The organism is Actinophytocola sp. (assembly GCF_050699935.1).
In the GTDB taxonomy this organism is placed as follows: domain Bacteria; phylum Actinomycetota; class Actinomycetes; order Mycobacteriales; family Pseudonocardiaceae; genus Actinophytocola.
Map to the genome: position 1 here is coordinate 1 of NZ_JBOHGB010000041.1, position 47271 is coordinate 47271.

42 protein-coding genes are annotated in these 47271 nt (G+C 71.6%); 21 read left to right on the forward strand and 21 right to left on the reverse strand.

The window, feature by feature from the left end; all coding sequences use genetic code 11:
• Positions 1 to 239: 239 nt before the first annotated feature.
• The 10 genes from ACRDTB_RS15760 to ACRDTB_RS15805 form a co-directional block, all read right to left on the reverse strand.
• Positions 240 to 1160, reverse strand: coding sequence for a phytanoyl-CoA dioxygenase family protein (locus tag ACRDTB_RS15760; RefSeq protein ID WP_431431036.1), 921 nt, complete (start codon positions 1158 to 1160; stop codon positions 240 to 242).
• Positions 1157 to 2239 (reverse strand): 4-hydroxyphenylpyruvate dioxygenase, encoded by a 1083-nt coding sequence (gene hppD / locus ACRDTB_RS15765; protein ID WP_431431037.1) that lies wholly within the window; start codon positions 2237 to 2239, stop codon positions 1157 to 1159. Before hppD ends, ACRDTB_RS15760 begins: the two co-directional genes overlap by 4 nt.
• A gap of 5 nt (positions 2240 to 2244) precedes the next feature.
• Entirely contained in the window at positions 2245 to 3555 is a 1311-nt protein-coding gene (locus tag ACRDTB_RS15770; RefSeq protein WP_431431038.1) for a beta-ketoacyl-[acyl-carrier-protein] synthase family protein, read from the reverse strand.
• A gap of 115 nt (positions 3556 to 3670) precedes the next feature.
• On the reverse strand, positions 3671 to 5299 hold the full coding sequence (locus ACRDTB_RS15775; RefSeq protein ID WP_431431040.1) for an AMP-binding protein: 1629 nt from the start codon (positions 5297 to 5299) through the stop codon (positions 3671 to 3673).
• Positions 5296 to 5829 carry a beta-ketoacyl synthase chain length factor gene (locus ACRDTB_RS15780; protein ID WP_431431041.1) on the reverse strand — a complete coding sequence of 178 codons (534 nt, stop codon included), beginning with the start codon at positions 5827 to 5829 and terminating at the stop codon, positions 5296 to 5298. The genes ACRDTB_RS15775 and ACRDTB_RS15780 overlap by 4 nt, the downstream gene beginning before the upstream one ends.
• Complete coding sequence (locus ACRDTB_RS15785) at positions 5826 to 6971, reverse strand: beta-ketoacyl synthase N-terminal-like domain-containing protein (RefSeq protein WP_431431042.1); 1146 nt, start codon at positions 6969 to 6971, stop codon at positions 5826 to 5828. Before ACRDTB_RS15785 ends, ACRDTB_RS15780 begins: the two co-directional genes overlap by 4 nt.
• A complete protein-coding gene (locus ACRDTB_RS15790) occupies positions 6964 to 7209 on the reverse strand; it encodes a hypothetical protein (protein ID WP_431431043.1) in 246 nt (81 codons plus the stop codon). The genes ACRDTB_RS15785 and ACRDTB_RS15790 overlap by 8 nt, the downstream gene beginning before the upstream one ends.
• A 34-nt stretch (positions 7210 to 7243) precedes the next feature.
• Positions 7244 to 7519 carry an acyl carrier protein gene (locus ACRDTB_RS15795; protein ID WP_431431044.1) on the reverse strand — a complete coding sequence of 92 codons (276 nt, stop codon included), beginning with the start codon at positions 7517 to 7519 and terminating at the stop codon, positions 7244 to 7246.
• 102 nt (positions 7520 to 7621) lie between these two features.
• Positions 7622 to 9034 carry a class I adenylate-forming enzyme family protein gene (locus ACRDTB_RS15800; protein WP_431431045.1) on the reverse strand — a complete coding sequence of 471 codons (1413 nt, stop codon included), beginning with the start codon at positions 9032 to 9034 and terminating at the stop codon, positions 7622 to 7624.
• Positions 9035 to 9991: 957 nt separating this feature from the next.
• A complete protein-coding gene (locus ACRDTB_RS15805; RefSeq protein WP_431431046.1) occupies positions 9992 to 11446 on the reverse strand; it encodes an FAD-binding protein in 1455 nt (484 codons plus the stop codon).
• A 35-nt stretch (positions 11447 to 11481) separates the two neighbouring features.
• Here ACRDTB_RS15805 and ACRDTB_RS15810 point away from each other — a divergent pair, with 35 nt between their 5' ends.
• Positions 11482 to 12075 carry a cysteine hydrolase family protein gene (locus ACRDTB_RS15810; protein WP_431431047.1) on the forward strand — a complete coding sequence of 198 codons (594 nt, stop codon included), beginning with the start codon at positions 11482 to 11484 and terminating at the stop codon, positions 12073 to 12075.
• Between the two features lie 26 nt (positions 12076 to 12101).
• Here ACRDTB_RS15810 and ACRDTB_RS15815 read toward each other — a convergent pair whose 3' ends face one another.
• From ACRDTB_RS15815 to ACRDTB_RS15835, 5 genes are read right to left on the reverse strand one after another with little or no spacing between them, the layout of a single operon-like run.
• Positions 12102 to 13292, reverse strand: coding sequence for a pyridoxal phosphate-dependent aminotransferase (locus ACRDTB_RS15815; RefSeq protein ID WP_431431048.1), 1191 nt, complete (start codon positions 13290 to 13292; stop codon positions 12102 to 12104).
• Positions 13293 to 15137 carry an FAD/NAD(P)-binding protein gene (locus ACRDTB_RS15820; RefSeq protein ID WP_431431049.1) on the reverse strand — a complete coding sequence of 615 codons (1845 nt, stop codon included), beginning with the start codon at positions 15135 to 15137 and terminating at the stop codon, positions 13293 to 13295.
• A gap of 2 nt (positions 15138 to 15139) precedes the next feature.
• Positions 15140 to 16147 carry a TauD/TfdA family dioxygenase gene (locus ACRDTB_RS15825; protein WP_431431051.1) on the reverse strand — a complete coding sequence of 336 codons (1008 nt, stop codon included), beginning with the start codon at positions 16145 to 16147 and terminating at the stop codon, positions 15140 to 15142.
• A gap of 53 nt (positions 16148 to 16200) precedes the next feature.
• On the reverse strand, positions 16201 to 16629 hold the full coding sequence (locus ACRDTB_RS15830) for a roadblock/LC7 domain-containing protein (RefSeq protein WP_431431052.1): 429 nt from the start codon (positions 16627 to 16629) through the stop codon (positions 16201 to 16203).
• Entirely contained in the window at positions 16626 to 19382 is a 2757-nt protein-coding gene (locus tag ACRDTB_RS15835) for a nitrate- and nitrite sensing domain-containing protein (protein WP_431431053.1), read from the reverse strand. Before ACRDTB_RS15835 ends, ACRDTB_RS15830 begins: the two co-directional genes overlap by 4 nt.
• A 343-nt stretch (positions 19383 to 19725) precedes the next feature.
• Between ACRDTB_RS15835 and ACRDTB_RS15840 the strand changes: the two genes are divergently transcribed.
• The 8 genes from ACRDTB_RS15840 to ACRDTB_RS15875 all read left to right on the forward strand — a co-directional run bounded on the left by ACRDTB_RS15840 (position 19726) and on the right by ACRDTB_RS15875 (position 26980).
• Complete coding sequence (locus ACRDTB_RS15840) at positions 19726 to 20763, forward strand: ABC transporter substrate-binding protein (RefSeq protein ID WP_431431054.1); 1038 nt, start codon at positions 19726 to 19728, stop codon at positions 20761 to 20763.
• A 3-nt stretch (positions 20764 to 20766) separates the two neighbouring features.
• On the forward strand, positions 20767 to 21537 hold the full coding sequence (locus ACRDTB_RS15845) for an ABC transporter permease (protein ID WP_431431055.1): 771 nt from the start codon (positions 20767 to 20769) through the stop codon (positions 21535 to 21537).
• Positions 21534 to 22328 (forward strand): ABC transporter permease, encoded by a 795-nt coding sequence (locus tag ACRDTB_RS15850; RefSeq protein WP_431431056.1) that lies wholly within the window; start codon positions 21534 to 21536, stop codon positions 22326 to 22328. Before ACRDTB_RS15845 ends, ACRDTB_RS15850 begins: the two co-directional genes overlap by 4 nt.
• Positions 22329 to 22352: 24 nt before the next feature.
• Positions 22353 to 23597 (forward strand): LeuA family protein, encoded by a 1245-nt coding sequence (locus tag ACRDTB_RS15855; RefSeq protein ID WP_431431057.1) that lies wholly within the window; start codon positions 22353 to 22355, stop codon positions 23595 to 23597.
• Entirely contained in the window at positions 23594 to 24859 is a 1266-nt protein-coding gene (locus tag ACRDTB_RS15860; RefSeq protein ID WP_431431058.1) for a 3-isopropylmalate dehydratase large subunit, read from the forward strand. Before ACRDTB_RS15855 ends, ACRDTB_RS15860 begins: the two co-directional genes overlap by 4 nt.
• Before the next feature lie 30 nt (positions 24860 to 24889).
• A complete protein-coding gene (locus ACRDTB_RS15865; protein ID WP_431431060.1) occupies positions 24890 to 25495 on the forward strand; it encodes a hypothetical protein in 606 nt (201 codons plus the stop codon).
• A gap of 48 nt (positions 25496 to 25543) precedes the next feature.
• Positions 25544 to 26410 carry an NAD(P)-dependent oxidoreductase gene (locus ACRDTB_RS15870; protein ID WP_431431061.1) on the forward strand — a complete coding sequence of 289 codons (867 nt, stop codon included), beginning with the start codon at positions 25544 to 25546 and terminating at the stop codon, positions 26408 to 26410.
• A gap of 141 nt (positions 26411 to 26551) precedes the next feature.
• Complete coding sequence (locus ACRDTB_RS15875; RefSeq protein WP_431431062.1) at positions 26552 to 26980, forward strand: hypothetical protein; 429 nt, start codon at positions 26552 to 26554, stop codon at positions 26978 to 26980.
• A gap of 3 nt (positions 26981 to 26983) precedes the next feature.
• Here ACRDTB_RS15875 and ACRDTB_RS15880 read toward each other — a convergent pair whose 3' ends face one another.
• A complete protein-coding gene (locus ACRDTB_RS15880; protein ID WP_431431063.1) occupies positions 26984 to 27412 on the reverse strand; it encodes a PGPGW domain-containing protein in 429 nt (142 codons plus the stop codon).
• A gap of 36 nt (positions 27413 to 27448) precedes the next feature.
• Positions 27449 to 28354, reverse strand: coding sequence for a LysR family transcriptional regulator ArgP (locus ACRDTB_RS15885; protein ID WP_431431078.1), 906 nt, complete (start codon positions 28352 to 28354; stop codon positions 27449 to 27451).
• A gap of 68 nt (positions 28355 to 28422) precedes the next feature.
• Here ACRDTB_RS15885 and ACRDTB_RS15890 point away from each other — a divergent pair, with 68 nt between their 5' ends.
• The 8 genes from ACRDTB_RS15890 (at position 28423) to ACRDTB_RS15925 (ending at position 36953) form a co-directional block, all read left to right on the forward strand.
• A complete protein-coding gene (locus ACRDTB_RS15890; RefSeq protein ID WP_431431064.1) occupies positions 28423 to 29037 on the forward strand; it encodes a LysE/ArgO family amino acid transporter in 615 nt (204 codons plus the stop codon).
• Between the two features lie 8 nt (positions 29038 to 29045).
• Complete coding sequence (locus ACRDTB_RS15895; protein ID WP_431431065.1) at positions 29046 to 29546, forward strand: GNAT family N-acetyltransferase; 501 nt, start codon at positions 29046 to 29048, stop codon at positions 29544 to 29546.
• A gap of 79 nt (positions 29547 to 29625) precedes the next feature.
• A complete protein-coding gene (locus ACRDTB_RS15900) occupies positions 29626 to 30642 on the forward strand; it encodes a LacI family DNA-binding transcriptional regulator (protein ID WP_431431066.1) in 1017 nt (338 codons plus the stop codon).
• 29 nt (positions 30643 to 30671) lie between these two features.
• Positions 30672 to 31970 carry an extracellular solute-binding protein gene (locus ACRDTB_RS15905; protein WP_431431067.1) on the forward strand — a complete coding sequence of 433 codons (1299 nt, stop codon included), beginning with the start codon at positions 30672 to 30674 and terminating at the stop codon, positions 31968 to 31970.
• A gap of 137 nt (positions 31971 to 32107) precedes the next feature.
• Positions 32108 to 32986, forward strand: a complete 879-nt coding sequence (locus ACRDTB_RS15910; RefSeq protein ID WP_431431068.1) for a carbohydrate ABC transporter permease — start codon at positions 32108 to 32110, stop codon at positions 32984 to 32986.
• 133 nt (positions 32987 to 33119) lie between these two features.
• Positions 33120 to 33911, forward strand: a complete 792-nt coding sequence (locus ACRDTB_RS15915; RefSeq protein ID WP_431431069.1) for a carbohydrate ABC transporter permease — start codon at positions 33120 to 33122, stop codon at positions 33909 to 33911.
• A 5-nt stretch (positions 33912 to 33916) separates the two neighbouring features.
• Positions 33917 to 34975 (forward strand): glycoside hydrolase family 130 protein, encoded by a 1059-nt coding sequence (locus ACRDTB_RS15920; RefSeq protein WP_431431070.1) that lies wholly within the window; start codon positions 33917 to 33919, stop codon positions 34973 to 34975.
• 10 nt (positions 34976 to 34985) lie between these two features.
• Complete coding sequence (locus ACRDTB_RS15925) at positions 34986 to 36953, forward strand: hypothetical protein (protein ID WP_431431071.1); 1968 nt, start codon at positions 34986 to 34988, stop codon at positions 36951 to 36953.
• Between the two features lie 12 nt (positions 36954 to 36965).
• On the opposite strand, the gene ACRDTB_RS15930 is transcribed toward ACRDTB_RS15925, so the two are convergent.
• On the reverse strand, positions 36966 to 37877 hold the full coding sequence (locus ACRDTB_RS15930) for an endonuclease/exonuclease/phosphatase family protein (RefSeq protein WP_431431072.1): 912 nt from the start codon (positions 37875 to 37877) through the stop codon (positions 36966 to 36968).
• A gap of 124 nt (positions 37878 to 38001) precedes the next feature.
• Between ACRDTB_RS15930 and ACRDTB_RS15935 the strand changes: the two genes are divergently transcribed.
• Together ACRDTB_RS15935 and ACRDTB_RS15940 are read left to right on the forward strand one after the other, a co-directional pair.
• Positions 38002 to 38466 carry a DUF1772 domain-containing protein gene (locus ACRDTB_RS15935; RefSeq protein ID WP_431431073.1) on the forward strand — a complete coding sequence of 155 codons (465 nt, stop codon included), beginning with the start codon at positions 38002 to 38004 and terminating at the stop codon, positions 38464 to 38466.
• A 10-nt stretch (positions 38467 to 38476) separates the two neighbouring features.
• Positions 38477 to 39304 carry an alpha/beta fold hydrolase gene (locus ACRDTB_RS15940; protein ID WP_431431074.1) on the forward strand — a complete coding sequence of 276 codons (828 nt, stop codon included), beginning with the start codon at positions 38477 to 38479 and terminating at the stop codon, positions 39302 to 39304.
• A gap of 23 nt (positions 39305 to 39327) precedes the next feature.
• Here the strand turns inward: ACRDTB_RS15940 and ACRDTB_RS15945 are convergent, their stop codons facing one another.
• Positions 39328 to 40125 carry an SAM-dependent methyltransferase gene (locus tag ACRDTB_RS15945; RefSeq protein ID WP_431431079.1) on the reverse strand — a complete coding sequence of 266 codons (798 nt, stop codon included), beginning with the start codon at positions 40123 to 40125 and terminating at the stop codon, positions 39328 to 39330.
• 200 nt (positions 40126 to 40325) lie between these two features.
• Between ACRDTB_RS15945 and ACRDTB_RS15950 the strand changes: the two genes are divergently transcribed.
• Together ACRDTB_RS15950 and ACRDTB_RS15955 are read left to right on the forward strand one after the other, a co-directional pair.
• Complete coding sequence (locus ACRDTB_RS15950; protein WP_431431080.1) at positions 40326 to 42701, forward strand: CDP-alcohol phosphatidyltransferase family protein; 2376 nt, start codon at positions 40326 to 40328, stop codon at positions 42699 to 42701.
• A gap of 85 nt (positions 42702 to 42786) precedes the next feature.
• Entirely contained in the window at positions 42787 to 43908 is a 1122-nt protein-coding gene (locus ACRDTB_RS15955) for a glycosyltransferase (protein ID WP_431431075.1), read from the forward strand.
• On the opposite strand, the gene ACRDTB_RS15960 is transcribed toward ACRDTB_RS15955, so the two are convergent.
• A complete protein-coding gene (locus tag ACRDTB_RS15960) occupies positions 43884 to 46370 on the reverse strand; it encodes a hypothetical protein (protein WP_431431076.1) in 2487 nt (828 codons plus the stop codon). The two genes, ACRDTB_RS15955 and ACRDTB_RS15960, sit on opposite strands and share 25 nt — an antisense overlap.
• Positions 46371 to 46857: 487 nt before the next feature.
• A partial coding sequence (locus tag ACRDTB_RS15965; RefSeq protein WP_431431077.1) for a LuxR C-terminal-related transcriptional regulator occupies positions 46858 to 47271 on the reverse strand: 414 nt, incomplete at its 5' end.

Below are 47271 nucleotides of genomic sequence, written 5' to 3' on the forward strand. Positions count from 1 at the left end.
CGGACCCGCAGCCAACGCATCCGGAACCCCCAACCTCGCCACCACATAACACGCCTGCGCAACCCAACTACCCGACAAAATACCCAGCAGCTTGCGCCGCGCGAAAACGCTACTCATCGATGCGGACCCCACGTCCGTCGTCACCCGTTGCTCTGGTTCTTGATCGCGATCAGGTGCCTGGACACTGGCCGTTCTCCTCGCTCGTCTTTGGTGTCGGTTGGTCGCAGGTGCGGGGAAGCTCAGTCTCGCCACAGGATCGGGCAGTAGTCCGGGTCGGCGTAGTCGGGCCGGCCGTCGGCGGTACACCGCACGAGCGAGTCGTGGTTGTAGAACGCGAGGCTGCCGTCGGACAGCGGGAACTCCCGGTAGCCGTTCGCGCCGTCCTGCAGGTGCAGTGACACCGCGCGGCGTGGCCGGTCGCTCCGGTTCGGACCGCTGCCGTGGTAGGTCCGGCAGTGGTGGAAGCTCATGTGTCCCTTGGGGATGATCATCGGGATCTTCGTGACCTCGACGCCGTTGTACTCCGCGTTGGCCGAGAGCATCTCCTCCAGCTCGGAACGGTCCCGCTGGGCGAAGTGCCGAGTCTGGCTGTCCTCCGCACCGACCTCCGCCCAGCGGTGGCTGCCGTCGACCATCGTGATCGTGCCCATCTCCTCGTCACAGTCGTGGAAGGGGATGAACGCCGTGAGCATCCGCTCCGACGAGGACGACGACCAGTAGTGCTTGTCGAAGTGCCACGGCACGATGTTCGACGGCTCGCCGGCCACCGGCGGCTTGTAGATCAGCGTCGACTGGAACACCCGGATCTCGTCCGCCTCCGCGAGCCGCGCCGCCACCGCACCGATCAGCGGCTTGATCAGCAGCTTGGCCAGCGGGTCGCTCTCGTAGTGCACGTAGTCGTTGTGCCGCTGGACGTTCCCCTTCGACGGCTCCCAGTAGGCCAGCCGCGGCGGGTGGATGGGCAGCCGGCGGGACCGCTCGCCCGCGTAGTACCGCTCGCTCGCCTCGACCAGCCCGTCGACCTCGTCGTCGGTGAACAGCTTCTTCGTGAGGTACCAGCCGTGCTCGGCGTAGGACCGCACGTCCTCGTCGGACGGCAGCAGCGCACGCTCGTGCTCCGACAGCGAGAATCGTTCGGTCGAGTTCGTCTGGCGTGTCATCGGGCAGCCCCCGTCAACTCGCGGTTCTTGGCTTCGTACAGCGCCTTGATGTTGCCGCTGCCGAAGGTGAGCGCCCCGCGCCGCTCGATGATCTCCAGGAACAGCGTGCGGCGCACGTGCATGGACTCGGTGAAGATCTGCAGCAGCTGGCCCCAGTGGTCGCGGTCGACCAGCACGCCCAGCTCGCGCAGCTTCTCGATGGGCGCGTCCAGCTCGCCGACCCGCTCGGTCAGCGTGTCGTAGTAGCTCCCCGGCGTGCCGAGGAACCGGACGCCGTGCTCGGCGAGCGAGGTCACCGCGGCCACGATGTTCCCCGTGCTGAATGCCACGTGCTGGACGCCCGCGCCGGCGTGCCACTGCAGGAAGTCGTCGATCTGGCCGGGCCTGCGGGCCGTGTCCGGCTCGATCAGCGTGAGCGTGACCTGCTTCGAGTCGCTCTGCACCACCTTGGAGTCCATGCCCTGGCCGCCGACCTCGATGTACTCCTCGAAGATCTCGGTGAACCCGAACACGTCCTCGTAGTACTTCGCGGTCGGCGCCAGCGCCTGGGCCGGCACGCAGATCGCGATGTGGTCGATGGTGCGCAGCAGCTCGTCGTCCTCACCCGCGTCCACGTTCTCGTCCACAGTGGACATATGGATCGCGCCGGGCAGGAACTCCGCGCGCGGGCCCTCGCGCTCCACCAGCCGGTGCGTGACGTCGGAGAAGCCCGAGACCTCGGCGACCGTGACCGTCGCGTCGCCGAGGGCGTAGCGGGCCGGTGACGCGACCGCTCCCGCGCCCCGCTCCACGAGCGTCGCGTACGTCTGCTCCGTGTCGTCGACCTCCATGGCGATCACCGCGACCCCGTCGCCGTGCCGCCGCACGTACTCGGTCGCCGGGTGGTCGGGGACGAGCCCCGAGGTCAGCACCATGCGGACGTCGCCCTGCCCGAGCAGCAGCGATCGTTGTCCTTTGAGGCCGGTCTCGGGTCCGCCCTGTCCGTAGATCCGGAAGCCGAACGCCGTGCAGTAGTAGAACGCGGCCTGGCGTGCGTCGCCGACGTATAACTCGATGTGATCGATCCCTGAAACCTTCATCTGTCCTAACCGTTCTGTGCTGATGGGGTCGCTCCGCTCAGTTGCTCCCGCCTGTTCGCGGTGCTCGCTTCACCGAGCACCAAACTGACGTTCTGGCCGCCGAAGCCGAAGGAGTTGGAGAGCGCGTAGTGCGGGCCGGCGGTGCGTGGCGTGGCCCGGACGTGGTCGGCCGGGCAGTCCGGGTCGACCTCGTCGAGGTTGTAGGTCGGGGGCAGCACGCCGCGGGCGACGGCGAGCGCGCTCGCCGCGGCCTCGACGACACCCGAGGTGCCGAGCATGTGCCCCGTCAGCGCCTTGGTGGAGCTGACCGGCGGCCCGTCGCCGCTGAAGACCGTGCCCAGCGCGGAGATCTCCGCGATGTCACCCAGCTTCGTGGACGTGCCGTGCGCGTTGACGTAGCCGATCGCGGACGGCGCCACCCCGGCGCTCGCCAGCGCCCGGCGCATGCACTCCGCGGCCCCCGCGCCGTCCGGACGCGGGGTCGTCGGGTGGTGGGCATCCGTGGTGGCGCCCCAGCCGACCACGTCGGCATAGCCCGCGGCACCGCGCCCGTCGGCGTGCTCCACCCGTTCGAGCACCATCATCGCGGCGCCCTCGGCGAGCACGAACCCGTTGCGGCGCTTGTCGAACGGGCGGCTCGCGGCGGTCGGATCCGGCCACCGGCGGGCCAGCGCCCGCGCGTTGCCGAACGTGTCGGCGAACGTCGGGAACAGCGGTGCCTCGCTGGCGCCGCACACCACCACGTCCGCGTCACCGGACCGGATGAGCCGCAGCGCGTCCGCGATCGCCTGCGCGCCGGACGCGCACGCGGTGCCGATGCTCGCGCTGTAGCCCCGGATCCCGTGCGTGATCGCGATCCGGGCGGCCGGCATGTTCGGCAGGATCCCGGTCAGCAGGTACGGGCTGACCGCCGTACGGCCACGCTCGCCGCGGGCCAGCACCTGCTTCTCCAGCATGGCCATGCCGCCGACCCCGCCGACGATCACGCCGATCCGGCCCGGGTCGACATCGCGGCCGACCTCGATGCCGGCGTCGGCCAGCGCGTCGGCCGCGGTCAGCAGGGCAAGCACCACGGTCCTGTCCACAACGGACGCGGCCGGTCCGGACACGACGGTGCGCGGGTCCACATCGGGCACGAAACCGCCGACGTCCACCGAGTCCGCCGCGGGGTGGTCGGCGGGCGGCGCGGACAGCCCGGACTTGCCGACGCACAAGGCGTGGAACACCTCCTCCACCCCCCGCCCGACGGGCGTCAGCAGGCCCATTCCGGTGATCGTGGCTGTGTCCACTCCGTCGCTCCCGTTCACGGTGCTCATAGTTCGCTTCGCTTCTGCGCTACTCGCCGCCTTCCCTCCTCACGTGCTCGCCGCCGACACGCCTGCGCGCGATCGTCAGTCCAGACGACGAACACTCCGTCGCTCCCGCTCACGGTCATATCCGGACCTTGTGTACGGGCTCGTGACGCAGCAGGAACTTGCGCACCTTGCCCGTCACCGTGAGCGGGACGTCGTCCTGGCTGATCGTGCCCACCCGCCGCAGCGTGGCGCCGACCCGCTCGCCCAGCGCCGCGCGGACCGCCTCGGTGCGATCGGTGTCAGCCTCGGCGTGCGGGTCCAGCTCGAGCAGCACGTCGGTGTGCACGGCCCCGTCCTCGTCGGTGATCACCACCGTGCAGTCGAGGACGTCGGGAAGCGCGGCGAGGATGCGCTCCTCGGACAGCGCGGTGTAGAACCCGTCGCCGCCACCGGCATCGGGCGAGCGGTCGACGTGGTAGTAGTTGCCCGCCTCGTCGCGGTGGACGAGATCGCCCGTGAGGTACCAGCCACCCACCCGCGCCCGGTGGGTGGTCACCGAGTCGTTCCAGTAGCCGGGCGAGAGCGTGGGCGAGCGGAACCCGAGGCGGCCGACTCGCCCGGCGGGCAGCTCGCCGCCGTCGTCGTCGAGCACGGCGACCTCGGCGAACTTGTACGGCCGGCCGATGCGCCGGCCGTAGTGGTCGGAGTCGATCGTGTGCGTCACGTGGAAACCGTTGTGCCCCATCTCCGACGAGCCCAGGCCGTCGATGAAGTGCGAGCCCGGCACCCGCCTGCGGCCCTCGCGCGTCACGACCTCCCGCGAGCCGACGGCCACCAGCCGCCGGATGTGTGTCTCGTGGGCGCAGTCGCCGGTGTTGAACCACATCCGGACCGAGTCGACCGACCGCTGGGCGAGGTCGAAGCGGGCGAGGCCGGCCCAGGTCACCGCGAAGCCGTAGACCGCCTCCGGCCGCCACCGCTCGATGGCGTCCAGCACGGTTTCACCGTCCTGTTCGGACAGACAGAGCATCTGCGCGCGGTTCCCGAGCACCTGGTTGACCATCAGGATCGTCGCCGTGTGCGGGATCGGCAGCACGTTGAGGATCCGGTTGGTGCCCTGCGCCTGCGGCATCGTCAGCAGGTGCCGGGTGGCCTCGAAGATCGTGCGGTGGCTGTGCAGCACGGCCTTGGGCACCCCGGTGGTGCCGGACGTGTGGGTGATCGACACCGGGTCGTCCTGGTGGTGGCGGTAGTGCGGCGGCGCGGCCGCGGGGTCGCCCTGCCCCAGCTCGGCGGGCTCGCCGAGCAGCTCGGCGGTCATGCCGTAGCCCGGGGAGCTCAGGTCGTGCCCGGCGAGCAGCTCGGCGTGCGCGGCGTCCGCGAGCACGCCGCGGGCACGCAGCCGGCGCAGGTACTCGGCCGCGATCTCCGGCGCCATCTTTCCGTTCATCAGCGCGGGAATCGCGCCGATCCTGGTCAGCGCGAGAAAGCTCAGCACGATGTCGGCGGCGGCGGTGGCCCACACCGCGACGGGGTCACGCCTGCGGATGCCGCGCTCGTGCAGCCACGCCGCGCGGGCGTCGACCATCGTGTTCAGCTCGCCGAGCGTGAACGGGTGCTCCGCCGGGCGGCCGTCGACCGGTGTGTCGAAGATCAGCCCCGGCCCATCCGGATCGGCGCCGTGCGCGAGGACCGTGGCCAACACGTTGCCGGCGCCGACGTCCGGGTCGGCGGCGAGGACGGCCCGCAGGCCCCGTGCGTTCATCGTGACTCTCCTTTGCTCGCCAGGAAGGCGAACCCCTCGATGCCGTCCCCGGCCTGTTCGGCTGCCCGCGCGACCGTCTGTTCGACGCAGACCACCAGGACTTCGTCCGCGTCCCCGTCGTCGATCAGCAGTCGCGCCTGCGCCATGCCCTCCGCCCGCGGGTCCCCGGTGGGACACAGGCAGAGCACCGGGCCGCCGAGCCCCCACCGGGTGGCCACGTGCCCCGCGATGCTGTTGGGCACGGACTGGAAGAACAGCAGCGGTCCGACGCGCGCCCCGGTGTCGACCGCGCCCGCCACGTGCGCGGCGCTGCGCGCGTCTCCGCTTTCGCTCACCAGGACCACCGCGGTGCGCCGGCCGACCTCCGCGGGTGCCGGCGCGGTCCCGTGCCGCGTGGTCAGGCAGCGGTCCGCGAGCCGAGCGACCAGCGGGCTGAACATGGACACGACGAACCCGGGAACCGGCGCCGGCTCCTCCCCGCGAGACCAGCCGGCCTCGGCGAGCACGGGTAACTCGGAGGTGTCGGTCACGGTGCTCCCCCAGTTCCCCCGGTTCCTTCCGCCGCCCGCACCAGCAACGCCGTGTTGGCGCCGCCGAACGCGGCGTTGAGGCTCAGCGCGTACGGGCTCTCCGCCTGCCGTGGCGCGCCCACGATGAGGTCCAGCGCGCAGTCCGGGTCGGCGCCGAGGTAGCCCGCGTTGACGGGCAGCTTGCCCGCGTGGACGGCGAGTGCCGTGATGATCAGCTCGAGCAGCCCGGAACCCTCGAGCGCGTGTCCGTGCACGGACTTCGTGGAGCTGACCGGAACCCGCGCCACGGCCGGGCCGAGTGCCAGGTGCAGCGCGGCGGCCTCGGCGGAGTCGCCCTCCGCGCCGCTCGCGTTCGCGTTGACGTAGCCGATCTCGTCCGGCCCGACCCCGGCTCGGCGCAGCGCGGCGGCGATCGCCCGCGCCAGGCCGCCGCCCTCGGGATCGGGGCGCACGGTGTGGTAGGCATCGCCCGCGCGGCCCCAGCCGACGACCTCGGCGACGGCGTCGCGGACCCCGGCCTCGAGCACGACGGCCGACACGGCGTCGCCCAGCAGCAGGCCGCCGCGCCCGGCGCTGAACGGACGGGCGGCGCCGTCGGTGGCGAGTGCCCGGCCCGCGTCGAAGAGCGCGAACTGGTCCGGCTCGACGAGGTACCCGGCGGCGACGACCACCCGCTCGGCCCGACCGAGCCGCATCAGCGCCGCGGCGTCGGCGACCGCCGTGCTCGCCGACACGCAGGCGCAGGTGTAGACCTTGGCGGCGCCGCCGAGCCCGGTGCGCTGGGCCAGCTCCGCGGCGAACCGGGTCGCGGTCGGCGCCTGTCCGTCCTCTTCGGACACGCGGCCGGCGGCCGGGTGCCCGTGGACCGCGAGCAGCAGCGGGGTCGCGGCGCGCTGCGCCGGGGTGAGCCCGGCCGCCTCGCACGCCTCGCGGACGACATCGGCCAGCTCGTCGGCGAGTGAGCCCGCGTCGGACAGGGTCGCCGCGTCCTTCACCCGACGACGGTCCACATCGAACCGCCGGACGGGCGCGAACGCGGCCGCACCGGTGAGCCCGCCGGCCAGCTGTGCCTGCGCTCCCCTGCCGAGCACGCTGACCGCGGCCAGCCCGGTGATCCCCGCTCCTGTCGCAGGGTCACGCATCCTCAACCACCATCACTGCCTCACGCAACACCTCGACGGCCCCCGAGATGGTGCTCATTCGGCCGAACTGTGCGTCGTCGAGCTCGAGCTCCACGCCGTACCGCTGCTCCACCTGATGGACGAGCCAGGCAAGCTGGATCGAGTCGATCCGCTCGCTCACCTCGGCCACCGGCCGGTCGCCGAAGCTGGCGACCATCGCGACGACGTCCTCCCGCGCCAAGGTCGGCCGCTCGGTCATGCACACGCCTCCACGAGAAGAATCAGGCCGGCCCTCATCCCGCCTGGCCCGCGCCGGCCACGTTCGTGACCCGCTCCGCGACGGTCTTCGTGAACTCGCCGACCGTCATCAGCGCCAGCTCCTCGGACTCCTCCTCCGCGAAGCGCACGCCGAACTTGTCCTCGACCCGTACCGCGAGCTCGGCCAGCGCGAGGGACTCCAGATCAACCCCGGCCGGGCCGAGCGTGCTGTCGTCGTCGATGCCCTCGGTGTCGTAGTTCATCTCCCGCAAGGTCTCCATGACGAACGCACGGATCTCCGCAGCCTGCATTACCTACCTTCTCTCTCTGTGTGTGTCACACACGCTCGGTTGGTTCGGCCCGAGCCGGATGATCGTGACGGGTGGCCTCAAAGTCATTTCCAGGCAGGGGAATCACGGCACGGCCTCCCGCAGCACGTTCCGGTCGCGGACGAGCTTGCCGGTCGTGGTCCTGGGCAGCGCCTCGACGACGTGCAGCGTGCGGGGGCGCTTGTAGCCGGCGACGCGCTCGGCCAGCGCGGCCTCCACGCTCGCCCCGGACACGGAGTCGTCGAGCTGGACGTAGGCCGTGATCTCCTTGTCGTACAGCACAACCGCGCCCACCACGCCGGACACCTCGGTCAGCTCGTGCTCGACCTCGGTCAGGTCCACCTTCAGGCCACCGACGGAGACCTGGGAGTCCAGCCGGCCGAGCACGGTCACCAGCCCGGTGGCCTCGTCGACCCGGCCCGCGTCCTTGGTGTGCAGCCAGCCCTCCGCCCACCGGGACGGGTCGGACTGCCCGACATACGGCGACTCCGGCCGGCTGACCAGCAGCTCGCCGTTCTCCTCGCGTACCCGCAGCCCGGGCGCTGGCATCAGCGACGGCCGGTGCTCGCCGAACAGGTCGGTCGCGATGACGCCTACCTCGGTCATCCCCCACATGTTGCCCAGCGGCACGCCGTACTTGTCGGCGAACGCGGTCGCGGTCGCGGCCGGCACGAGCTCGCCGCCGGTGGTCATCCGCTTCAGCTGGGGCAGCTTCGGCGGGTCGGCCACCGACGCGAGAAGTCCAATGTGGAACGGCACGCCCAGTACGGTGGCCGGCGTCGGCGCGGCGGCCACGGCCTCGAGGATGCTGTCGCCGGTCAGCCGCCGCGGCGGGACGAGCTGGACACCGGCATGCAGCCCGTAGAGCAGTCCGCCGACCAGGCCGAGCACGTGCACCATCGAGGGCAGCAGGATGATCCGCTCGCCACCCAGTGGCACGCCGTCGATCCGGGTGTACCGGTCGATCTCCGCGACGAGGTCGGCGGCCGTGCGGCCGATGACCTTGGACGGCCCGGTGGACCCGGAACTGAGCTGCAGCACGGCATGCGGTGTCCGGGCGGGCTCACCCTCGCGGGTGAGAATCGACTCGGTCACGTCCGCGAACACGCTGAGCGGGCCGCTCATCGTCCTGTCCACGGAGACGATCAGCTGGACACCGAGCCGCTCCGCCGCCTGGTCCACCTCGTACTGGGTGAGCCGGTGGTCGAGCAGCACGGCCTGTGCCCCGATCCGCCACACCGCCAGGAGATTGGCGACGTAGGTCAACGAGGGCGGCAGCCGCAGCGCGGCGCAGCCACCTCGCCGCAGGCCGGCCGCCACCAGCGCCTCCTGCCGCTCCGCGACCAGTTGGCGCAACGCCGGCAGGGCAATCGGCCCAGCCGGCAAGTGCAACGGGACGTTTTTGTCGGGACCGGCCAGCAGGACTTCGTCGACCCATTCCGGACCGACCTCCGAAGCCGCCTCCACCTTCATTCCCGCGAGCACGTTCGCCCCCATAAAATCGCAGCCCAAATCAAACCCCGAGGGGTTATGCGTACCGGCTGTTATGCCACACGACCTGACAGCGCCATGGAGCGTACGTCAATTCAGACGCTCTGAGAAGCAGAACAAACAACAAAGCTTTACGTAATTGATCGCTAACGCTACGTCAGACGGGGGCAGCCACCTGCCGCGCGGGTATACGTCCGGTCGGACGAATCGCTTGGCAATAAAGGACTATGGATGCGGACGCCGCCGGCGCCGCCACATGTGGCCACGTGGGCCCGACCCGGCGATGGACACGCGCGCCGCGCGGAATAGAACGGACAATTCGACACCGCAGCCATCGAAGATTGATCGATACACCCTCCAATCGGCGCACGGCATTCGGGTTAATCGGTTGTCCTCCGTTCGGCGACCCGGACGAACGACATCAACGCGGAGATCACGGGTTTGTCCCGCCGATCATCACACGCTGTGACGGCCCGGAGAACTCTTCCGCACATTTATGGAGCGCGCTGTCTATATTCCTTGTCGATATTCAAGGATCGGCGGTGCGGCGTTTGGTGAACAATTTAGTTCGCCGCGGCCGCACTGCCGGGCCGCCGTGGTCCGCCTCCGGCCGACCCGGCCAGGCGGCGCGGCGGCTCCGTGACCGGGCACGGCTCGGGTGCCGGCGAGCCGCCGAGCTCACACTCGGCTCGAAAACGAAAAGATCGTTATGGAGCCGGAGAAATCGGGCCACCGGTACGTTCGGCGCGCCGGAAACCCGCGGACCGCCTGCGTGATGATCTTCCCGACCATTCCGGACCACGGCCACGAAACGCCGGCGCGAACCGACGGTGAACACGGTCAGTGCCACATCCCGTGTCCCGGTCCGTGCCAGTCCGTGCCGCGGTCGGCGCCACGAACGACGGCCGCCGGCCCTGCCCGTGACGGGCGGGACCGGCGGCCGGTGCGGGTACGGGGCCGGGCTCAGAAGATCTCGTAGCCCGGGGTCAGCACGTGGCCCGGGTCGAACTTGCGCTTGGCGTCATCCAGCCGGCCGAAGGCCGACCCGAAGTGCTGCCGCCATTCGTTCTTGTTCAGCGGGAACGCGCTGACCGGGTACAGGGTGCCGCCGGCGTTCTTGACCCGCTGGTACATGGCCTTGTTGGCCTCGACCAGCCGGCTGGCGTTGCTGGTGTCATCGGTGGTCGGGACCCGTACATAGTTGAACGCGTAGCACAGGCTGTCCGAGGGCATCCGCAGCAACGGGCTCTCGATCGCGCCCCGCTTGATGGGCGAGAGCACGACCTGGCCGAACTGCCCGAGGTCCACCGGCGGATTCAGCCGATCCAGCTCGCCGCTGACCACCGACTGCACGTCGGAGTCCCCGACGAAGGTGGTGATCCACGGGTGCGGGAAGAACCACTGGCCGTTCGACCGCAGCAGGTTCTCCAGCGCGGCGAGCCGGTTGACGTAGTCGAAGTAGGCCAGCGTGGAGATCTGCCGGGCGTCCGGGTTGTCCGACAGGCCGGCGAGCAGGGCGCCGTCGTCCGGCGCGGTGCCGGTGAAGTACTTCGCCAGGTCCAGCCGGAAGACGAACCCGCCGGACGGCGACGGGATGACGGCACCCTGCACCGCGTCGAAGCGGTCGTCCTCGCTGGTGCTCAGCAGCCGCGCGTCCGCCACCATCGTGGCCAGGTCCGGGTAGACCAGCAGATACCGGCGCACCGACTCGGGCGCCGCGACCAGCTTGAGCGTCGCCTCGGTGATCACACCGACCTGGCCGAGCCCCGCGCGCACCGCGTCGAACAGGTCGGAGTTCTGGCTCGCCGAGCAGGTGAGCTTCTGGCCCTCCCCGGTGACCACCTTCATCTCGATCACGTTGTCGGCCACGACGCCGTACTCCGACGTCGTGCCGCCCACGCCGCCGACGACGATCGTGCCGCCGACGGACAGCTCGATGTAGTCGAGGAGCACCGGCGGCGTCTTGCCCGCCGCGAGGGTCACGGCCAGGATCTCGCTCCACTTCGCGCCGCCCCCGACCACGATCCGGTCGTTCTGCACGTTCCCGACCGAGCTCAGCGCGGTGATGTCGCCGACCACTCCGTCCTCCGCCTCGGATCTTCCGAACACCGAGTGGCTCTGCCCCTGTGGGGCGAACTTTCGGTGCCGCTGCGCGGCCCACTTGATCGTCGCGGCCACGTCGTCGTCGGACCCGGGCACGAGCACCGCCTCGGGCGTGCGCCGGATGAGGTGCCCGAAGTCCTCCCCCGCCGCGTCCCGGGTAGCCCGGTCGAACTTGAGCTCGCCGTCGAGCGGCGGCGGCGGTACGTCCTTCGTCTGTGCGGCCGACGCACCCTTTGTTGCCGCGACCGTCGCGCCGGCGGCGGCCGCGGTCGCGGCCAGCCCGGCGATCAGTACGGCTCGACGATTGGCGTCCATCGGGATTCTCCTTTGGTACGGATAAGCTCAGGACCGTGAGCTCTGCACTGCTGATCCTGGACATGATCAATTTTCTGATCCACCCCGACGGAACGAAAGCCGAGGACGGCTTCGCGGAGCAGGTCGCGCGACGAGACGTGCTGTCCCGGACGGCGACCGCCATCAGCCGCGCGCGCGGCCGGGGTGTGCCGGTCATCTACGTGGTGATCGGGTTCTCGCCGGGGCACGCTGACTTCCCGGCGAACTCGCCGCTGTTCCGCGACCCCGTCGACAGGCGACCGATGATCGGTGAGTGGAACTCGCAGGTGCACGACGCCCTGCGGCCGGACCCTGATGAGTCCATCGTGGTCAAGCGCCGGGTGAGCCCGTTCTACGGCACCCACCTCGACCTGTTGCTGCGCAAGCAGAACGTCGACACGTTGATGCTCGCCGGCGTCTCCACCGACCTGGTCGTGCTCTCCGCCGCCCGCGACGCACACGACCGAGATTATCGCGTCAAGATCCTCGAGGACGCCACCGCCGCCCGCACTAAGAAAGTACACGACGTGGCGATGACGCTCATCCGCCACACGGCCGCTGTCACCACAGTGGACGAGGCACTGCCCGAGGACGGTCCCGGGGAAGGTTGAGCACCGGGCTCTGCCGGCCGGACCGGTCATGAGGACGACAGCGCCTCGGTCATCCGCTCCAGCGCGTCACTGAGCACAGTGGCCGGTACCGCGAAGGACAGTCGCATGTGTCCCTCGCCGCCGGGGCCGAACGCGGGGCCGGGCACGATCGCGACTCCCGCCTCCCGCAGCAGCCACTCGGCGAACTCCGCCGATTCGCCGTGGCCCGCGCCCCGGATGTCCGGAAAGGCGTAGAACGTGCCGTCCGGCGCGGGACAGGTGATCCCGCCGAGACCGTCCAGTGCGGACACCACGAGGTCGCGGCGCCGGGCGTACTCGGCCACCATCAGCGCCACGTCGTGGTCCGCGCCGGTGAGCGCGGCCACGGCGGCGTGCTGCACGAAGGAGGTCGCGCAGCTGACGGTGTGTTCCTGGACCTTCACCGCCCCCGCCATCAGGTCCGGCGGGCCGGCCAGGTATCCGAGCCGCCAGCCGGTCATCGCATGACTCTTGGACAACCCGTTGACGGTCAGCGTCCGGTCGGCGCACTCGGGCCGGGCCGCTACGCTCAGGTGCGGTCCCCCGCCGAACCGGATGGTCTCGTAGATCTCGTCGGTGATCACGAGCAGGTCGTGCTCGGTCACGAACTCCGCGAGGACGTCGAGCTCCCCGCTGTCGAGCACTCTGCCGGTCGGGTTGTTCGGGGTGTTGACGAGCACGGCCTTCGTGCGCTCGGTCAGGCCGCCGGCGAGCACGTCCCCGGTGAGCCGGTAGCCGTCCGCGTCGGTCAGCTCGGCCGGCACCGCCCGGGCGCCGACGAGCTGGGCCATCGCGCGGTAGCTGACCCAACCCGGCGACGGCACGATGATCTCGTCGCCCGGGTCGAGGATCGCCATCATGGCAACGAACAGCGCGTGCTTTCCCGACGGCGTGACGACGACCCCGTCGTCCGCGTCGACGTGGATCGCGTTGTCGGCCGCCAGCTTCTTCGCGATCTCCGCGCGCAGCTCGGGAATCCCGCGGCTGACGGTGTACCGGGTGTGCCCGTCGCGCAGCGCGGTGATCGCGGCGTCGGTGACCACGGTGGGGGTGGGCTGGTCCGGCTCGCCCTTCGCAAGATCCACAATGGACCGTCCGGCCGCACGCAGTTCCTGGACCACGTCGTGCAGCACCATCGTGGCCGACCGCTCGAGTCCGCCGAATCTCGCCGCGACCCGGGGCCGCGTCGGGGTGTCCACTCAGCCGCCTTCCTTGAGCAGGTGCGCCGCGATCGCGTCACCGTCGTGCACGAAGTCCCCCCACAGCCCCGGCCGGTTGCTGCCCACCTGCATGAACCAGCGGGTGTGCTCGGTCGGGATGCCGACCACGTAGAGCCCCTCGTCCGGCTCGCCGTCGCGGCCGATCGGGTGGTACGGGCTCGTGGTCACGGCGACGCCGCCGGTGGCGAACGCCTCGGGGCCGTCGCCGTTGACGTACCCGGTCCACGTGCCGCGCTCCCGCAGGCGCCGGGTCAGCCGGCTGCGGTCGCGGGCGAGGTTCGGGTCCGGCACCCGCGCGTCGATGATCACGTCGACGTGCTCGTGCGCGCCGGACACCCGCGGCGAGGAGACGCTGAACCGGCCGGCATCCGAGTCCGTCGCGAACACCGCCAGCGGCCCGATGATCCGCAGCACGCCGGCCTCCAGCAAAGCCAGCACCTGCCGCAGCCGCATGGCGGGCGGGCCCGCCGCGAGGAACGCCGACCGCGCCGCGTACCAGCCGACGAAGTCCCGCCGGTGCGACACCGGGTTGAACCCGGAGAAGTCGGCCATCTTCATGATCGGCCCGCGGCAGTCGCGCAGCACGTCGAGCCCGGCCTTGAGCGGTGAGCCGACGTTGCCGTGCGCCGCCTCGGTGAGGTCGGCCGTGATCGCCGCCCGCAGCGCGTCGTCGAACTCCGAGCGGCCGGCGAAGGTTCGGCCGGCGAACGGGTGCGCCAGCTCGTCGAGGTCCAGCGCCGGCACGCCGGCGAGGCCGTGGTCCGCCGCGACGGCCGGGACGTCCGGCACGACGGCGCTCTCCGCGGCACGCGTCACCGCGTCCACGAACCCCCGCTCCGCGGTCTCGTCGGCGTCGCGGCGCAGCATCGTCGCGTAGTAGACGAGGTTGACCTCGGCGATGAGCCACGGGTACACGTCGCCCAGGAAGTCCAGCGGCCCGGTCGGCGTCTGGCTGCGGATGTTCCCCGGCATGAACAGGCGCGGGCGGTACGAGAACCGCGGCGGCTTCTGGTTGCGCCCGCGCGCCGGGACCGGCATCCCACTGCGCGACCCCGCGATCAGGACCGGCTCGTCCCCGCTCGGGACGTAGCGCAGCCCGCCCGTGTCGGTCGGGTGGAACGTACCGCCGCGGCCCAGCGTCAGCGCCGCCATCACGTCGTAGAACGACAGCCCGAGGCCGATGACGCCGACCGGGGTCCCCGCGTCGATGGCGTCCATCGGCATGTCCGCCGGCGACTCGCCGTCGATGAACCGCGGCCCGGGGCGGGCACCGGCGAACTCGGCCAGCTCCAGCTCGCGCCCCACGGGCTCCACTGTGGAGTGTCCGGTGGTGAGCACGACCTGGTCGGCCAGCAGCTCGTCGCCGGTGGACAGCGACAGCCGGTACCCGTCACCGGCGCGGACCACGTCCTCGACGTAGGCGTGGGTGCGGACGAGCAGCGCGTGCTCGGGCAGGTTGGCCTCGACCGCGTCGAGCAGGAACCGGGTGTAGCGGCCGTACTCCGCGCGCGGTGCGTAGCCGTCTGGGGAGGCGTTGTCCGGGTCACGCTCGCGCCACCACTCGTACAGCGAGGGACCGGAGCCGGCGCGGGTCGGGCCCTCGTCCGGCACGCCCGAGAACGCCGACACCATGCCGGCCACCGTGTTCATCAGGAACCAGTCCGGCTGATCGGTGCGGTAGATGCGGCCGGCGCCGACCTCGACCGCGTCGATCAGGTTGATCTCGATGGGCCGGCCGGTGTCCTCCTCCGCGAGCCGGGCGGCGAGCCGTTCGACCACGATCAGACCGCGCGGCCCGCTGCCCACGACCGCGATTCTCTTCATGATCAGTCGCCCACTCGGCCGGGTACACCGTCCATCCAGCGGTCCGCGAACCGGTCCGCCGCCGCGCGGTCGCGGAACGCATACGTCTTCATCAGCCAGCGCGTGCGGGCCCGCGCCGGGTCGTTGATCTCGATGTGCTCACGGCTGTGCAGGCCGTCCTGGTTGGCGAAGGTGAACAGGTCTCCCTCGAGGATGCGATGGCGGGCCTTCGGCGCCCGCACCAAGGCGTTCTTCAGCGCGATGAGCGCGTCCTTCGCCTCCGGCGGCGCGTCCGGCGCCACGGTGGTCTGCGTGTCGACGTACCGGACGCTGCTGTCGTCGTAGAAGATCGGGTGGTTGTCCGACACGGACAGGCTCTTGTTGTTGTCCTTGGACATCACGTCGAACGGCGTGTAGAAGTACCACTCCCGCAACGTCTTCTGCTCCAGCTCGCTGAGCATCTCGAGCAGCGTCAGCCCGGACACGAAGCTCGTGTACGTGAGGTCGCCCTCGGGGCAGCGCATGCCGAGCAGGGTGATGTAGTCCGCACGCACCGGGTGCGCGGTGCGGTCGTTGTGGAACGCGAGCTCGCCGTCGCTGTACCCGGTCGCCTTGCCGACGTAGCGGTTGATCGCGATCACGTCGATGAAGAAGTCGCCGTTGAACCGCGTCCCGTAGGACATCAGCGGCGTCCGGACAAGGTGGCCGAACAGCTGCAGGAACGCCTCGGACACGTACGTGTGCTTCTTCGCGTACTTGTCGGTGAGCGGATCCTCCTGATCCAGCAACGGAATGTCCTCGTCGAGTGGGCAGTTGCGCAGCGCGTGCGCGAAGGCGGTGCCGGACGTGCGGTCCTTGCGGGTCCGTTCGGCCGCGTCGACCAGCGCCGCGGGCACGTCGCCCCGATCGACCAGGCCGGCGACCTCCTGCGAGAATCCGATCGGGTCGCGGTATGGGTGGGTGCCAACGGTGCCCAGCACCGTCCTCAGTTCGTCGCGCTCGACATCGGTGAAAACATGGGAAGGGAGCATCCCAGCCTCTCCTCGAACATCGTCGCGGCTGTGGTCACCACACCGCTGCCGCCTTAGGCAAGTCCTCCCGCGCGGGACGCGAGCCCGCGCGCCGCGCGAAGCTCCGGGGTGAGCCGTTCGCCCACCTGTTCCACGAGGACGGTCATCTCGTACGCCAGCAGGCCCATCTCGCAGTCGGGCGAGGCCAGCACGGCGAGGCTCGCGCCCGGGCCCATCGTCATCATGAACAGGTAGCCCTGCTCCATCTCGACGCACGTCTGAACGATGTTGCCCGCGTCGAACGTCCGCGCCGCGGCTTCGCTGAGGCTCGCCAGACCCGAGGAGACGGCGGCGAGCTGGTCGGCGTTGGCCGGTGGCAACGTGGACGAGCGGGCGAGCAGGATCCCGTCCGCGGACACGACGATCGTGTGCGCCACGTCGGGAACGCGCACCACGAAGTCGTCGAGGAACCAGGTGAGGTCCCCATGCGGGGCGTAGGTCATGCGTCCTCCCCTGGCCGGCCGTTCCCTGCCTGGCGGGGTGGTTCGTTGCGGGCCCTCGAGAGGCCCTGCTGGAAGCCGGAGAGCCGGGCGCGGGCGCGCTCCGCCGTGTGCTGCGACGGCGACTCCGCGGCGGCGGGCACCGGGGCACCGCCGCCGCCGTTGTCCGGCCGCCGCACGCCCGCCGATCCGGGCACCAGATGCGAGCCCGGCCTACGGCGCGGCAGCGCGTTCGGGTCGGTGACCTTGGCCTGCTGCTGGGTCTCGCCGAGCTTGCGCCGCACGGCGCTCCACCCGTCGTCGCCGGCGGTGGACCAGTTCAGGGAGGACGGCGCCGGCACGCCCTGGCCGTCGGTTCCACCGTTGCCGCTCCCGTGGCCGTTGCCGGCGGTTTCCGGCGCGGTGCGCTGGAACCACGCGGATCGCGCGTAGCGACCCTCGGCGGCGTGCGCGGGCTGGGACCGCTCGGGCTCTGCCGGCGGCTGCGGTCCGGTCTGGGGTCCTGTCTGGGGACCCGTCGGAGGTCCGGTCAGCGGGCCGGTGCGGCTCCCCGTCTGCGGGCCGGTGTGCGGGCCGGTCCGCGGTCCCGTCTGCGGGCCGGTCCGAGTCACCGACTGCGGACCGGACTGCGGGCCGGTCCGGGTCACCGACTGCGGGCCGGTGGTCCGGGTGAGCGCCTGCGGTCCGGTGTGGACCACGGTCTGGCCGCTGGCATACGCGGCGGTCGGGCTCGTGACCGCCGGCACCGGGGTGGTGGGTCCGGGAGCCGGGCCGTCGCCGGTCAGCGACCTCGGCAGGATGACCACCGCGGACGTGCCGGAGTTGAACTCGCCGTGCAGGCGGACCCGGATGCCGTGCCGCTTGGCCAGCCGCGCCACCACGTACAGGCCCATCCGGCGGGACACCGCGAGATCGAACGGCGGCGGGTCCACCAGGCGCCTGTTGATGTCCGTGAGCTCCTCGTCGGACAGCCCGAGGCCATGGTCGGAGATCTGCACCGCGAGCTCGCCGGAACGGATGTGCGCCGAGCTGACGGAGACCTCGGTGTCCGCGGCGGAGAACTTCGTGGCGTTGTCGAGCAGCTCGGCCATCAGGTGCACGACGTCGTTGACCACGCGGCCCTGGACGACCGTCTCCGGGCTCGACTTCACCACGACGCGGGTGTAGTTCTCGATCTCCGACTGCGCGGCCCCGATGACCTCGCTGATCGGCACCGGCTGCGACGACCGGCGCGCCACGCCGACCCCGGAGAGGATCAGCAGGTTCTCGCTGTTGCGCCGCATCCGCGCCGCCAGGTGGTCCAGCACGAAGAAGTGCGCGAGCTGGTCCGGGTCCTGCTCGGTCTGCTCCAGTTTGTCCAGTTCGGACAGCTGCCGCTCGACGAGCGCCTGGGTACGCCGCGACAGGTTGACGAACATGTCGTTGACGTTGTCGCGCAGCACCGCCTGCTCGGTCGCCAGACGGACGGCCCGCTCGTGGACCACGTCGAAGGAGCGGGCCACCTGGCCGATCTCCTCGCTGGTGTCCACCGGCATCGGGGCGACGGCGTTCTTGGCCGCCTCCACCGGGTTCGCGTCGGCGAGGATGCGGTCGATCGTCCTCGGCAGGGTGACGTTGGCGACCTTGAGCGCCCCGCGACGCAGCCTGCGCAACGGGTTGACCAGCGACTGTGCCATCGCGAGCATCAGCAGCAACGCGGCGATCATCGCGGCCACCACGATGATGGCGACCTGCCACGCGGTCGTGGTGGCCTCGTTCGCGAGCGTCGACGCCTGGGTGCGCAGCGAGGCGATCAGGTTCGTCTCGACACCCCGGAGCTTGTTGTTGGCGGCCTCGCTGGTGTCGCGCAGCGTGGCCAGGTCGATGTCGAGCGGTGCGGTCGGGTCGGAGCTGTTCAGCGCCGTCTGAGCGAAGCCCTTCCGGCGGTCGACCTCCGCGCCGCTGTAACCGTCGTTGTACTGCTGCTGTTCGTCCGGAGTCGCCACCGCGAAGAAGTCGGCGACCGACGCGTCGAAGCCGGCCGACGAGGCCGCCGCCTGGTTCTGCACGGAGCCGGACCGGAAGCTGTTGCGTACGGCGGACACCATGAGCAGCGCGTCCAGCTGGGACGCCCGCTCCTTCGCCTGACCGATGGTCTGCACGGCCGTGCTCAGCCGCGAGGGTGCCTGGCCGGTGGCGTCGCCGGCGGTGGTGATCTCGCGTCCCAGCTGGACCAGCGGGTCGACCACCGAGTTGTACGCCGACAGGACGGCCAGGTCGGGGTAGGTCGAGGAGCTGGCGAGGTTGCGCAGCGGGGTCAGCTGCCTGAGCTGGTTGAACGCGTAGTTGTAGCGGGCCTTGCTGTCGGCGTCGGCCAGCTCGAGGCTGCCGATCTTGTCGCGGAGCTCGTTGATGGAGGCGTCGGTCTGGCGGTACTGGTTCTGAACCTGCTCATTGTTCGAGATGGACCCGTCGGCGACCGCCGAGGCCACCGCGCTGCGTTCACTCTGCAGCTGGTGGACGACCTCGGTGATCAGCATGGAGGCGTCGACCTGGCTGACGATCCTGTTGTAACTGCCGGCGTCGGAGGCCTCGGCCTGGATACGCAGGCCGGCGAAGGCGAGGGCGGTGAGGGCGGGTACCAGCACCACCGCGGTCATCTTCGTGCGCAGCCGCCAGTTGCGCGGCCGCCACTTGGCATCGGTCTTGCTGAGCAGTCGCGAAGTCCGGCGCCTGCCCTTCGGGTTGTGGGCTTCCCCAGCGTCGCGACCAGACATTAGACACTGCCCCCGTGGAGCGAACAGTGTCCTATCCGCGGCAAGGCCCGCATGAGATAACCACCCCGACTCCGTCGCTACCGATTGGTAGGCCAGGAAGCTAGTCGAGAGTGGCGAAAATGTCAGCGGTGCGCGGGATCAATGAGGCTGCTCGGACCTGAGAATTCAGATGATCTTCACCTCTTCGGCCCAGATTTGAGCCAAACGGCCTACATCGATCGCCGTGTGTTGTCAAAACGTTGCTTTCGGCTAGTCTCGCCTAACTGTCCGGGCTCCGGCTCACGATTGAGCCGGTGTCCCGATCGTGTCCGACCATAGAGCACCCATGGAATGGGGATGGACCTTGACCCGGCGTAATCATGCCCGCCTGGCCCAACCGCGGCTGTGGCGGCGGATGCTGACCGCTCTCGTAGTCGTGACGATGCTGCTCGCCACCGCCGGCTGCGGTTTACTCGGCGGTTCGTCCGACGAGGCCGAAAGCACGCCGGCCGGCCCCGTCGAGAAGCCGAAGATCAAGGTCGGGATCATTCCCTCCACGGACGTGGCGCCACTGTTCATCGCGCAGCAGCAGGGCATCTTCAAGAAGCACGGGCTCGAAGTCGAGCTCGTCCCCCTCGGCGGTGGCGGCGCGGCGATGACCAGCCTCCTCGGCGGCGACGTCGACCTCACCTTCGCCAGCTACCCGCTGCTCGTCCAGGCCGTGCAGAAAGGCAAGGGCAAGGTCAACATCAAGGTCGTCGCGGACGCGTCGGCGGCCCAGCCGGACGTGGCCGCGGTCGTGGTCAAGAGCGACTCCCCACTGCGCAACCCCGAGGACCTCGCGGGCAAGAGGATCGGCGTGTCGTCCACCGGCAGTATGGCCGACCTCGCCGTGCTGGCCGGCATGAAGGCGGCCAAGGCGGACACCTCCGGTCTGCAGTGGAAAGTCATGAAGTTCCCGGACATGCTGCCCAAGTTGCAGAGCGGCGAGCTCGACGCGGCCTTCCTCGTGGAGCCGTTCATCACGGTCGCCCAGGCGCAGCTCGGCGTGTGGACGGTGTTCCAGCCGCTCGTGGGCCGGCTCGACGGCATCGGGCTCACCGGGTACTTGGCGCTCGACAAGACCACGACGGCCTACCCGAAGACCATGGCCGCGTACCAGCGCGCGGTCGTCGAGGCAAACCGCGCGGCGGCCACCCCGGCCGGCCAGGACGCGATCCGCAGCGCGCTGATCGAGAAGGCCAAGGTGAAGCCCGAGATCGCCCCGGTGCTGCACCTGCCGACCTACCCGCTCACCACGGACCCGACCCGGCTGCAGCGCGTGCCGGACCTGATGCGCGAGTTCGGGCTCATCAAGCAGCCCTTCGACATGCGGCCGATGATCTTTAACAACAAGAGCTGAGCCATGTCGGCGGTGGTGCTCCGGCTCTCCGGATTCGCCGGAGCGCTGCTGGCCTGGGAGGCGGTCGGACGGTCCGACCTGTTCCTCGAGGGCTACTTCCCACCGCCCTCGGAGGTCTTCCCCCAGGTCGTCGCGATGCTCGGCGACCAGTCGTTCCTGCTGGACCTCATCGCCACGACGCTGTCCGTCGCAATAGGACTCGCCATCGCGACGGCCATCGCCATGCCGCTGGGGATGATGCTGGCGCACAGCCCGCTGATGCGCGCGGCCAGCCGGTCGGTGCTCGAGTTCCTGCGGCCGATGCCACCCGTGGCGCTCGTGCCGCTGGCCGTGCTCTGGATCGGTGGCGGACCTGAGTCCAAGATCGGCCTCGCCGTGTTCGCCTCGCTCTGGCCGATCTTCTACAACACGATGTACGCGGTGGACGAGGTGGAGCCGCTTCTGCTGGCCACCGCCCGTTCCTGCGGATACGGACCGGGCCGCATGATGCTGCGGGTCGTGCTGCCCTCCGTCACGCCGTTCGCGCTGACCGGCATCCGGCTCGCCACGCCGATCGCGCTGTCCGTCGTGATCAGCGTCGAGATGCTGACCGGCACGAGCGGCGGCCTCGGCGGGGCCATCCTGGTGGCCGCCACCGGTGTGACCAGAATGGACCAGGTGCTGGCGATCGTGGTCGTCGCCGGTGTGCTGGGGTTCGCCGCGCATGCCGGCCTGGAACAGTTGCAGCGCCGCGTGTTCGGGTGGACGGTGGCCGAACGAGAGGCCGCCAGATGACCCTGCTCCGTGGCGTCCTGGTGCGGTGGACCGCGTTCGTCGTGCTGCTCGTCGCGTGGCAGGTCGCCGCCACGGCGATCGCGCACCCGTTCCTCCCCGCGCCGTACGAGATCCTCACGGCCGCCGTTCGGATGTGGTTCTCCGGTCCCGCGGCCGACGCGTTCCTGACCCCCGAGGCCCGCGACAACCTGGCCAGCACGATCGGCCGGGTGCTGGGCGGCTGGGGCCTTGCCGCGCTCGCCGGCGTGGTCGTCGGCACCGCCTGCGGCCTGTCGAGGACCGTGAGCATCGCCGCCGGGCCGCTGTTCGCGTTCTTCCGCTCGCTGCCGCTGCCGGCACTCGTCCCGGTGTTCGTGCTGATCTGCACGCTGGGCACACCCATGGTGCTGACCGTGATCGTCTTCGGCGCGACGTGGCCGGTGCTGCTGAACACCGTGGACGGGGTGCGATCGGTGGACCTGGTCAAGATCGAGACGGCGCTGGCCTTCCGCGTCCCGTGGGCGCAGCGGTTGTTCGGCATCGTGCTTCCCGCTGCGCTGCCGAAGATCTTCGCGGGGCTGCGGATCAGCCTGTCGGGCGCTCTCCTGTTGGCCGTGGTGGCCGAGCTCTTCGCCGCGAACGGCGGGCTCGGCGAGCAGATGCGCGACGCGGGCAACCGGTTCGAGTTCGCCGAGATGTGGGCCGTGGTCGTGATGCTCGGAGTACTGGGGTACCTGTTCAACATGATCTTGCTCGCGGTGGAGAAGCGGGCGCTCGGCTGGCACCGCGCCGCCGGGCGGGTATACCGGTAACCGGAAGGAAAGTCGGGGTTCGCAGTGGACAAGAAGCACACGCAGGCAACGCGCCCGCCGACCATGCCCGAGCAGGTCGAGGTGATCGACTGCACGCTGCGCGACGGCGAGCAGACCCCGGGAGTCTGGTTCACCGTCCAGGAGAAGGTGCAGTTGGCCCTGCTGCTGGACCAGGCCGGCATTCGCGTGCTCGACGCGGGCTTCCCCGCGGCGTCGGCCGCGGACATGGAGGCCATGCAGGAGATGCGCCGCGCCGGGGTTCGCGCCCGGCTCGGCGCGACCGCGCGGCCCGTGCGGCAGGACATCGTCGCGGCCGCGAAGGCGGGCTCCGACGAGGTGTTCATGTTCATGCCGACGAGCGACCTGCGGATCAAGGAGACGCTCGGCGTCACGCGCGACGACGTCTCGCGCATCATGCGCACCGGCGTGGACGAGATCGTCGGCCAGGGCATGACCGCCAGCGTGGTGTTCGAGGACTCGACCCGCGCCGACCCGCAGTACATGATCCGGCTCGTCAACGACGTCTGCCAGCCAGGCACGGTGGCGCGGCTGATCCTCGCCGACTCGGTCGGCTGTGCGCACCCGGCCAGCATGCGACGGCTGGTGCGCACGCTCGCCGAGCAGCTGGACCCGAGCATCGCGATCTCCATCCACGCGCACAACGACTACGGGCTCGCCACCGCCAACGCGCTCGCCGCCATCGAGGCCGGCGCCCGCTCGCTGTCCTGCACGGTCAACGGGATCGGTGAGCGCGCCGGCAACGCCGACCTCGCGGAGTGCCTGGCCGCGATGACCCACCTGCACGGCATCGAGCACGGCGTGGACGCGCTCAAGCTCCCCGAGCTGTCCCGCTTCGTCGAACGGGCCAGCGGGATCCACATGAGCGCGACCAAGCCGGTCACCGGCTTCAACGTCTACCGCCACGAGTCGGGCGTGCACGTGGACAGCATGCTGAAGAACACCCGCAGCTACGAGGAGCTGCCGCCGTCGTGGACCGGCAGCGAGCGGGACTACGTGTTCGGCAAGCACAGTGGGGCGTCGCTCGTCCGCCACGTGCTGAGCACCGCGAACCCGCCCCGAGAGGTCGACGACGACCTCGCCCGCAAGGTCGTCGAGGCGGTGAAGCGGATCGTCGAGGAGACGAACAAGAACAAGCACGAGCGGGCCTTCGAGGCGAAGGTGGCGTTCACCGAGACCGCACTCGCCGGGGTGCCGTCCGAGGTGGTCATCGCCGAGTACGACCGGCTTGCCGGCGAGGCCGTCTCGTGACCGGTCGCACGCTCAGCGACAAGGTGATCGACGCGCACGCCGTCGACGGGGACGCGGCGCTGTACCGCCGGGTGAACGTCGACGCCGTGCTCGGTCCCGACGCGACGATCGCGCTGCTGATCGACGGCTTCGAGCGGCGCGGACTGTCCGTGTGGGACAAGGACAAGGTGCTGTTGGCCAACGACCACTTCTCGCCCCCGGCCACCGCCGAGCACGCGGACATCGCCAACCGCTTCCTCGCGTTCGCGCGCGGGCTGGAGATGCCGAACCTGTTGCTGGACCGAGGGATCTGCCACCAGCTGATGGTCGAGCATCGGCTGTGCCAGGCGGGCGGGCTCATCGTCGGCGCGGACAGTCACACGATCATGGCCGGCGGCGTCGGCGCGTGCGCCACCGGCATGGGCGCCACCGACATCACGTTCGCCCTGGCCACCGGTACCACGTGGATGCGCCGGCCGGAGACCATCGCGGTGCGCTTCCACGGCACACTGCCCGAGCAGTCCAGCGGCCGGGACATCGTCCTGGAGCTGCTGGCGATCCTCGGTGAGAGCGGCGCGCAGTACCGGACGCTGGAGTTCCACGACGAGTCGGCCACGCGGCTCTCGCAGGACGACCGGTTCGCGATCTCCAACATGGCGGTCGAGATCGGCGCGAAGTTCGGCGTGTTCGAGCCGGACGAGGTCACCGAGGCCTACTTCGTCGGGCGGGACGGCGAGTTCCTCGGCACGAAGGTCCGCCCGGACGCCGACGCCCACTACGAGCGGGTGATCGACGTGGACCTCGACGACCTCGACGCACGGGTCGCGAAGCCGTGGCAGCCGAGCAACGTGGTGCCGCTGCGGGAGCTCGAGCCGGTCAAGATCACCACGGCGTTCCTCGGCTCGTGCGCCAGCGGCCGGCTGGGCGACATCGAGGCCGCGGCGAACGAGCTGGCCGGCGGGAAGGTGCATCCGGAGGTCCGGTTCGTGATCATCCCGGCGTCGGTGGACGTGTTCAAGCAGGCGCTGCGCGCCGGCCACGTCGAGACGCTCACCGACGCCGGGGCGATCTTCAACCATTCCAGCTGCGGTGCGTGCGGCGGGATCGACAAGGGCGTGCTCGGCGCCGACGACGTGTGCGTATCGAGCTCCAACCGCAACTTCCGCGGGCGGATGGGGCACTGGGACAGCCGCACCTACCTCGCCAGCCCGCGCACGGTGGCGCGGGCGGCGATGCGCGGCGAGCTCACCCCCGACCTCTACCGCGACCTGGAGGACACATGACGGACACCACCATCGGGGAGGCGGCGCAGCGTGGCCGCCAACCGCACCCAAGGGGAACGGGACGCAACCCAGCCACGAGTACGCACCAAACCGGACAGGACCAACAACGTGACCACAAGGGTTAATTCCGGGGAGGCGGAACAGGTCACCGGGCGGATCTGGCTGTTCGGCGACGACATGAACACCGACGTCATCCACCCGCCCGCGTTCTTCAGCCTCGACCCGGAGAAGGTCAAGCGCGGCCTGTTCCACGGCTACGACCCGACCATCCAGCCGAACATCCAGCCGGACGACATCATCGTCGGCGGGCGCAACTTCGGCTGCGGGTCGAGCCGGGAGACGTCCATCCGCGCGATCAAGCTCAACCACATCGGCGCGGTGATCGCGGTCGACTTCGCCCGGATCTTCTTCCGCAACGCCACCAACAACGGGCTGCCCTGCCTGCCGCTCACCGACCCCGCGGACCTGGCGAAGCTGACCGCTGGCGGGAGGATCACGGTCTACCCGTACGCGGCCACGCTGACCACGGAGGCCGGCGAGACCGTGCGGCTGGAGCCGCCGGGCGAGTTCGTGAGCCAGATCTGGGCCGCGGGCGGCCTGCTCAACATGCTGCCGGGAGCCGCCGGGGAGACGTGACCGCCGGCCGCCGTGCCCGGACCGCCCGGGTGAGGTAGAACGGCGACCATGACGACGAGTGTGACCGTGCTCGGCACGGGAATCATGGGTGCCGGGATGGCCCGCAATCTCGTGCGTGCCGGGTTCGAGGTCACCGTATGGAACCGCACCGCCGACCGGGCGCGGCCGCTCGCCGGCGACGGCGCCACGGTGGCCGACGACGTGACCGCTGCGGTCGACGGCGCGGACATCGTGCTCACCATGCTGTTCGACGCGGCCGCCGTGACCGGGGTGATGGAGGCGGCGCTGCCGAGGCTCCGCCCGGATGCACTGTGGGTGCAGTCGAGCACAGTGGGGATCGAGGCCACCGAGCGGCTGGCCGGCCTCGCCGCGCGGCACCGCATCGGGTTCGTCGACGCCCCGGTGCTGGGCACCCGCCAGCCGGCCGAGCAGGGCAAGCTGACCGTCCTCGCGGCCGGCGCCGAGGCGCTGCGCGAGCGGGTCACGCCCGTCCTCGACGCGGTCGGCGCCCGCACGGTCTGGGTCGGCCAGCGACCCGGCGACGGCCACCGGCTCAAGCTCGTCGCGAACGCGTGGGTCCTCTCGATCACCACCGCGACGGCCCAGAGCATCGCGCTGGCCGAGCGGCTCGGCCTGGACCCGCGGCAGTTCCTCGACGTGCTCTCCGGCGGCCCGACCGACAGCGCCTACGCCCAGGTGAAGGGCGCGAACATGATCACCGGCGAGCTGGCCCCCGCGTTCGCCCTCGACGGCGCGGTCAAGGACGCCGGCCTCATCCTTGACGCGATCCGCGTGGTCGGCGTGGACGACCGGCTCATGCAGGCGGTCCTCGCGCAGCTGCGGGCCGCGGCCGAGTCGGGCCACGCCGGCGAGGACATGGCCGCCGTCATCCACACCGCTCGCTCGGCCCGGTGAGCGGGCCCAGAGTTCCGGCGCACCGGGTGAAATCCCGGGTCACCCCGCCCGCGGACCGGGGCTCTCCCCGATGTCCGGCACCACCCGGCCGCCATAGCGTCTGCACCGGATCACACCGGGACGGACGCGAAGGAGCCGGTCGTGAGCACGCGACACAGCACCCACACCCCGGCCGTGGTGCCGGCCCCTGCCGAGTCCGGCATCCACGAGCGGTACGCCGACATCGCCGACCACCGGCTCGCCGTCGCACTGTCTACTGAGGACGCCGCCGAGGAGACCGGCCTGGACCCGCTGGAACGGACGACCTGTCACACGCACCGGCGCTGGCTGCACCACTGCGTCTCCTCGCCGCTGCACGTCATCGTCGTGACCGGGCACCGCTGGTGCCGCCGCTGCTCATGCGCGGTTCAGGTGGCCGTCGACGAGTTGACCGGCGATGTGCGGCTGACCTGCCCGAGATGTCACGAGATGCCGCCCGGTGCGGCCAACCGCCAGGTCGTCCGCAGCTGCCGGGCGAGCCTGGCCGCCGCGCGGCACACCGAGCCGTGGACCGTCCGGGCGGCCGCCTGACCCTCACCGGCCAGCGGCGTCCCGGCGTGCCCGGACCTTGCGGTGGCTCCAGATCAGCAGGGCGAACAGGATGATCCCGGACAGGATCAGGCTCGACCCCGCGCCCCACCCGCCGAAGGGCAGCCCCGGCACGACGCCCCACACGACACCGCCGGCGAGGAGCCCCAGCCCGACACACACCGACCCGGCGATCCGCAGCGGCGAGGAGACGCTGTCCTCGGCCGCCTTCATGGCCCGCACCCGCACCGGGCCCACGTACCGCTCGAGCACCGGGAACTCGGAGGCGAGGATGAGCAGCCCGGCGAGCACCAGCAGCAGGCCGGGCCCGGGCAGCACGAGCAACGCGACGCCGACGAGCAGGACGACCCCGCCGACGATCGCGAGCGCCACGCGCTTCATGTGCTTGGTCGTCGCGGCCATCGTGCTCGCCATTGTGACTCGCCAGGGCCGTCCCGCGCACGGGCGCGGCTACCGGTGCCGGACCGGGGACGGGTCCAGCGTGCCGGCCGCCGCCGCGGCCACCGCTTCCGCCGTGGCGGCCAGCGAGGGCGAGTCGAGCTTCCACTGCTGCCAGTACAGCGGCACGTCGACCGCGCGGTCCGGGTCCAGGCGCACCAGGCTGCCCGCCCGCAGCCGCGGCTCGGCCTGGGCGGTCGGCAGCATGCCCCAGCCCATGCCGGCGGTCACCGCGTCCGCGAACGCCTCCGAGGAGGGGACATAGTGGCGCAGCGGTCCCGCGTCGCGGCCCCGCGCGATCCGCCGCGCGAACTCGTCCTGCACGTCGTCGCGGCGGTCGAACAGGACGACCGGGACCCTGCCGACCGCCTGGCGCAGCGGGCGGTCCGCCAGCCACCGCGACACGAACGACGGGCTCGCCACGGGCAGGTACCGCATCAGGCCGAGCGGGCGCACCGAGCAACCCTGCACCGCCTCCGGCGAGGACGTCACCGCCGCCATCACCACGCCCTCACGCAGCAGCGCCGTGGTGTGGTCCTGGTCCTCGCGGTGCAGCTCGAAGCAGATCCGCAGCGACTCCGGCACCCGGCCCAGGGCCGGCAGGAACCACGTCGCGAGCGAGTCCGCGTTGACCGCGATCGGCAGCACGGCCGGCTCGCCGGTGTCGGACATGCCGAGCGCGGCCCGCGTGTCCAGCTCCAGCCTCGCCAGCTGCCGGGCGAACCGCACGACGACCTCACCGGACTCGGTCAGCCGCACCGGCTTCGTGCGCCGCACCAGTACCCGGCCGATCCCCCGCTCCAGCGCCTTCACCCGCTGGCTGACCGCGGACGGCGTCACGTGCAGGGCCGCCGCGGCCGCGTCGAAGGTGCCCTCGTCCACGACCGCGAGCAGCGTGCGCACCTGGTCGATCGGCATCACGTTCACTAACGATACGTAAGAATCCTTAGCTCGACGACGGTCGAGTCCGTGCCTAGCGTGGAGGCGTGCTGCTCGCCATGGCCGCCGGTTTCGGCACCGGTCTGTCCCTCATCGTGGCCATCGGCGCGCAGAACGCCTTCGTGCTGCGCCAAGGAATCCGCCGGGACGCGGTCCTCGCCGTGGTCGCGATCTGCGCCGCGTCCGACGCCGTGCTCATCGCGCTCGGCGTGGCCGGCGTCGGCTCCGTCGTGCACGCGCGGCCGGTGACGCTCACCGTGGTCGGCCTCGCCGGCGGCACGTTCCTCGTCTGCTATGGCGTGCTCGCCCTGCGCAGGGTGTTCCGGCCCGCGACGATGACCGCGGACAGCACCCCAGCCGACGCGGCAGCGGCGGGCTCGCGACGGCGGGCCGTGCTGACCTGCCTCGTGATGACCTGGCTCAACCCGCACGTCTACCTCGACACCGTGCTGCTGCTCGGCTCCATCGCCGCCACGCACGGCGCGCTGCGGTGGGACTTCGGGCTCGGCGCGGTCATCGCGAGCGTCTGCTGGTTCGCCGCGCTCGGCTTCGGGGCCCGGCTGCTGAGCGGGTTCTTCGCCCGCCGGTCGTCGTGGCGCGTCCTCGACGGACTCGTGGCCGCGACCATGATCACTCTGGGGGTGGCGCTGCTGGCCGGGTAGACAGGGGCATGGACTTCCGCCGGGGCGACGAACACGACCTGCCCGTGCTGCTCGACTTCTTCGACGAGGCGGTCGAGTGGATGGTCGCGCGCGGCAACACCGGGCAGTGGGGCACCGAGCCGTGGTCGGCGCAGCCGGATCGGGTCGAGCGGGTGCGCGGCATGATCGACGGCGGCGAGCTGTGGATCGCCGAGGTCGACCAGGCGCCGGCCGGCGCGCTCGTCGTCAGCGACCGGCGCCCGCCCTACGCGCCCCCGCTCGACGAGCCGGAGCTGTACGTGGTCCTGGTGCTGGTCTCCCGCCGCCACGCGGGCGCGCGGATCGGCTCGGCCCTGCTCGGCCTGGCCCGTGACCTGGCCCGGCGACGCGAGGTGTCCCTGCTGCGGGTCGACTGCTACGCGGGCGGCACCGGCGAGCTGGTCGGCTACTACACCCGCCACGGCTTCACCCCGACCGAGACGTTCACGGTCGGCACCTGGCCGGGCCAGCTCTTCGAGCAACGCCTCTAGCGCAGAGCCGGGCGCTTGACAACGCCTCTGATAAAGCGGTTTAGTAAACCGGTTTACCCATCAGTTGAGGGAGCATCCGGTGACCACACGCCGCCCCACCATCGCCGACGTGGCCCGCCACGCCGGGGTGTCGAAGGGGGCGGTGTCCTTCGCGCTCAACGGCCGAGCCGGGGTGAGCGAGGAGACCCGGCGGCGCATCCTCGACACGGCCGCCGACCTGGGCTGGTCGCCCAACCACCGCGCCCGCGCGCTGTCCACCTCGCGCGCCTTCGCGCTCGGCATGGTCGTCGCCCGCGATCCGGAGCTGGTCGGCGCGGACCCGTTCTTCCCCACGTTCATCGCCGGCGTGGAGAAGGTGCTCGCCGAGCGCGACCAGGCACTCGTGCTCCAGGTCGTCACCAGCCCGGCGGCCGAGGTGGCCGGCTACCGGCGGCTCGCCCGCGAGGGCCGGGTGGACGGGGTGTTCCTGATGGACCTGCGCCGGTCCGACGCGCGGATCGCGCTGCTCGGGGAGATCGGGCTGCCCGCGGTCACGCTGAACCGCCCGGACGTGCCGACCCCGTTTCCCGCCGTGCTCCTCGACGACCGCCCCGGCATCGCCGCCGCGGTGCGGCATCTGGCCGGCCTCGGCCACACCTCGATCGCGCACGTGTCCGGGCCCGAGCCGTTCCTGCACGCCATCGCGCGCCGGCAGGCATTCGCCGACGCGATGGCCGAGGCGGGTCTGCCGCCCGGCCGGATCGTGGCGGGCGACTTCACCGCGGCCGGCGGCCGGACCGCGACCCACCGGCTGCTCGCCGGGCCGGACCGGCCCACCGCGATCGTCTACGCCAACGACGTGATGGCCCTGTCCGCCATCGCCGTCGCCGCGGAGCTGGGCATCCGGATCCCCGAGGACGTGTCGATCACCGGGTTCGACGACACCGACCTCGCGGGCTACGTGCACCCGGCGCTCACCACCGTGCGCGCCGACGCCCGAAGCTGGGGGGAGGTGGCGGCGACCATGCTGCTCGCGCTGATCGAGGGCCAGGACCTCGCCGACACCGCGTTGCCACCGGCCGAGTTGGTCCTCCGCGACTCCACCTCGGCGCCCTGACCGCACCCCGCAACCAGATCGGAGACGCAATGAAGCGCACCCTGATCGCCCTGCTGTCCGCCCTCCCCCTCGTCCTGGCCACCGTCGGGTGCAATGTGGACAGTGGCGGCGGAGGTACGGACGCCGCCGAGGCCGCCGGCAAGCGCGGCCCGATCACCATCTGGTACTCCAACAACACCGAGGAGGTGGCGTGGGGGAAGGCCATGGTGGCCGAGTGGAACGAGGCGCACCCGGACGAGAAGGTCACCGCGCAGGAGATCCCGGCCGGCAAGACCGCGGAGGAGGCGATCGGCGCGGCGATCACCGCGGGCACCGCGCCGTGCCTGGTGCTCAACACCGCGCCCGCGGCCGTGCCGCAGTTCCAGAAGCAGGGCGGTCTGGTGCCGCTCGACGACTTCCCCGACGCCCGCCGCTACATCGAGGACCGCACGGGCGACACCGCCGAGCAGTACCGCTCCCCCGACGGCAAGTACTACCAGCTGCCGTGGAAGTCCAACCCGGTGGTGATCTTCTACAACAAGAAGGCGTTCGCGAAGGCCGGCATCGACGCGGAGAACCCGCCACTGTCCACATACGACGAGTTCCTCGACACCGCCCGCAGGGTGGTCAAGGGTGGTGGCGCCCAGTACGCGATCCTGCCGGCCCCGACGAGCGAGTTCTTCCAGTCCTGGTTCGACTTCTACCCGCTGTTCGCCGCGGAGACCGGCGGCAAGCTGCTCGTGGAGAACGGCGAGGCCACGTTCGCGGGCGAGGAGGGCGAGCGGGTCGCCGCGTTCTGGCGGACGCTCTACGACGAGGGCCTGGCAGGCCGGGAGAAGTACAACGGCGACGCGTTCGCCGACGGCAAGGCCGCCATGGCGATCGTCGGCCCGTGGGCGATCCCGGTGTACGGCGACAAGGTCGAGTGGGGCTCGGTGCCGGTGCCGACCTCGAAGGGCACGCCGGCCGAGGAGGTCCACACGTTCAGCGACGCGAAGAACATCGCCATGTACTCGGCGTGCGCCAACCGCGGGACCGCGTGGGAGCTGATGAAGTTCGCCACCAGCAAGCAGCAGGACGGCGCGCTGCTCGAGGCGACCGGTCAGATGCCGCTGCGCTCCGGGCTGGCCGAGGCATATCCGGACTACTTCGCGGAGAACCCGGCGTACACCACGTTCGCCGACCTGGCCGCGCGCACCGTCGAGGTGCCGAACGTGCCGAACTCGATCGCGATCTGGCAGGCGCTGCGCGACGCCTACAGCAACGCGGTGATCTTCGGCAAGACCGACCCGGACACCGCGCTGCGGGACGCGGCCGCGAAGGTGGACCAGCTCGCCAGTCAGTCCTGATCATGACACCCCCTGAACCGCACACCTCCCCAACCGCACCCAAGGGGAACGGGACGCAACCCAGCCACAAGTACGCACTCAACCGGACGACACCAACCCAAGGCGACCACAAGGGTTAATTCCGGAGAGGCGGGACAGTGACCACACGGGTCAATTCCGGGGAGGCGGTAGGCCTGGCCTTCGTTACGCCGTATGTCGTGTTCCTGGTGGCGATCTTCGCCTACCCGCTCGGCGTCGCGGTCCACATGTCCTTCCACGACTGGTTCTTCGCCGCGCCGGGTGCCGTCGTGGATCGGCCGTTCGTCGGGCTCGCGAACTATGCGGCCGTGTTCAGCGACCCCGCGGTGCTCCGGTCCTTCCGGAACATCGTGGTCTTCCTGGTGATCAACGTGCCGCTGACCGTCGGACTGTCGCTCGGGCTCGCCTCGGCGCTCAACGCCGCCATCCCGCTGCGGACGTTCTTCCGGGTCAGCTTCTATGTCCCGTACGTGACGGCGAGCGTCGCGGTCGTGGGCGTGTGGCAATTCCTGTTCAACTCCGACGGCCTGGTCAACAGTGTGCTCGGCGACCTCGCGCCGGCCCCGTCGTGGCTGGTCAACTCGGGTCTCGCGATGCCGGTGGTGGCCGTCTACGTGACGTGGAAGCAGCTGGGCTTCTTCATCCTGCTCTACCTGGCCGCGCTGCAGAACGTGCCGCGTGAGCTGTACGAGTCGGCCGCGGTGGACGGAGCCTCGCGGTGGCGCTCGTTCCGGACGGTGACGGTGCCCGGCGTGCGCCCGGCGACCACGCTCGTCGTGCTGCTCGCCACCATCACCGGGGCGAACCTGTTCACCGAGCCCTATCTGCTCACCGGCGGCGGCGGGCCGGGCGGCGCGTCCGCGTCCCCGGTGCTCGTGATGTACCAGCGCGGCATCGAGCAGGGTCAGGCCGGTCTCGCCGCCGCGATCGGCATCGTGCTCGTGGCCGGGACGCTGATCATCTCCGTGATCAACCGCAGGCTATTGGAGCGTGACTGATATGGCTCGTCATCCGCACCTAAGGGGAACGGGACGCAACCCAGCCACAAGTACGCGCGCAACCAGACGGCGGCACCCCAAGGCGACCACAAGGGGTAATTTCGGGGAGGCGGCACAGATTCTTGCGCTCGCGGTGGGCGCGCTGATGTTCCTGTTCCCCTTCTACTACATGCTGATCGGCAGCCTGCAGTCCGAACCGGACACCACGCCGGCGGGCGCGCTGCCGGACCCGGGCAACCTGACCCTGGGCAACTACGCCGACATCGACGAGCGCCTGGACCTGGGCACTGCCCTGCTCAACTCCGGGATCTTCACCGGCGGCGTGCTGTTGTGCACGGTCGTGTTCGGCGTGCTGGCCGGCTACGCGCTGGCCCGGCTGCACTTCCGCGGCCGGGCGCTCGTGTTCAACGTCATGCTGCTGGTGCAGGTGATCCCGTTCCAGCTGCTGACGATCCCGCTGTACGTGCTCATCGTGCGCACCTACGGGCTCGCGGACACCCACCTCGGGATGATCCTGCCGTTCGCGATCAACTCGGCGGCGGTGTTCGTCTTCCGGCAGTACTTCCTGCAGCTGCCCCGGGAGCTGTTCGAGGCCGCCAAGGTGGACGGCGCGAGTGAGCTGGCGATCCTGGTCCGGATCGCGCTGCCGCTGGTGAAACCGGCGCTGCTGACCGCGGTGCTGCTGACCTTCATCGGGCCGTGGAACGAGTTCCTCTGGCCGTTCCTGATCACCAAGCAGGCGGACATGCAGCCGCTGGCCGTGGCGCTCGCGAACTACATGAGCAACGTCGCGGCGCGCGCGGCCAACCCGTACGGCGCGCTGCTCGCCGGGGCATGCGTGCTGGCGGCACCGGTGATCGTGCTGTTCGTCGTGTTCCAGCGCCGCTTCGTCGCCACCGACCTCGGATCCAGTGTGAAGGGTTGATCTTCTTGACTCCTCCGTACACCCTCACCCGCCTCGGCGTGCTGATGACCCCGGAGCCGGGCAACGAGCTCGAGGCGGAAGGCGTGCTGAACCCGGCGAGCGGTGTCGGCCCGGACGGCATGCTCTACCTGCTGCCCAGGCTGGTCGCGGCGGGCAACGTCTCCCGGGTCGGACTGGCCCAGGTGTCGGTTGTGGACGGTGTCCCGAGTGAGGTGCGGCGCCGGGGTGTGGTGCTCGCGCCGGACGAAGGCTGGGAGCGTGGCCGCAACAACGCGGGCGTGGAGGATCCACGGGTCACCTGGATCGCCCGGCTCGGCGTGCACGTGATGACCTACGTGGCCTACGGCCCGCTCGGCCCGAGGCTCGCGCTCGCGGTGTCCAAGGACCTCGCCGAGTGGCGCCGGCTCGGTCCGGTCCACCTCCGCTACCAACCCGGCCTGGACACCGACCTGAACCTGTTCCCCAACAAGGACGCGGTGTTCTTTCCCGAGCCGGTGCCCGGGCCGGACGGCAGGCCCGCGTACGCGATGCTGCACCGCCCGATGTGGGACCTCGGCTGGTTCCGCGAGGGCGAGGGCGTGCACCTGCCGGCCGGGGTCGGTGACGAGCGACCGGGCATCTGGGTGTCCTACGTGCCCGCCGCCGACGCCGAGCGGGACCTGGACTCCCTTGTGCTGCAGGGCAACCACCGCCTGGTCGCCCTGTCCGAGTACGAGTTCGAGGCGCTCAAGATCGGCGCCGGACCCGCGCCGATCCGCGTGGACGAGGGCTGGCTGCTGATCCACCACGGCGTGTCCGGCGCGATCGACGACCCGTGGGAACCGCAGCAGCAGCGGGTGTCCTACGCGGCCGGGGCGATGATCCTCGACCCGATCGACGTGAGCCGCGTGCTGGACCGCACGGCCGAGCCGATCCTGACCGCGGAGACCGACGACGAGCGGGTCGGCACCGTGCCCAACGTCGTGTTCCCCACGGCCGTCGAGGAGATCGACGGCGTTCGCTACGTGTTCTACGGCATGGCCGACACGAAGATCGGCGTCGCCCGGCTGGACCGGGTCACCTGAGGAGACCACCATGCGCCTGCCCGCCCTCGCTCTCACCGTCCTCATCGGACTGTCTGTCGTGGTGCCCGTGCCGGCGGCGGCCACCCCGGTGCCGCTGACCAACCTCGCGCACCTCAACTTCCTGGGCGACACCGTGTCGCCGCCCGAGCAGCCCGGCCACACCACCCACCGGCTTGCTCGCGAGCCGGCGATCGGTGTGCTGTGGACCTACGCCGACCGCCGCGACGACGGGCACTACGACCGGATCGGCGGCGGCGAGTACGACCCGGCGACCGACACCTACTCCCAGGGCGCCTTCAACGCCGACGACATCTCCCGCGCGTCGGTCGTGTACCTGCGACACTGGCGGCAGACCGGCGACGAGTCCAGCCGCGAGCACGCCCACCAGCTGCTGCGCGGGCTGACCTACCTGCAGACGACGGGCGGACCCCACGCCGGCAACGTGGTGCTGTGGATGCAGCCCGACGGCACGCTCAACCCGAGCGCGCGGCCGGTGGAGCTGCCGGACCCGTCCGACTCCGGCCCGTCGTACTGGCTCGCGCGGACGGTCTGGGCGCTCGGCGAGGGCTTCGCGGCCTTCCGTGGCACGGCGTTCGGGAGCTTCCTGCGGGACCGGCTGGACCTCGCGATCACCGCGCTGGACCGGCAGGTGCTGTCCCGGTACGGGCGGTGGCAGCTGGTCGACGGCGTCCGGGTGCCGGCATGGCTGGTCGTGGACGGCGCGGACGCGAGCGCCGAGGCGGTCCTCGGGCTGGCCGCGTACGTGTCGGCGGGTGGCGGCCGGGCGGCGCGCACGGCGCTCGCCCGGCTGGCCGAGGGCATCGCGGCGATGTCGCCGGGTACCCGGGCCGGCAGCTGGCCGTACGGCGCGATCCTGCCGTGGGCACTGTCTCGTTCGGACTGGCACGGGTGGGCGTCACAGATGCCGGCCGCCCTGGCCCGTGCCGCGGCCGTGTTGAACCGGCCGGACCTGGCCCGCCCGGCGGTCACGGACGCGGCGACGTTCACCCCGTACCTGCTGACCGCGGGCGGGCCGGACAACGGCTGGCTGCCCGCACCCGTGGACCGCACACAGATCGCGTACGGCGTGGACTCCCGGGTGTGGTCACTGCTCGCGACCGGGGCCGCGACCGGCAGCCCCGGCCCGCGGGCGCTGGCCGGGATCGCGGCCGGCTGGTTCTTCGGCGCCAACGCCGCGGGCGAGCCCACCTACGACCCGGCGTCCGGCCGGACCGCGGACGGGGTGAGCGGCGAGGGCGTGGTCAACCGCAACTCTGGCGCGGAGTCGACGATCCATGGGCTGCTGACGATGCTGGCCCTGGACGCGTCGCCGGCGCTGGCGCGCGTGGCCCGGGACTCGGGCGCGGTGCGCCACCGTGAGTCCACCGTGCTCGTCGAGGGCGAGTCGGCCGCGGGTGGCGAGGTCGTCACGCCGCCGTCCGCGTGGACCGGGGAGTCGCAGTGGAGCGGCGGCGCGTACCTGCGGCTCGCCGCGGGTGACGGCGCGAAGCTCACCGTCCCGGCGGGCGGCCAGCCACGGCTCGTGCTGCCGGTCGTGGACACGCAGCCGGGCCACGGCACCACGTCGTGGTCGACGGGTGACCGGCGGCTCGGCAGGGTGGACCACGACGGTGCGCCGCAGGGCGCCTCGCCCGCGCCGGGCGCGCTGCTGCCGGTCACCCTGACCACTCCCCTGCCGCCCGGCGCGACCTCGCTCACCGCGACCGCCACCGGCAAGTCCACTGTGGACGCCGTGCTGCTGCGTCCAGAGGTGAGCCAGGTCGTGTACTCGCGGACGGCCGTGCTGCAGAGCGCGGCACCGGGCCCGCGCACCCGGCCGGTCACCGTCCCGGCCGGGACCCGCGTGACGGTCCACGGATACGACGGGACGGGGCGGCCGGTCACCCGTGCGACCGCGACCGGCCCGACGGTGCTCGCCCGCGTCGTCGCCGGCGGGTTCACCGTGCTGCGCTGGTGAACGCGAGGATCGTCAGCCGACCCGGAGCCGCGCCTGCAGCGGGAGGTGGTCGGACGGGAACTGTCCATTGTGGGCGAAGATGTTCAGGCCGACCTCGTCCACGGTCACGTCGCCGCGCGTGAGGATCCAGTCGATCCGCCGGCCGTTCGGCTCCAGCGGGCGGTAGTCGTGCCAGGTCCGGTACGCCGGGCTGCGCTGGCGCTTGGCCACGAGCCAGGCGTCGCGCAGCATGCCGTCCCGCATGAGGATGTCGTACGGGGCGGAGTCGCCGCCCGCGTCGTTGAAGTCCCCCAGGATGATCACCGGCAGCTCCGCGGGGAACCGCGCGACCCGGTCCCGGATCATGGCCGCGGCACGCTCGCGCGCGTAGGTGGACTCGTCGTCGAGATGCGTGTCGAGCGCGACGAACTCGGTGCCGGTGCGCCGGTCGTGGAACCGGACCCAGGTGACCATGCGGACGGAGTCGTTGCCCCAGGTGTTCGAGCCGACCACGTCCGGCGTGTCGGACAGCCAGAAGTGGTCGAACTCCACCGGTTCCAGCCGCCGCGTGTCGAAGAAGATCGCCATGAACTCGTCCCGGCTGCCGCCGAGCCGGCCCTCGCCGACCCAGTCGTAGTGGTCGGGCAGGTCGTCGTCGATGTCGCGCAGCTGCGGGTAGAGCCCTTCCTGGGTGCTGATGAGCGTCGGCTGCTCAAGGCGGAAGAGCTCGGCCATCACCGGGCGCCGCTGCGACCACGAGTGCGGCCGCTCGTCGGAGGCGAAGCGCAGGTTGAACGTCATGACGTGCAGCTCGTCACCGCGCGCCGGGCCCATGAGCGGCATGGTCTGGTCCCGGTCGGCCACCGCGGGCTGGGTCTGCGGCAGCCCGAACACCAGCATCAGCACGCCGGTCAGGCCGAGCAGACGACGCCACCGGCGAGGCATGTACACCCTCCGATCACTCGGCCCGGTGACCATTGTAGGGACCTTGACGCCTCCGGGTGATCTTTCGTGGACTCACCGAGGGCGGACTCACTGAGGCAGACTCACGGGGGCAGAGGAGGATCCGATGGATACCACATCGTTCGTCGTGCTGGTGGTGGCGACGATCGCGGCCGGGCTGCTCGCCGGCCTGTTCTACGCCTACTCGTGCTCGGTGATGCCGGGCCTGGGCCGCGGCGACGACAGGACGTTCGTCGAGGGCATGCGCGGGATCAACGTCGCGATCGTCAACGGCTGGTTCCTCCTGTCGTTCCTGGGCGCGCCGCTGCTGTCCGGGGTCGCGTTGCTCCTGCATCTGGGCGCCGGGCCGGAGCTGTGGTGGCTCGTCGCGGCGTTCGCGTGCCTGCTGGCGATGCTCGTGATCACCCGGGTGGTGCACATCCCGATGAACGACGCGCTCGACGCGGGCGGGGACGACTACGCGGAGGTGCGCGCACGGTTCGAGACGTCGTGGGTGCGGTGGAACGTGCTGCGGACGGTGGTCTCGGTCGCCGGGTTCGGCTGCCTCGTCACCGCCCTGGCGAGCCGCTAGTGTCCCGCCGGTGACCGAGTTCGACCTCGCCCTCGCCGACGGCCGCACGCTGCACGTCTACGACACCGGGCCGGCGGGCGAGCTCGTCGTGTACTGGCACCACGGGACGCCGAACATCGGCACGCCACCCGAGCCGCTGGTCACGGATGCCGAGCTCGGCATCCGTTGGGTGTCGCACGACCGGCCCGGCTACGGGGGCTCGACGCCGCTTCCCGGCCGGAGTGTCGGGTCCGCGGCCACGGATGTCGCGAGCGTCGCGGACGCGCTGGGCATCGACCGGTTCGCGGTGCTGGGCCACTCGGGCGGCGGGTCGCACGCGCTCGCGTGCGGCGTGCTGCTGTCCGACCGAGTGCTCGCGGTCGTCAGCGCGGCCGGCATCGCGCCGTTCGGCGCCGACGGGCTCGACTGGTTCGCGGGCATGTCGGACTCGAGCCTGGGTTCGCTGTGTGCGGCCGCCGCCGGACGCGCCGCGAAGGAGGCCTACGAGACGCGGGAGGACAACCCGGAGCTGGAGTTCCCTCCGCCGGACCTCGCCGCGTTCGAGGGCCCGTGGGGGTGGTTCGGCTCGGTCGTCCGGCCGGCCCTCGCGGCGGGACCTGGACCGCTGATCGACGACGATCTCGCGTACGTGTCCCCGTGGGGCGCCGATCCGGGGTCGCTCACCGCGCCGGTCCTGCTCCTGCATGGTGGGCTCGACCTGGTCATCCCCAGCTCGCACGCCGACTGGCTCGCGGCCCGCTGCCCGTCCGCCGAGCTGCGCCTACGCCCCGACGACGGGCACATCTCCGTCCTCGACGCGGCGCCGGCCGCCCTGGAGTGGTTGCGCGCCAGGTGTTGAGGAGCGGCCGGCGGTGCGGTGCCCTAAGCCGGCAGCGCCAGCAGGTCCTCGTGGGCGATCGTCGCCCGCAGCCGGCCCGAGGTGCACTCGTCGAGGCGGTGGCGCAGGTACGGGACGGCGTCGCGGGCCAGGTCCGGGTCCTGCTCGCACGCGGCCGACACCCAGCCCTGCAGCCACTGCGCGGTCAGCGCCGGGTCCCGAGGGCCGAGCCGCCACGGGCTGGGCCGCCGGTGCACGACAGCGCCCAGACCCTCGAACGCCCGCGTCGCCGCGTCCGCCGAGTCCGGGCCGAGCAACCGGCGGCCGTCCACCGTGCGCCGCTGGTGGGCGTTGAACGCCGCCTCGACCGCGGCGTCGAGAGGATCGACGGGATCCAGCGACACCCGGCCGACCACGGACAACGCCAGCAGCGCGGGGCACCCGGCGCCGACACACGCGACCGCGAGCCCCATGACCTCCTCGACGGTCAGCAGGTCCAGCAGCGCCGACCCGGTCACCAGGGACGTGCCGGCCAGGTCCGCCGCGGCCAGCAGCGTCAGGTCCCGTTCGTCGATCACCGCCGTCGCCGGGCTCGGCAGGCTCGACGCCGCCCGCGCGAGCAACGCCGGGTCGCGGTCGGTGAGGATCCAGTGCTGCGGCCCGGGCAGCCGCCCGGCCAGCCAGCGGCTCATCGACCCGGTGCCGCAGCCGAGGTCGCGGATCACGAGCTCGTCGCCGGCCAGGTGGGCGCGAAGCGGCTCGAGCAACTCGGCCGCGCGGGCCGCGGCATCCGCGTCCTCGCGCAACGCGAGCCACTCCGCTGCGAACTGGGTGGTGGTCACCGCCACGCGGCCCTCCTGTGATCGACTACTGATCGACTTCCGGCTTCCGTCACTCCTTAACACGCGGCCCGCGCCCGGGAAGTTCATCGCGGCGGAAACCGCAGGTCACTCCAGTCGGACGGGTGCTGTAGAACCATCCGGAGCAACCAGACGTATTCACGGCAGAAGCTAGAGAAACCCAGGAGGAACGCGTGGCCGTGATGACAGTATCTCCGGCGCGAACCCTGATCGCCGGAGCGGCCGCGCAGGTCGTCCTGTTCATCGGGTTGGCCATGGCGACCGGGCTCGGCCCGTCGGGCTGGCTGACCGGGATCGCCTACCTCGTGATCGGCTGCGCCGCCATCACCACCGGGCTGCGCCACTACGGCGTGACGTCGTTGGGCCCGGCCGACCTCGTCACCCTGGCCCGTGCCGTGCTGATCGGCGGTGTGACCGCGCTCGTCGCGGACATCCCCGAACCGGTCCCGGTCACGCCGCTCGTCGTGCTCGCCGCCGTGGCGCTGTCCCTGGACGCGATCGACGGCCAGGTCGCCCGGCGCACGGGCACCGTCTCCCCGTTCGGCGCCCGGTTCGACATGGAGACCGACGCGTTCCTCATCCTGGTGCTCAGCGTGTACCTCGCCACCACGGTCGGCCCGTGGGTGTTGGCCATCGGCGTGATGCGCTACGTCTTCGTGGTCGCCGGCCGGCTGCTGCGGTGGATGCGCGCGGACCTGCCGCACAGCATGATCCGCAAGACCGTCGCCGCCGCGCAGGGCATCATCCTGGCCATCGCCGCGTCGGGCCTGCTCCCCGACCCGGGCACGGTGCTGATCCTCGGCGTGGCGCTCGCGGCGCTCGCCGGGTCGTTCGGCCACGACGTCGTCTGGCTCCACCGCAACCGCGCGGACGCGCCCGAGGCCGAGACCGCCGACGAGGAGCCGGCCCGCTCGAGGCGGCGACGCGTCCTGGCCGGTGTGGGCACCGGCCTGGCCTGCGTGCTCGTGCTGTTCGCGCTGATCGCGCCCAACCGGATCGGCGACCTCACGCCCACCGCGTTGGCGCGGATCCCCATCGAGGCGCTGATCGGCATCGCGCTCGTGCTCCTCCTGCCGAGGATCGCGCGGCGGGTGGCGGCCGTGCTCGTCGGCCTGAGCCTCGGGCTGCTGCTGGTCGTCAAGCTGACCGACATGGGCTTCAACGAGGTGCTCGCCCGGCCGTTCGACCTCGTCTTCGACTGGAGCTTCCTCGGCCCGGGTGTGGAGTACCTCGCCGGTGAGATCGGCCAGCTGGGTGCGACGCTCACCGTGATCGGCGTGGTGGTGCTCATCATCAGCCTGCTGGTCCTCACGACCGTGGCGGTGCTGCGGCTGAGCCGCCTCATGGTGCAACGGCGCACGACGGCGACCCGCTCGATCGCGGTGCTCGGCGTGGTGTGGCTGGTGTGCGCCGTGCTCGGCGTGCAGTTCACCCAGGACGTGCCGGTCGCCTCCCGCAGCGCCTCCGACGCGGTCTTCGACAAGGCCAAGTCGGTGCGCGCCGGGCTGCTCGACCCGGAGCAGTTCGCGAAGGAGGCGGCCGTCGACGACTTCCGCCTGACGCCCGGCGACGAGCTGCTGACCGAGCTGCGCGGCAAGGACGTCATGCTCACCTTCATCGAGAGCTACGGCCGCGTGGCGATTCAGGACCCGCTGATCGCACCGGGCGTGGACGCGAAGCTCGACGCCGGCACCGAGAAGCTGCGCGCGGCCGGGTTCGAGGCCAAGAGCGGCTTCCTGGCGTCGTCGACGTTCGGCGGCGGCAGCTGGCTCGCGCACGCCTCGCTCCAGTCCGGCCTGTGGGTCAACAACCAGCAGCGCTACGACGCGCTCACCGCCGGCGACCGGATGTCGCTGACCAAGGCGTTCAAGCGGGCCGGCTGGGACACGGTCGGTGCCTCGCCGCAGATCAAAGGGGACTGGCCGGAGGGCGAGTACTTCGGCTACGACAAGACGTACACCTGGGACAACCTGAACCCGGACTACGCGGGCCCGACGTTGGCCTACTCCAAGATGCCCGACCAGTACCTGCTGCAGTACTTCCAGCAGCACCACCGCGCCACGCCCAACCACACGCCGGTGATGGCCGAGCTGGACCTCACCTCGAGCCACTCTCCGTGGGCGCCGCTGCCCAAGCTGCTCGACTGGAAGGACGTCGGCGACGGCTCCATCTACGAGCACGCCACGAACGGCAAGCGGGGCAAGGACTTCTGGCCCGACCAAACGAAGGTCAAGGGCGCGTTCGGCGACGCGATCGAGTACGTGCTCGACACGCTCATCTCCTACGTCCAGACCTACGGCGACGAGAACCTCGTGCTGATCTTCCTCGGCGACCACCAGCCGGCACCCATCGTCAGCGGGGTGGACGCGCACCACGACGTGCCGATCACGATCGTCGCCAAGGACCCGGCGGTGCTGGAGCGGATCAGCCACTGGAACTGGCACGACGGGCTCAACCCGGGCCCGAGGGCACCGGTGTGGAAGATGAGCAAGTTCCGCGACCGGTTCCTGACCGCCTTCGGTCCGTCGAACTCCGAACAGCTCGCCTCACCTCGCTGACCGGCGCGGCGTCCCGGGGTGATCGGTTCGCCACGCGCCGTCGAACGGTCTGGCCGGTAACCCACGGCGTTCGTACCGTTGACCGGTGCGCGTGCTGGTGACATCGACATCGGGCGCCGGGCACTACGGGCCGCTGGCACCGTTCGTCCGGTCGTTGCGCCGCGGCGGGCACGACGTACTCGTGGCCGCGCCGGACTCGCTGCGTCCGTCGGTGCGGGACGCGGAGTTCTGGCCCGTCGCCGACCCGCCGGCCGAAGAGCTGGCGGCCGCGCACGGGCGGCTGGCCGGCATGTCGCACGACGAGGCCAACGCGTGGATCGTCGGCGAGGTGTTCGCCCGCCTCGACGCCACGGCCGCGCTCCCCCGGATCCGGGACGCGATCACGTCGTGGCGGCCGGACGTGGTGGTCCGCGAGACGGCGGAGTTCGCCGGTGCGGTCGCGGCGGACCTGCACGGCGTCCCACACGCGCGAGTCGCTATCGGGCTCGCGTCGTTGGAGCGGATGATGGTCCCCGTCGCGGCGCCACAGGTCGACACGTTGCGTGCCGCGCACGGGTTGCCCGGCCCGCACTCCCTCGACGACGAGCCGCACCTGACGCTGTTCCCGGCGGGACTCGAGGATCCGCTCTCGCCCGGGTTCGCCCACACGGCACGGTTCCGCGACCCGTCGTGGGTGGTGTCGCGGCCTGGTGCACGGCCGTTCGTGTACGTCACGTTCGGCAGCGTGGCCGGCGGGATCCCGGCACTGGCCGAGTTCTACGCGGCGGCGTTGGCCGCGGTCGCCGGCTTGGACGCGGACGTGCTGCTGACCGTCGGCCGCCACGCGGACCCGGCGTCGTTCGGCCCGGTGCCGGGGCACGTGCGGGTCGAGCGTTGGGTCGATCAGGCCTCCGTGCTCGAGCGGGCGTCCGCGGTGGTGTGCCACGGCGGCGGCGGTTCGACGCTGGGCGCGCTGGCGGCCAGCGTGCCGCTGGTCGTGGTGCCGCTGTTCGCCGGGGACCAGCACATCAATGCCCGCCGGGTGGCCGCGGCCGGCGCAGGCCTGGTCGCGTCACCGCCGCAGATCCGGGCAGCTCTGTCCACGGTGCTCACCGACGCGTCCTACCGGGTCGCCGCCGCCGGACTCGCGGCCGAGCTCGCCGCCCACCCGTCCACCGACGAGGCCGCGGACGTGCTGGCCGCCTATTGGTCCGGTGTGGACAGATAGGTCGGCTCGTGCTCTTGCTGCTCGTGCTCCCGCTGGAGGGGGATGGCCGAGGATCCGTGCTCGGAGTCGGACTCCGCGGGGAGCGGCTGGAGCAACGGCCCGGCCCCGGTGAGCAACTCCCGGGCGGCGGCGATCTGGTTGGCGACGCGATCGTGGACGCCGCGGAGATCGTCGACCTCCCGCCTGGCCGCTCCGACCCGGCGGCCGGCCTCCACACGGGCCCCGTCGAGCACCCGGTCGGCCTCGACGCACGCGTACTCGAGGAGCCGGTCGGCCTCGGCCCGGGCCTCGCCGACGAGCCGGTCGGCCTCGGCGCACGCGTCGTCGAGGAGCCGGTCGGCGTCCGCGCGGGCCTCGCCGGCGGTGTGCTCGGCGTTCGTGCGTGCGGTGCCGAGGAGCCGGACCGCCTCGCTGCGTGCCTCACCCACCACACGGTCGGCCTCCGCGCGAGCCTCGCCGACCACGCGGTCGGCCTCGGCATGCGCGTCGCCGACCAGCCGGGTCGTCTCGGCCTGGGATTCGCGGACCCGCCGGTCGGCCCGGCCGTGTGCCTCGTCCACGAGCCGGTCGGCCTTGACGTGGGCCTCGCTGACGAGCCGGGCGGCCTCGGTGCGTGCGTCGTGGAGGAGCCGGGTGGCGTGCTCGGCGGCGTCGCGGGTGCGCCGGTCGGCCTGCTCGGCGGCGGTGCTGACGAGGCCTTCCGCCTCCGCCGTCGCCGAGCCCACCAATCGCTGCGCCTCCCCGGTGGCGGTACCGATGAGGTGCTCCGCCTTCGCAGTGGCGGCGGCGATCCGGTGGTCGGCCTCGGCCATCGCGGTGACGACCCGCCGCTCGCCCTCGGCGGTGCCGGCGGCGACGAGGTCTTCCGCCTTGCCGGTCGCGGTCGTGACGAGCCGCCTCGCCTCCGCGTCGGCCGTGCTCACCAGGCCATCGGCCTTCCGGGTCGCCGAGTGCACCAACCGCTCGGACTCGGTGGTGGCGAAGCGGACCAGCCGCTCGCCCTTGCCGGTGGCCGCCTCGACCCGCCGCTCCCCGTCGGCAATGGCCGAGGTCACGAGGCGACCGCTCACCGACCCGGCGGCGGTGACCAGCCGCCCGGCGTGGTGGGTGGCGGCGCCGAGCCGCCTGTCCGACTCCGCGATCGCGGAGCTCACCAACGTCCCACTCACGGCCGCACCGGTCCGTACCAGCCGGCCGGACGCCTCGTTCGCCGCGCGTACCCGGCCCTCGGACTCCGCGACCGCCGAGCGCAGCACGCTCCCACTCACCGTGGCGCCCGCCCGCACCAACCGACCCGACGACTCATCCGCGGCCGCGACCCGGCGTTTCGCCTCCGCGATGCCCGCCGCCACGACGCTGCCGTTCACCGCGGCGCCGGCTCGCACCAGACGCCCCGCCGACTCGTTCGCCGCGCGTACCCGGCCCTCGGACTCCGCGACCGCCGAGCGCAGCACGCTCCCACTCACCGTGGCGCCCGCCCGTACCAGCCGGCCGGACGCCTCGTTCGCCGCGCGTACCCGGCCCTCGGACTCGGCGATCGCCGACGCCACCAGGTGACCGCTCACCGCCGCACCCGCACGCACCAACCGACCCGACGCCTCATCCGCCGCCATCAACCGACGCGACGACTCGGCGAGCGCGGAACCCAGCACGTGGCCGCTCGTGGTGGCGGCGGCCGTGACCAGCCGGCCGGCCGTCGAGCTCGCCGAGTTCAGGCGCCAGCGGGACTCGCCGAGTGCGGCCGTGACCAGGTGGCCGCTCATCGCCGCGGCGGCCGAGAGCAGGCGGCCCGACGACTCGTTCGCCGCCATCAGGCGGCGGTCGGCCTCCTCGCGTGCCGCGAGCTTCTGCTCGGCGATCTCCCGCATGGCCCGGGTGCGCCGGCTGGCCATCGCCACCTCGAAGTCCGCCTCGATGCGCTCGCGGCGGCGGGTGGCCTGTTCGTCCAGCTCCTGGCTCCGCCGCTCGGCCTCGGTGGTCATCACGGCCACCTCGACGCGCGTCTGCTGCAGCATCGCGTGGTGCTCGTGCTCCATCTCGCGACGGCGCTTGTCCAGGTCCGTGATCGACTCCTCGTAGCGCACCCGCAGCCGCCCGGCCGCCTCCTGCGCGGTCGCCCAGCAGTGTTCGGCCGCCACCCGGGCGCGCGTGGTGACCTCCGCCGCTTGGTCGTTGGCCAGCTCGAGCATCCGCCGCAGCCGCTCCTGCAGGCCCGACGGGTCGACCGGCGTCCGGCACACCCGGTCCACCTGCTGGCGGAGCCGGCCGTTCTCCGCGCGGAGCTGCTCGACCTGTCTGGCAAGGGCCTCGGCCAGTTGAGCGTTCGCGTCCCGATCGGCCGCCAGGCTGCGCAGCTCCTCCTCGACACTCGCCACATACCTGCGCACCGGACCCCGCCGGTACCCGCGCAGCACCACGTCGAACCCGGTACGTAGCGGAACCAGCTCGCTGCCGTCGCTCACTCGGCCCTCACTCCCTCCGCTGTCCTTTATGGACTGTTGATGCGGTTGCGGCCGAAAACCTTGTCTTCCCAGGTATACCGCAGTCGACGCACGCAGTGAAAGGGCCAGAAGGGGCTGTGATCGTTTCGTTCAGATGCCCGGTAGGACACCGCCGTCGTCGGGCGGCATCGATCCGCTCAGGTCGCGCTCGTTCGTCCGAAGTAGACAGTGACTCGGAGATACGTCAGGCGGCCGGTCGCGATCCGGCCCGGTAGGAGCCCGTTGACCAGGATGTTTCGTGGGCCGAGCTCCCCGGCAAGCGCCTTCGCCACCATCGCCGGCCCAGGCCGCGGGCCTGTTCGAGCGGCCCAGGTCGCCGATCGGCACGTGCCACGCGGACCGCCCCTGCTCGTCGGTCACCGCCAGCACCGGCGCCACCGGGGCCCCACGCCGACCACCAGCGAAAGTGGCCCTGCCGGCGCACCGGCAGGGCCACCCTTCTCCCCGGTCAGCCGGCCGAGAGCCGGGCCCGCAACGCCGCGACCAGCTCGGCGCGGTTGCCCGCGAGCAGCTTCTGCCGCAGCCGCGCCACGTGCTGCTCCACGGTCTTCGGCGAGATGTACAGGCGGGCGCCGATCTCCTTCTGGGTTAGACCGTCGAGCAGCAGCTCGCCCACCGATCGCTCCCGTTTGGACAGTCCGGAGACCGCCGCGCCGGGATCGTCGGTCGCGACGGTCGCGCGCAGCGCACGGCCGGCAGCCAGCAGCTCGCGGACCTCGGTGGGCTCGGCCAGCTTCGCAGCCGCCGCACCGCACAGGGCCGCGCCCTCCCACGGGCGGCCCGCGTCGGCCAGCCCCTCGGCCGCGGACCGTGCCGCCGCCGCGTCGACGACCGACGCGAGGATCGACGCCCACACCCGCGC

What these genes read in the sequence shown, in the direction of transcription:
- ACRDTB_RS15825 (WP_431431051.1), bottom strand. Translation starts at nt 16,147, where the DNA reads ATGCTCCCTTCCCATGTTTTCACCGATGTCGAGCGCGACGAACTGAGG.
- ACRDTB_RS15770 (WP_431431038.1), bottom strand. Translation starts at nt 3,555, where the DNA reads ATGAGCACCGTGAACGGGAGCGACGGAGTGGACACAGCCACGATCACC.
- ACRDTB_RS15850 (WP_431431056.1), top strand. Translation starts at nt 21,534, where the DNA reads ATGACCCTGCTCCGTGGCGTCCTGGTGCGGTGGACCGCGTTCGTCGTG.
- ACRDTB_RS15895 (WP_431431065.1), top strand. Translation starts at nt 29,046, where the DNA reads ATGGACTTCCGCCGGGGCGACGAACACGACCTGCCCGTGCTGCTCGAC.
- ACRDTB_RS15870 (WP_431431061.1), top strand. Translation starts at nt 25,544, where the DNA reads ATGACGACGAGTGTGACCGTGCTCGGCACGGGAATCATGGGTGCCGGG.
- ACRDTB_RS15905 (WP_431431067.1), top strand. Translation starts at nt 30,672, where the DNA reads ATGAAGCGCACCCTGATCGCCCTGCTGTCCGCCCTCCCCCTCGTCCTG.
- ACRDTB_RS15790 (WP_431431043.1), bottom strand. Translation starts at nt 7,209, where the DNA reads ATGACCGAGCGGCCGACCTTGGCGCGGGAGGACGTCGTCGCGATGGTC.
- hppD (WP_431431037.1), bottom strand. Translation starts at nt 2,239, where the DNA reads ATGAAGGTTTCAGGGATCGATCACATCGAGTTATACGTCGGCGACGCA.
- ACRDTB_RS15835 (WP_431431053.1), bottom strand. Translation starts at nt 19,382, where the DNA reads ATGTCTGGTCGCGACGCTGGGGAAGCCCACAACCCGAAGGGCAGGCGC.
- ACRDTB_RS15805 (WP_431431046.1), bottom strand. Translation starts at nt 11,446, where the DNA reads ATGGACGCCAATCGTCGAGCCGTACTGATCGCCGGGCTGGCCGCGACC.
- ACRDTB_RS15930 (WP_431431072.1), bottom strand. Translation starts at nt 37,877, where the DNA reads ATGCCTCGCCGGTGGCGTCGTCTGCTCGGCCTGACCGGCGTGCTGATG.
- ACRDTB_RS15830 (WP_431431052.1), bottom strand. Translation starts at nt 16,629, where the DNA reads ATGACCTACGCCCCGCATGGGGACCTCACCTGGTTCCTCGACGACTTC.
- ACRDTB_RS15785 (WP_431431042.1), bottom strand. Translation starts at nt 6,971, where the DNA reads ATGCGTGACCCTGCGACAGGAGCGGGGATCACCGGGCTGGCCGCGGTC.
- ACRDTB_RS15795 (WP_431431044.1), bottom strand. Translation starts at nt 7,519, where the DNA reads ATGCAGGCTGCGGAGATCCGTGCGTTCGTCATGGAGACCTTGCGGGAG.
- ACRDTB_RS15880 (WP_431431063.1), bottom strand. Translation starts at nt 27,412, where the DNA reads ATGGCGAGCACGATGGCCGCGACGACCAAGCACATGAAGCGCGTGGCG.
- ACRDTB_RS15935 (WP_431431073.1), top strand. Translation starts at nt 38,002, where the DNA reads ATGGATACCACATCGTTCGTCGTGCTGGTGGTGGCGACGATCGCGGCC.
- ACRDTB_RS15775 (WP_431431040.1), bottom strand. Translation starts at nt 5,299, where the DNA reads ATGAACGCACGGGGCCTGCGGGCCGTCCTCGCCGCCGACCCGGACGTC.
- ACRDTB_RS15820 (WP_431431049.1), bottom strand. Translation starts at nt 15,137, where the DNA reads ATGAAGAGAATCGCGGTCGTGGGCAGCGGGCCGCGCGGTCTGATCGTG.
- ACRDTB_RS15845 (WP_431431055.1), top strand. Translation starts at nt 20,767, where the DNA reads ATGTCGGCGGTGGTGCTCCGGCTCTCCGGATTCGCCGGAGCGCTGCTG.
- ACRDTB_RS15760 (WP_431431036.1), bottom strand. Translation starts at nt 1,160, where the DNA reads ATGACACGCCAGACGAACTCGACCGAACGATTCTCGCTGTCGGAGCAC.
- ACRDTB_RS15950 (WP_431431080.1), top strand. Translation starts at nt 40,326, where the DNA reads ATGACAGTATCTCCGGCGCGAACCCTGATCGCCGGAGCGGCCGCGCAG.
- ACRDTB_RS15800 (WP_431431045.1), bottom strand. Translation starts at nt 9,034, where the DNA reads ATGGGGGCGAACGTGCTCGCGGGAATGAAGGTGGAGGCGGCTTCGGAG.
- ACRDTB_RS15885 (WP_431431078.1), bottom strand. Translation starts at nt 28,354, where the DNA reads ATGCCGATCGACCAGGTGCGCACGCTGCTCGCGGTCGTGGACGAGGGC.
- ACRDTB_RS15925 (WP_431431071.1), top strand. Translation starts at nt 34,986, where the DNA reads ATGCGCCTGCCCGCCCTCGCTCTCACCGTCCTCATCGGACTGTCTGTC.